The organism is Candidatus Binataceae bacterium (assembly GCA_035308025.1).
GTDB lineage: Bacteria > Desulfobacterota > Binatia > Binatales > Binataceae > JAJPHI01.
Genome location: DATGHL010000012.1, coordinates 1 through 57,671, shown reverse-complemented (window position 1 = coordinate 57,671; position 57,671 = coordinate 1). Strand labels below are relative to the sequence as shown.

The following is a 57,671-nucleotide window of genomic DNA, read 5'->3' as shown; positions in this document are numbered from 1 at the left end:
GAACAGCGCGATAACGTACTTCAGTGTAATGACCGAGCGAACCGGCAAACCCCGTTATCGGCGCGTCCTGCTCAAACTCTCGGGAGAGGCGCTCGCGCCCGAACAAGGTATGGGTATCGATCTTGACGCGCTCGGCCGGATCGCGCTGGAAATCAAGGAAATCGCGGCACTGGGCGTCGAGCTCGCGATGGTCATCGGTGGAGGCAATATTCTGCGCGGCAGCTCCTACGAGGCGCGCGGGATGGACCGTTCGACGGCCGATCAGATGGGGATGCTGGCAACCGTGATCAACGCGCTGGCGCTGCAGAATGCTTTAGAACAGTGCGGGGTGACGACGCGAGTCCTCTCCGCGATCGCGATCCACGCCGTCTGTGAGCCTTATATCCGGCGGCGTGCGATCCGGCATCTCGAGCGCGGCCGCGCGGTGATCTTCGCAGCCGGCACCGGCAATCCGTACTTTACCACCGATACCGCCGCCAGCCTGCGCGCGATGGAGATCAGCGCCGAGGTGATTTTCAAGGCGAGTCATCATATCGACGGCGTCTATGATCGCGATCCGCAGATTGAGGACGGCGCCGTGCTTTTCGACCGGCTGAGCTATCGCGAAGTGCTCGACCGCAATCTCAAGGTGATGGATGCGACGGCACTGACGCTCTGTATGGACCATCAGCTCCCAATCATCGTCTTTAATTTGCGCAAATCCGGGAATATAAGAAGGGCGGTGAATGGCGAACCGATCGGCACCTGGGTAGGACCGGATACTCGTGCGGTAGACGCGCCGGCGGAGACATCCCAGCCGGGTAAGTGAGCAGGCAGATCAGAAAAGAAACTGATTGCGGAGGAGCGGCGCGTCGGCGCGAGCAAGCCGGATGAGCCGCGTGAGCCAGTGAGCGACGAAGTAGTCGAGTTGGCGGGTTCGGAGATGGCGGCGGCGGTCAGCGCTTTTCGCCATGAGCTAAGCCGGGTGCGCACCGGCCGAGCTTCGACCGCGCTGCTCGAGGGGTTGCACGTCAACTACTACGGGGCGAAAACACCGCTGCGGCAGTTGGCCGGCTTGGCGGCGCCGGAACCGCGCCTGCTGGTGATCACGCCGTATGATCGCGGCTCGATCGGAGAGATCGAAAAGGCGATTCAAACCTCAGACCTCGGCCTGAACCCGATGAATGACGGCAAGCTCATTCGGATTCCGATTCCCGAACTTAACGAGGAGCGGCGCCGCGAGTTGGTCAAGCACGTGCGCAAAATCGGTGAGGAATTCCGCGTGAGTGTGCGCAACCATCGGCGCGACGCCAACGATATGCTCAAGCAGATGAACAAGGACAAGCAGATCGGCGACGACGACTTGCGCAGCGCCGAGGCCAAAGTCCAGCAGCTCACGACCGCGCATATCGAAAAGCTCGACCAGGTGCTGGCGGCGAAGGAAGCCGAAATCATGGAGGTCTGAGGGTCGCGTCATTGCTGATCCTCAGGCATTCTTAAACGGACGTGGCTTCTTCACTTCCTCTCAGCGAATTTCCCCAGCTCTCGCTAGACCCGGCGCGGCTGCCGCGCCATGTCGCCGTCGTGATGGACGGTAACGGCCGCTGGGCGACGCGGCGCGGACTGAATCGCTGCGAGGGCCATCGGCGCGGCAAAGACGCCGCGCGCGCAGTCGTCGAGGCTGCGCGCGAACTCGGCATCCCCTATCTGACGCTCTTCGTTTTTTCCCACGAAAATTGGCAGCGGCCGGTGCCGGAGGTGGGTTTTCTGATGCGCCTGTTTCATCGGTTCCTACTGACCGAGAGCAAGCGCCTGATGAAGCGTGGGGTCCGCCTGATTACGGTCGGCGAGACGGCGCGGCTGCCCGCCGCGGTCCGCCGCGCGCTCGACGAGATGGTTGCGCTGACGGCCGGCAACCGGAAGATGACGCTGGCGCTCGCGCTCTCCTACGGCGGCCGCCAGGATCTCGCCGCGGCTGCGCGCCGCATCGCTGAGGGCGTCGCCGCCGGACGGATCACCCCGCAGCAGGTCAATGAAGAACTTCTCGGCAACGAATTGATGACGGCCGGCATTCCCGATCCCGATCTGTTGATTCGGACCTCGGGCGAGCAGCGCATCTCGAATTTTTTCCTCTATCAGCTCGCTTATACCGAACTCTACTTCACCGAGACGCTGTGGCCGGATTTCCGCGAGACCGACCTGCTGAAGGCGCTCGCGGACTATCAGGCGCGCGAACGCCGCTTCGGTACTGTAGATGTTCGGACCGGTGTCAGGACAGATGTTCTGAAAGCAGTTGGCGGCGGGGCGGTTGATAGTTCGGCGGCGGCGGGTGGCGCAGAGGGCTCGCCGCGCGCGCTCTCGACCGGCTGAAGGCCGCCACTCGGGGGTGGGCAGGGCAGCGGAAACCGCGGGGCTGGAGCTTGAAACGCTCAAGCCGCCACTCAAGTGGGCCGGCGGCAAGCGCTGGCTGGTACCCGGTCTGCGAGAACGCTGGCCCGTACACGCTGGTCGCCGGCTGGTCGAACCTTTCTGTGGGGGCCTGGCAGTTGCGCTCGGACTGCGACTGGCGCGCGCGCTACTCAACGATATCAATCCCCACGCGGTGAATTTCTATCGCTGGCTCGCGAAAGGGCTGCAAGCTGCTCTTCCGCAGCGTAACGACGAGCGTGTCTATTACGCGAATCGCGACCGTTTTAATCAACTGGCGAAAACCGGCGCGCCTGAGAGCGCGGAAGCGGCGGAACTTTTTTACTATCTGAATCGTACCGGCTACAACGGTTTGTGCCGGTTCAATAGCGCCGGGAGTTTCAATGTACCTTTCGGCAAATACAAGACGATTCGCTATCTGACCGATTTTTCACCCTACCGCACAGTCTTTGCCGAGTGGAAGTTCAGTTGCGGCGACTTCGCGAGGCTCGCTCTGGAGCCGGGCGATTTCGTCTATGCCGATCCGCCTTACGACGCCGGCTTCACGAAATATTCGAGAGAGGACTTCACCTGGAAGGATCAAGTGCGACTCGCTGAATGGCTCGCGCGTCATCCGGGGCCGGTCGCGGCGTCGAATCACGCTACTGCACGAATTATTGAGCTCTACCGCGGCCTCGGGTTCGAGCTGATCGAGTTGGAGGCGCCGCGCATGATTAGCTGCACCGGTGATCGCACGCGGGCGCGCGAGGTCCTCGCACTGCGAGGCGTCTAAGCCGGCCCGGTGCTGCGAACCAGGTTAATCACCGCGGCCATCGCCCTGCCTCTGCTACTGGCGGGAGTGATTTTTGCGCCCGTCGGCGCGTTCACGATTTTTATCGGAATCGCCACAGCGTGGGGCCTGTTCGAGGTCGTCGTGATGAACGAACCACGTCGCGGGCAGCTCTGGCTGATTCTGCTGTGCGGCGCCCTCCCCGCGATAACCCTGCTGACCTGCGGCCCGGGTCCATGGCTCGCACCGTTGGCGGTAATCGTCGCGCTGTGTGCACTGACGCTGCGGGTCGGGATAGAAGGTCCTTGTCACGCAAATGTTTGGACGCGGGTGCTCGGCACGCTTGGCGTCGGCGTGCTTTTCCCCTATCTGGCATTTCTCCGTAACGGTCCGCACGGCGTCGCGATCGTCATCCTGATGTTCCTGATCGTCGTGGCGAGCGATTCGGGAGCTTATTTCGCCGGCCGATCGCTCGGGCGAATCAAGCTGTTGCCCAAGGTCAGCCCGAAGAAGACGCTCGAAGGCGCGGTCGGCGGGTTGGCTGCCAGCGTGATTGCCGGGTTGGTGCTGCGTCCGATGCTGACCCCGAATCTGGGCAATCGGCAGATGATTGCGCTGGCGGTGGTCGTGGCGGCGCTCGCGCAGGTAGGCGACCTGGCCAACTCTGCGGTCAAGCGAATCGCGGGAGTCAAGGATTCCGGCTGGATTTTTCCGGGACACGGCGGCTTGCTCGATCGCACGTGCAGCCTAGTCTTCCCGGCGGTTTTCACCTACTATTATTTTTACTAATCCGCTCCGAAGCTGCGCGCCGGGTCGTTGTCCGAATGATCATATCTATCGTTGCTGCGGTTGTTATTTTCGCCATTCTGATCGTCGTGCACGAGGCCGGCCATTTCGTGATGGCCAAGCGGGTCGGCGTGCGCGTGCTCCGCTTTTCGATCGGCTATCCGCCGCGGCTGTTTGGGATTCGGCGCGGTGAGACCGACTATGCTTTCGGCGCGACGCCATTAGGCGGCTACGTCCGGATGCTCGGGGACGAGATTGCTGAAGAGCCCAGCGCCGAGACGATCACCAGCTATCTTGGGGAGCTTAAACTCGATCTGCTGGCGGCGGCAAAGACCCGCGGAGGGCTTGTACATGCCGGGACGAACGCGGTTGCCAATCCGCCCGGGCCTGGCAACAAGGCTGGGGACGCGACGCTGATCGCGATGGCGCGCGAGATCGAGGCGCGGCCCCACGACTTCGACACGACGATGCTGGGCCGTAAGCTCAAGCCCGACGAGGCCATCTTGCTCGGCGAAATCGCCAGATGCGCAGCGCTCGAGCAGGCCGGGTCGGTCGAGCGGGCGACGGCAAGACTGGCCGAGATCAAGCCGGTCGGGCTCGTGAAGGAGTTCAACGCGCGAGCCTTCCCGAGCCAACCGCTGCACCGGCGCTTCGCGATCGTGCTCGCGGGCCCGGCCTCGAATATCCTGTTCGCCCCGCTCCTGATGACGATCGTCCTGATGTTTGGCGTACCGACGCTGCTGCCGGTGCTGGGCGCGCTCGATCACGGGATGCCGGGTTATGCGGCCGGCCTGCGCGAGGGCGATCACGTGACCGCGATCGACGGAGTCGCGATCGATTCCTGGGACGCGATGTCGCGCGCGGTCAAAGACAGTAGCGGCCGTCCGCTTGATCTTGCAGTGCAGCGCGGACAAGACGCGGCCGGCGCGATCCATGTTACGGTGCGGCCTGAACTGCTGCCGGAAGAAACGATCTATGGCGATCACGAGCCCACCTGGATTATCGGCGTCAAGCCGAGCGGCGCCGCCACAGTCAAGAAACTCTCTCTGCTGAAAGCAATCCCAGCCGGCGTGGCCGAATCGGCGCGGATGGCCGAAACTTTGGTGATCGGCATCGGCAAGATTGTCGCCGGCAAAACGCCGGTGCGGCAGGCGCTCGGCGGACCGATCATGATCGCACAGATCGCCGGCCGCGAAGCCCATCAGGGCTTTGCCGAAGTAGCGCTCTTCATGGTCACGCTGAGCCTTGAATTGGGGATCATCAACCTGCTGCCTGTGCCGCTGCTCGACGGCGGCCATCTGCTGTTTTTCGCGATCGAGGGGATTCGCGGCGAGCCGCTCAAGCTGCGCCATCGCGAGATCGCGATGCAGGTGGGGCTGTTTTTGCTGGCGATCCTCATGGCGTTCGTAATCCTGAATGACATTTCCCGCCTTATCGGTTGAGCGGCTGCTCGAGGCCGGTGTAGCGGTCGGGCCGGTGCTCGGGCTCGAAACCGGCGGACCGGTCGCAAGTCTCGGGGTGGTGGCGCGCGGCCGGATTCAGGCCGTTTTATCGCGCCCATTGATCTCGCATTGCGCGGGATTACCCGATGCAGTTAACGAAGTGCTCGACGGGGCCGGATTCAAGCTGCGCGACTTGGCCGCGATCGCGGTCGGTATCGGGCCCGGCTCTTTCACTGGCCTGCGCGTCGGATTGAGCTACGCCAAGGGGTTGGTGAGCGCCTTGGGTATGGCGATTGTGGGCGTATCGTCGCTGGAAGCGATCGCACTCTGCGCCGCGCGCGAGGCCCGCGCCGGTATGACGGTCTGCCCGATAATTGACGCGCGGCGTGGGGAACTCTACACCGCGCTTTACCGCTCCTCCGGTGATGCGCTAGAAAGGGTGACGGGAGATTTGGCGGTTTCGGTTGACGAGCTTGCCGCGAGACTTTCCGGTGATGTGATAGTTGTCGGGGAGGCGATGGGTGAGGAGGTGCGGACGGCCGCGCAAGCGCGCGGGTACCGTATCGAGGTCGTGACTGGAGCCGCAGAATTGTCTTTGCGGGGAAGCTTGGTGGCCGTGCTTGGCGCCGGGCGGGTTGCGTCGCACGAGATTGATCATGCCGCCACACTCGAACCGCTTTACGTTCGCGCCGCGGATGCGCAGGTCAAGTCGTCGCCGGCGAGCAACAACGGCGCGAGTGGTAACAGTGAAGTGAAGCCGGAGGTAGAAGCCAATGGAACGTCGCGAAGAGGAATTGATCCAGCGCTACGCCGAGCATGACGCCGAGTTGCGCGCACTCTACGTCGAGCATCAGGAGTTCAAGCGCCAGCTCGATCCGTATCGTCACAAGCTTCACCTGACAAATGCCGAAGAGCTCGAAATGAAGCGGCTGCAGAAGCTCAAGCTGGCCTCGAAAGACCGCATGATGGAGTTGATTAATCGGCATCAGCACGAGCACGCGAACTAGGTCGCGGCGGGCGCAGGTGCCGCGTCCGTCCAGCAGTTTTCCGCCTTTTGCGGTCGGCGTAACCAACGTCAAGAATGCCAAGTCATACAATATCGGTGCTGGTTGAAAACGAGTTCGGCGTGTTGGCGCGGGTGGCCGGGCTGTTCTCGAGCCGCGGCTTCAATATCGAATCGCTGACGGTCAACGAAGATCCGCTGGATCCGACTCAATCACGTATCGTGGTGGTCAGTTCGGGCGACGACCAGGTGCTCGAGCAGGTCAACAAGCAGCTCAACAAACTGGTTTCGGTGATCAAGGTGACCGATTTCCACGAGGTCGACACGCTCGACCGCGAACTGATGCTGGTGAAGGTCACCGTCGAAGAGCGGATGCGCTCGGAGCTCAATGCGATCGTGCAGGCGTTTCGGGCGCATGTGGTGGATATCGGACCGCGCGCGCAGACGATCGAGATCACAGGCGACAGCAGCAAAATCCGTGCGTTCATCGAGTTGATGCGTCCGCTCGGAATCAAAGAGATCGTGCGCACCGGCAAGATTGCGCTCGCACGCTCGGTCCAGGCCGAAAACAATAATCGCAACCTGCGCAATGCGGGTTAGGGGAAACACTGATGAAGGTTTTTTACGATCGTGACGCCGATCTGAGCGCCCTCCGGACGCACAAGATCGCGATTATGGGTTTCGGCAGTCAGGGCCACGCGCACGCGCTCAACCTGCGCGACAGCGGGATGGACGTGCGGGTGGGTCTGCGGGCGGACAGCCCCTCGGTGGCCAAGGCCGAAAAGCAGGGATTGCGCGTGCTCGAGACGGCCGCGGCCGCGCGCGAAGCCGACATCATCATGATGCTGACGCCGGACGAAATGGCCTCCGACATCTTCAAGGCCGAGATCGAGCCGCATCTGAGCAAGGGCAAGTATCTCGCCTTCGGCCACGGCTTCAATATCCACTTCAAGTTCATCCAGCCGGCCAAAGACGTGAATGTTTTCATGATCGCGCCGAAGGGCCCCGGCCATCTGGTGCGCTCGGAGTTCGTCAAGGGTCGCGGCGTGCCCTGCCTGCTGGCGGTCGAGCAGGATCCCTCGGGCGACACGCACAAGATTGGCTTGGCTTACGGCTGCGCGATCGGCGGCGGCCGCGCGGCGATAATCGAGACCAGCTTCCGCGAAGAGACCGAGACCGATCTGTTCGGCGAACAATCGGTGCTCTGCGGAGGGCTGACCGAGCTGATCCGCGCCGGCTACGAGACCTTGGTCGAGGCAGGCTATGCGCCCGAGATGGCCTACTTCGAGTGCCTGCACGAGGTCAAGCTAATCGTCGATCTGATTTACGAGGGCGGCATCTCGAACATGCGCTACTCGATCAGCAATACCGCGGAATATGGCGACATGACGCGCGGCAACAAGATCATCGGCGAGACCACGCGCGCCGCCATGAAACAGATTCTGGCGGATATCCAGTCGGGCAAATTTGCGAACGAATGGATCGGCGAGTACCGGCAGGGACTCAAGAATTTCAAGCGCCTGCGCGCCGAAGGCGAAAAGCATCCGGCGGAAGAGGTCGGGCGGCAACTGCGTTCATTTATGCCGTGGTTGGGCAGCGAGCGCCTGGTTGATCGCGCCCGCAACTGAGCGTGGCGCGATTGAACGTGGCGCGACCGAGTGTGTAGGTGATCGCGCGGACCGCATCGATTCTGCATATTGCGCCCGAAGGCGCCACGATCACGCTCGGTATAGCGATTGTGGGAATCGGCGCACTGATCCTCGGATGGGGATGGCTGGGAGTGCTCGTGCTGGCGCTTGCCGGCGCCGTCGGGGCCTTTTTCCGCGATCCGGAGCGGCGGGCGGTCGCGGATGCGGATGCCGTGATCTCCGCGGCTGACGGCAAGGTCTGCGACATCAGTGATGCCACGATTCCAGGCACTGTCGGGGAAGCCTCGAGATCACGCCGCGTCGCAGTGTTTATGTCGCCGCTTAACGTCCACGTCAATCGCGCGCCGGTGAGCGGCGCGATCGTCGGGATCGAGCATACGGCGGGAGAGTTCCGCGCGGCCTTTCGCGACGACGCCAACGAGCACAACGAGCGTAATGTAATCCTCTTTGCCGACCGCGGCGGACGGCGCCACGCGATCGTGCAGATTGCAGGCTATCTCGCCCGCCGGATCGTCTGCCGGGTGCGGCGCGACGAACGGGTTGAGCGCGGACAGCGGGTCGGCTTGATCATGTTCGGCAGCCGCGTTGACCATTACTTTCCGCTCGACTACCGGGTGGCGGTCAAAGTCGGCGAGCGGGTGCGCGCCGGTGAGAGCGTGATCGGGGAGCTTGGACAAAATGGCAACTGACGGCGCGGCGCCGGGCGACGAGCATGTCGCGCGGCTGCAACTGATTTCGGGCCGGCTGCTGGAAAAGCCCCGGCCGGCAGTGACTCCGCCGCGGCGCGGAGTCTTCGTGGTGCCGGCGACGATCACCTCGCTCGGGCTGCTGGCCGGCTTCTACTCGATGATTTCCTCGATCGACGCGCATTTCGAGGTGGCCGCAGTGATGATTGCGCTGGCCTTCATCTGCGACGGACTCGACGGGCGTGTGGCGCGGCTCTCCCGCTCGTCCAGCCAGTTCGGGATCGAACTGGACAGCCTGTCGGACGTGGTCGCCTTTGGCGCTGCGCCGGCGATCCTTACCTATGCCTGGGCGATGCGTCCGCTCGGCGGCGTGGGCGCCGTAATCAGTGGACTCTATGTGATCGCCGGCGCGCTGCGGCTGGCGCGCTTCAACGTGCAGACCGGCAGCATCGATAAGCGGCGCTTCGTCGGCTTGCCGGTGCCGGGCGCCGCCGGAATGATCGCCGGGGTCGTGCTCGCCTACAGCTATTTCGAGCTGAATTCTCCGCGAACTTTGTGCGCGGTGATTGCGCCGGTGACGCTCGCCTTGGCGGGCCTGATGGTCTCGCGGGTGCCCTATCCGAGCTTCAAGGGGATCGACATCCGCCGCCGCGCACCATTGGAACTGATGCTGCTCGTGTTGCTGATCGCCGCGATGTTGATTGCGATGCCGCAGTTCACGACCTTCGTCCTGGCCACGGCCTATGTGCTGTCGGGCCCGTTCATGTGGCTCCGCGGCGAACGCATCGAACTCGCCCCAGACCCGTCGAACGCGAAACCGGGTGACCCTCCGGCAGGCGGTGCCCCAAGTGGCAAGTCGGTGTCGTGAGTCGATCACGGCTAGGGTGGTGCTTGACTGCGACAGGCGGGGGCGGTTAGATTCACTGACGATGGTCACACGCTCGCATCTCGGACTGCTGCTTATTCTGGCCCTTACGGGGGCCCACGCCGCGGGCGTCGAGGTGCAAGCCTAACCAAAGACTGAAAGGCTTGAAACTGTAGAACGAACGCCCCAGGCGCCGGGCCGACCGAGCCGCCTGAGGCGTTTTTCATTTGCTGCCCCAGCGCCTCGCCGACCCGAAGCTGCGGGCAGAGGAACTTCGACCCAACGTGGCGGGCAACTGCAGGACGGGGGCGAGCAGACGGAGAAAAATAACGATGGCTTTCGCGGATTCGATTAACGGCTTCGACCCGAATCAGGTCAGGATTTTCGACACCACGCTGCGCGACGGCGAACAATCGCCGGGCTGCACGATGAATGTCGAGGAGAAGATCGCGATCGCGCGCCAACTCGAGCGGCTCAACGTCGACATTATCGAAGCCGGCTTCGCGGCGTCGTCGCCGGGCGATTTTGAAGCGGTCCGGCGGATCGCCGAGGCGTTGACCAATCCGACTATCCTGAGTCTCGCGCGCACGCGCGAAGAGGACGTCGATGCGGCCTTGCGGGCGGTCGAGAAGGCGAAGCGCCCGGGCGTCCATATTTTTATCGCGACGTCAGATATCCACATGAAATACAAGCTCAACATGACGCGCGAGGACGTGCTCGACGCCGCGACCTGGGCAGTGAAACGCGCCAGGGAGCATGTGGACCACGTCGAGTTTTCGTGCGAAGACGCCTCGCGCAGCGACTGGGATTTCATGGCCAAGATTTGCACCGAAGTGATTCGCGCCGGCGCGCGGATCGTCAATCTGCCGGATACCACCGGCCATGCGATCCCGACCGAATACGGCGAGATGTTCGATTACATGCGCGCGCACGTCGAGGGCGCGGACAAGGTTATCTGGAGCGCGCACTGTCATAACGACCTCGGGCTGGCGGTGGCCAATTCGCTCGCGGCGATCAGCCACGGCGTGCGCCAGGTCGAATGCACGGTCAACGGGATCGGCGAGCGCGCCGGCAACACCTCGATGGAAGAGGTGGTGATGGCGCTCAAGACGCGCCGGGATCTGATGGGCGTGCGCTGCGGGATCGAGACCCGCCAGATCTATCCGACCTCGCGTCTGCTCGCGCAGATCATCGGGCAGGCGGTGCCGCCGAACAAGCCGATCGTGGGCGACAATGCCTTTGCCCACGAGGCCGGAATCCATCAGGATGGCGTGCTCAAGAACAAGCTGACCTACGAGATCATGAAGCCCGAGGACATCGGGATACCGTCGAACAAGCTGGTGCTGGGCAAGCATTCGGGGCGTCACGCCTTTATCAACCGGCTGCAGGAGCTGGGGGTCGATACCGCGGCGCTCGACGTAGAGAAGGCTTTCGCGGCCTTCAAGGCGCTGTGCGACAAAAAGAAAATTGTTTACGACGACGACATCCTGGCGATGGCCAACGAGGAGCGGCGCACGGCTGAGACTTTCGAGCTGGTCGATCTGCAGGTGAGCTCGTCAAGCACCAGTGAGCCGCGCGCGGCGGTGAGGCTCCGTGTCAGCGGCGAGGAGCGCGGCGCCGAGGCGACTGGCGACGGTATGGTGGATGCCTGCTACAAGGCGATTTACAAAATCGCCCGCATCAATCCGACGCTCGAGCGCTACGCCGTGAAATCGATCACCGGCGGCACTGACGCGCTCGGCGAAGTCTCGTGCCTGATTCGCGAGGATGGAATGACGGTGGCGGGTCAGGGCGCCCACAGCGATATCGTGATGGCGAGTGCGCTGGCGCTCGTGAATGCGCTCAATCGGCTCGAGGCGCGCGGCCGCGCGGGCGCCCAGACTCCGCGCGTCGGGCCTTGACGTTGGCGACACCGGCGGGCGGGTTGAAGCATCGAGTGGTTAAGTGCTAGCGATCGCGGATGGCAGATTTTTCCGCGGCTGAGGTTCCGCTTCGCTGCATTTAGCGGCCGACGCTCGAAATTCGTCAATGGCTTATAAAATTCTTGTTCTCAGGGGTGACGGGATCGGTCCTGAGGTCGTGGGCGAGGCGTTGCAGGTGCTGCGCGTCGCGACGCGCGACGCCGCGGTCAAGCTCGAATTCAAGGACGCACTGCTGGGCGGGCACGCGATCGATTCCGCGGGCAGCTCGCTGCCCGAGCAAACGCTCAAGCTAGCGAAGGATTCCGACGCGATCCTGATGGGCGCGGTGGGTGGTCCCAAATGGGACAATCCGCAGGCTGCCGATCGTCCGGAACGCGGCCTGCTGGCGCTGCGCAAGGAACTCGGGCTCTTTGCCAATGTGCGCCCGGTAAAGACCGTCAAAGAGCTGATCGGGGCTTCGCCGCTCAGACCGGAACTGCTCAATGGCGTTGACCTCGTGGTGATTCGCGAGCTGACCGGCGGCATCTACTATGGCAAACCGAGCGAACGGCGCACGGGCGAGGCCGGGCGTGAGGCGGTGGACACCTGCTTTTATAGCGAAGCCGAGATTGCCCGGGTGCTGCGCTTCGGCTTCGAGTTAGCGCGCGAACGGCGCAAGCGGCTGACCTCGGTGGACAAGGCCAATGTGATGGCGTCGTCGCGCTTGTGGCGGGAGATCGCCACCGAGCTGAGTGCGGAGTTCGAAGACATTGCGTTCGAGAATCAACTGGTCGATTCGATGGCGATGCATCTGATTCGCCGGCCGCGCGACTTCGATGTGATCGTGGCCGACAACATGTTCGGTGACATCCTGACGGACGAAGCGTCCGTGCTGGCAGGTTCGATGGGCCTGTTGCCGTCGGCGTCGCTGGGCGAGGAGCTTAACAGCGCAGGCTTTCGCGTCGGGCTCTACGAGCCGATTCACGGCAGCGCACCAGACATCGCTGGGCGCGACGAGGCAAATCCGCTGGCGGCGATTCTTTCGGCGGCGATGCTGCTCGAGCATTCGCTGGGGCTTCGCTCCGAAGCGGAGTTGATTGTTCAGGCGGTCGAGGGGGTCATACACGCGGGCCATCGGACGCGCGATCTGGGCGGCAGCGGCGCACGGGCGACGGGCTGTATGGCGATGGGGCGGCTGGTGCGCGAGCGGCTCGAGAACCTGCTGCCGGGCGACTGATGGCGGAGCGTAGCGGCTCCCGCTCGCGAATCGCGCTGGTCGGCGCGCGCGGCACGGTCGGAGTTCAAATCGCAGAGTTGATCGGCCAGCGCGACGTCACTCACGCCGAGTTGAAGCTCTTTGGCGCTGCGGGCAGCGCCGACGCGGAAGGGGTCGAATCAGGACGCGAGACGCTGCCGGTGGCGGAGCTCGCGGCGATCAATGAGCTTGCGGAGTTCGACATCGTGTTTCTGGCAATTCCGGCGGAACGCGCGGCGGAGATCATCGCAGCGCGGCCGGGACCGATCCTGATCGATCTGAGCGCGGCCTCGCAGCAGCCGCTCAATGCGCTGGCGCTAGCTGCGCCGGGCCTTACTCCGCGCGAGCGGATCACCGGCATGAAAAAGCCGGGTGTGATAGGCATACCGCATCCGAGCGCGCAGGTCATCGCGACGATCCTCAAGGCACTCGAAATTCCTTCCGGCTTCGCTGCTGCGACGGTTCTGTTCGCTGCCAGCAGCCGCGGCCGCGAAGGACTTAGCCGCCTTTTCAACCAGTCGGCGGAGTTGCTGAACGCGCGGCTCCAACTGGGCGAAGAAGAGAGTCAAACCGCTTTCAACGTTTTCATCCCGCCCGCGGCCGATGCGCTCGCCGCAGCCATCGCCGCGCAAGTCGCGACGTTGCTGGACGGCGGCCCCGGCCTCAACATTCAGATCGCCGAGGTTCCGGCCTTTCTCGGCGCCGCGGTGGCGCTATTTCTCCCGCTCGCTGCGGAGACTTCGCAATGGGCGGCGCAGCTCCGCGCCGCGCCGGGCATAATCCTGGTCGAGAGCGGTGAGGCCTCGAGCTTTGTCGATGCGGCTGCGCAGGAAGCGGTGATCGCAAAGCTGACGGTCACACCGGCGGGCGTGGCGATTTGGTGCGTCTTCGACGCGGCGCGGCTGGCGGCGCTGAGCGCGATCTGGATCGCCGAAACCGTCAGTCTCTGAAACGCGCGGGGTAGCGTATTCCCGCGATTCCGTATGCGGTTCCGGCTTACCCTCGAGTACGACGGCGCGAACTACGCCGGCTGGCAGTTGCAGGCCGGGCAGGATTCGATTCAGGCGCGGCTGGAGGCGGCGCTGGCGGAGCTGTTCGGCGCGCCGATTCGGGTTTACGGCGCGGGGCGCACCGACGCCGGGGTCCACGCCTCGGGTCAGGTCGCAGCATTCGACGCGCCGCGCGAAATTAAGCCCGAGAACTTGCGCCGCGCGCTCAATGCGCTGCTGCCGCTGGATATCGCAATCCGCGAGGCCGCCGCAACGAGCGAAGATTTCGATCCGCGACGGTCAGCGGTTGCCCGAACCTATGAATACCACGTGCTGAATCGCGAGACGCGATCGGCTTTCGACTATCGGCACGGATGGCTGGTGCGCGAGCCGCTCGATCTCGCGGCGATGAATATTGCGGCGGCGGCGCTGATCGGCGAGCACGATTTCGCCGCGTTTCGCACCCTGGGATCGGACGAACGGACGACGACGCGCCGCATCTATGCGAGCGCGTGGCGCGCCGAGGCGGACGGGCGGCTGATCTATCGGGTCGAGGCGACGGCGTTTCTGCGCCACATGGTGCGCACGATGGTCGCGCTGATGGTGGAAATCGGCCGCGGTAAACTCCCGCCGGGCGCGGCGGCGTCGATTCTGAGTTCGCGCGATCGCGCGCAGGCGCCGGGCGCCGCGCCGGCCCGGGGGCTTTTCCTGGTCGAAGTCCGCTATTAAAGCCCCGTAAAGCTTGGTTGAAACGCGCGAGCGGGTGCGGAACTGCCGATGGGGCAGTGGAAAACTGATTGCCTTGTGCAAAAATCGGCATGGTTTCTAGGAAAAAAGCGGATTTTGGCGTCCACCCCACTTGCATAAAGCTTGGAGCTTGTTCACGCTCAAAAAGGTAGGTCCAATTTGGGCCGTAAGGAGGAGGATGATGACGCAGTCGCAGGTAGCCACGTATCTGGCCGACAAGGTTGGGATCAACAAGAAGCAGGCGAAGTCCGCGCTGGATGAGCTTTCCGCCCTGGTGGTGAAAGAGCTCAAAAAAGAGGGCTCGCTCCGTCTCGCCGGGCTCGGGATTTTTCGCAAGCGCAAGAGCAAGGCGCGGATGGGGCGCAATCCGGCCACCGGCGCAGCGATCAAGATTCCGGCCCGGACGCGGCTGCGTTTCACTGCGGCGAAGGCGCTGAAAGACGCGGTGCTTGGCGCGCGTTAAGCGATCCGCCGGAGAAATCTTTTTGCGAGGCCGAAGCCGAGCTTCGGCCTCTTCTATTTCGTCTCACGAGACTTTCTCCGGCGCTGATGCACGGTTTCGAGATATTCGCGCAGGCGCAGTTCCTCGCCGCGATCCGTCGGTGTGTAGTAGATTTTGCCTTCGAGTTTCTCTGGCAAGTACGACTGATTTGCGATCGCGTCCGCATAATCATGCGGATACTGATACTCGGCGCCATAGCCCAGACCGCGCATCAGCGGGGTCGGCGCGTTGCGCAGATGGAGCGGGACGGGGAGCGCACCGAATGAGCGGGCGTCTTCGCGCGCCGCGGTCATCCCGCGATACGCGGCGTTGGATTTCGGTGCGCCGGCGAGATAAGTGACGCCCTGCGCGAGCGGAATGATCCCTTCTGGCAGTCCCACGAAGTCCACGGCGTCCTTGACCGCCAACGCAATTTGGAGCGCGCGCGGATCGGCGTTGCCGACGTCCTCCGCGGCGAAGATCACCATCCGGCGCGCGATGAACAGTGGCTCCTCGCCCGCCTCGACCATGCGGGTCATCCAGTAGAGCGCCGCGTCGGGATCGCTGCCGCGCATACTTTTGATGAAGGCTGAGATGACGTTGTAGTGCTCGTCCCCTGCGCGATCGTAAAGCAGGGCCTTATGCTGCGCGGCTTCGCGGACGTCATCGGCGGTGATGGCGTCGCGGCCGCTCTGGCCGGCGAGTTCGGCGGCGACTTCGAGCGTCCCGAGCGCGCGGCGGGCGTCGCCGCCGGCAAACCGGAGGATTTCCGCCAGCCCGACTTCCCCAATACTCAAGCCGGCCGCACCGAGTCCGCGCTCCCGATCGCTCATCGCGCGCTTGAGGAGAGTCGCGATCGCGTCCTCGGCAAGCGGCTCGAGCACCACGACGCGGGCGCGCGAAAGCAGCGGCGCGATGACCTCGAAGGACGGATTCTCCGTGGTCGCACCGATCAAGGTGATCAGCCCGCTCTCGACGTGGGGCAGGATCGCGTCCTGCTGGGCGCGGTTCCAGCGGTGAATTTCGTCGACAAACAGCACGGTGCGCCGGCCGTCAAAGTCGAGCGCGCGACGGGCGTCGCGGACCGCCTCGCGCAAGTCGGCGACGCCGGCCGTCACCGCGCTCATGGTCTTGAAGATCGCTCCCGAGGTTTGCGCGAGCAAGTTCGCGATCGTGGTTTTGCCGGTACCGGGCGGACCCCACAAGATCAGCGAATGACGCGCACCGGCGGCGGCGATCTGACTGAGCAGCTTGCCCGCACCAAGCAGATGCTCCTGGCCGACGACTTCTTCAAGCGTGCGCGGGCGCATCCGATCGGCCAGGGGCTGGCTGACTTGGCGACGCGGCTTGAAGAGTCCCGGTCCGCTGCTCTCTTCAGTGCGTCGCGCCATCGGATGAGGCTAGCATAGGGCTGCACAGGCAAAGAATGCTGGGCGGGCGGCGCGCGATTGCGTTAATGATCGGCGATGTTCTAGTTTCTGCCATCCAGAGCGGCTCAGCCGGGCAGTCAGCAGGATAGTTGCATCATGATAGTTGGCATCGACATCGGCGGATCGACCACGGACGCGGTAATCCTCGACAACGGCAATATCCACGTGGTCACGATCGAGGCGAATGACCCGGTGGCGGCCGCGGCAGGCGCGCTCGGCAAGTTGATCGAGAGCTGCGGAATTCCGCTCGGCCGGCTGACCCAGGTGGCGGCGACCGGCGCGGGCTCGCGCGCGCTCGGCAACAATCTGTTTGGACTGCCGGTGATCAAGGTCAATGAGTTTCGCGCGATCGGGATCGGCGGAACGTCGCTGGCGGGCAAGGAGAATGCGCTGGTCGTTTCACTCGGCACCGGCACCGCGATTGTGTCCGTAAACGGCGACAAAATTGCGCACGTCAGCGGCACCGGATTGGGCGGCGGCACACTGCGCGGTCTCGCGCGCCATATGCTGGGCGTTTCGTCGCTCGAGACGCTCGAGGCGATGGCCGAGCGCGGCGATCTTTCGCGGGTCGATCTGACCGTGCGCGATATTGCGGGCGGCGCGATCGGCGACCTGCCGCCGGGCACCACGGCGGCGAATTTCGGCAAGTTCGGTTCTGATGCGACCGCCGACGACAAGGCGCTGGCGATCATGAACATGATCGTCGAGGTCGTTTCGGTGCTGAGTATTGCGTCGGCGCGAGCGTCGGGTCAGCACGATATCGTCTTGACCGGCAAGCTCACGCGGATTTTTCGCTTCATGCAGCGGGCGAAGCGGCTGAATTTTGTCTTTGGCGGCGGCTTCATCATTCCTGAGCACGCCGACTATGCGACTGCGATCGGCGCCGCGCGCGCGGCCACGCTGCCGCCGGCCGAGGCGTAGTGCGTTGGCCGGCGGGAAGTTCACGAATTTCGTCAACGCGCGAGGAGGCATTTGATGGGCTCGGAGTTGATGAAGGGCTTTCGGATGCTCGATCTGGCTGACGAGAAGGGCGCGCTGTGCGGCAAAATTTTTGCCGACATGGGCGCCGACGTGATCAAGGTCGAGCCGCCGGCGGGCTGCTCGACGCGCAGCATCCCGCCTTTTCTCGAAAACGTGGCTGGTCCTGATCGCAGCCTCTACGCGATCGCGTATCACGCCGGCAAGCGCTCGATTACGCTGAATCTCGAGTCCATCGAGGGTCGCGGCCTGCTCGCTGAATTGGTCAAACAATCAGACTTTCTGGTTGAGTCCTTTCCGCTGGGCTACCTGGACGCGCTCGGGCTCGGCTATGAGGCGCTCGAAGGCCTGAACCCGCGCATCATCCATACGTCGATTACGCCGTTCGGCGACAAGGGTCCGGCCAAGGACTACAAAGTAGCGGATATTGTTAGCTGGGCGTCAGGTGGAATGATGTTCCTGATGGGCGAGGAGGGCCGTCCGCCGCTCCAGATGTCGCAGCCGCAGGCGGGACTTCATGCCGGCGCCGAGGCCGCGGTCGCGTCGATGATCGCGCATTATCCGCGCGAGCTCGAAGGGCGGGGCCAGCACGCCATCGTTGACATGCAGGCCTGTATCGTCTGGACGCTGATGAATGAACAGGCGATGCCGATGCTGCACGGCGATTATTTGCGGCGCAGCGGCGTCTTCACCGGCGCGATCGGCGGGCGGCGCAAGACCGTCTTCAAGTGCAACGATGGGTTTGTCTCGGGGCTTATCGCGGGGGGCGCTTATCTGCCCTCGACCAACGCGCTGATTGGCTGGATGAAGGAAGAAGGCGCTGCGCCCGACTGGCTAATCGAGGAAGGCGGCCTGAAAGTGCTGACGCCGGGGAGCTTCATGACGGCTGGGGCCGAGGCGCTCAAAGAGCTCGACATGGCCGAGGCGGCGGTCGAGCGGTTTCTTTTGACCAAGACCAAGGCCGAAATCTGGGCAAACATTCTCAAGCGGCGTATCCTGGCGGCACCGGTGAGGACCGTAGCCGATATTGCGGCCGACCCGCAGCTCAAGGCGCGCGAATATTTTGTCGAGCTCGAATCGGCGCCGCTCAAGCGCAGGCTCACGCTTCCTGGAGCGTTCGCGAAGTTGAGCAAGACTCCGATAGGACCGGCGAGTGCGGCGCCGCGAATCGGCGAACATAATCACGACGTTTATGGCGGGCTGCTCGGCCTCACGCCTGCGCGGCTGGGCGAACTGCGGGCCGCGGGCGTCGTCTGAGCGACGCCGGGAGTTAAGCGGATGAAGCGTTACGCTTTTGAAGGCATCCATGTCCTGGATTTCACCTGGTACGGCGTCGGTCCAGTGACGGTCAAGTATCTCGCTGACAACGGCGCTGATGTCATTCGGATCGAGTCGCAGACGCGATTGGACGGGTTGCGGCAGGCACCGCCGTGGAAGGACGCCCAACCGGGCATCGACAATAGCCAGTTCTTCGCCAGCTTCAACACCTCGAAAAAGGGCGTTACGCTCGACATGAGTCAGCCGCGGGCGCGCGAGATTTTTCTCCGGATGCTGCCGTGGGCCGACGTCGTGACGGAGAGTTTTACGCCGAAGACATTGCGCAACTGGGAGCTCGACTATGCACGGCTGAGTGCGATCAAACCCGATCTGATCATGCTCTCGACCTGCATGCAGGGTCAGACGGGACCGCATCGCGACTACCCCGGCTTCGGCAACCTGATGGCGGCGCTGTCGGGGTTTTACCATATCGCCGGCTATTCCGAGACAGAGTTGTGTCCGCCATACGGCGCCTACACGGATTTCATCGCGCCACGCTTCGCGGCCTGCGCGCTGATGGCCGCACTCGACTACAAGCGGCGCACGGGTCAAGGTCAATATATCGATATGGCGCAATCCGAAGCGGCCCTGCACTTTCTCGCGCCGGCGCTGACGGATTACTTTGCGACCGGCAATGTGCTGGGCCCGTGCGCCAATGAATCCGCGCGCTACGCGTCGCATGGCGCTTATCGCTGCGCCGACGAGGACGGCCACGAGCGCTGGATCGCGATCGCGGTCGCTACCGATGAGGAATGGTCGGCGCTGCTGCGAGTGCTCGGCGACACGCCCGCGCCGCCGCGGCTGGCTACGCTCGACGCACGGCTCAAAGGTCGCGCCGCAGTGGACGAGTTGGTCGGGGACCGGGTGCGCGAGCGCAGCGCCGAAGAACTGACCGTCGCGCTGCAAGCTGCGGGCGTCGCCGCCTATCCGGTGCAGAATTGTATGGACCTCCATCGCGACGAAAACCTCGCCGCCTTCGATTTCTGGCATTGGCTTGACCATCCGCACATGGGACCCTCGCCCTACGAGGGACTCGAGCATCGGCTGAGCAGCACGCCAGGCGGGCTGCGCTTTCCGGCGCCGACGCTGGGACAGCATAACGACGAAGTTCTGGGTGGGATGCTCGGGATGAGCGCGGCGGAGATCGCCCAACTCAAACAGGATAAAGTGGTGTTCTGACTCCCCGCGGCGGATTCCTGATCACCCTTGAATTATGAATTGCAAATCGCGCTGCGCTACCTGAAAGCGCGGCGGCGCGACGCCTTTATCTCGGTCACGACGGTTTTTACCGCAGTGGGCGTGATGCTGGGGGTCGCCGCGCTGATCATCGTGCTGGCGGTGATGCGCGGATTCGAGGTGAGCCTCCGGCAGCGCATCCTGAGCCTCACGCCGCAGGTCGAGATCCAGAGTGACGCGGGCGCGATGGCGAATTACCCCGAGATTCAGGCGCGCGCCGCGAGCATCAAAGGCGTCGCCGGCGCTGATCCCTTCATCGTGGCGCAGGGCATGGCGTCGTCGGCGCACGGCCTGAGCGGCGTCTATGTGCGGGGCGTCGAGCCGGATAATCCGGTCATCGTCGCGCGCTTTCGCGATTATATGCAGCAGGGTTCGCTAGCCAGCCTCGCCCGCGACGCGAGCGCGAACGACGGGACGGTCGCAATCGGCGCGACCCTGGCGGAGAAGCTCAAGGTGGCGGGGGGCGATCCGCTCAACTTGATCGTGCCGATCATGGCGGCGACGGGTGAGCTGAGCAGCCGCACCGGGCATTTCACGGTCGGCGCGATCTTCGCCACCGGGGTGGGGCTGGTCGACAACAACCTGATGTTCATGGAACTTGGACGTGCGCAAAAATTCTTCGGACGCGCCGGCCGCGCCGACGGCGTCGAAATCCGGCTCAACCGGCTCGACGACACCGCATCGGTCACGCTCGCGCTGAGATCCAGCCTCGGCAAGGGCTACCGAGTCAGCAACTGGACGGAATACAACCAGACGGCGGCGGCCGGCTTTGAACTGCTCAAACGGGTTTACGCGCTGGTGCTGCTGATGCTGATCGGGGTGGCCGCGTTCAACCTGGTCGCTACGCTGATCATGGTGGTGATGGAGAAGCGCAAGGATATCGCCGTGCTGATGGCGATGGGCGCCACGCCGCGCGGCATCCATCGCATCTTCGTGCTCAAGGGGCTGATCGTCGGCTCAATCGGGACGGGCGCGGGCCTCATCTTCGGTGCGCTCGGATGCTTTCTGCTGGCGCGCTACCACTTCATCCATATCGAAAAGAAAATTTATGGCATCGCGACGCTGCCGATCGACGCTCATCCCTTGAGCTTCGCGGTGGTAGCGGTGGCGTCGATGGCGCTGTGCTGGGTAGCGGCGCTTTATCCGGCGCGTCAGGCGTCGCGCGAGTTGCCGGTCGCGATCTTCCGTTCCTGAATTATGCGCGACGCCGGCGTCAGCCGGTGGCGCCGTTTGACGAGGGCTCAGCGGTTGGAATCCTGCGTCGTCGCCGGCTTGGGCATACCCTTGGACTTACGCACGACCAGCGTCTCGTGGCCGCGCACCTTGATAGTGCGGGCGACGTCCGACTGGAAATCGCTGTTGGAGGGCTCCGCTCGTCGCGCTCCGTTGGAGCGTCCGTTGGTCCGGCGTTGCCGCCAGTTACTCAGCTCTTTACTGAGCTTGTTGGCGACCGAATCGTTCTCGCGTTCGGCGGCGGCTTCCTGGCCGTCCGCTGGCCGGCCGGGGCCGGCAGCTTCGTGCTGGGTCATTAGTCTCCTGTAGTTTCGCTTGCGCCAGTCTTCAGAACTTTAGTGTCTGGAAATTCAGTTACAGCAAAAGTTTCGTCGGGCAATTGTGTTAATCGAATGCGTCCGGGCCACAAAGCATCAGAAAGTTATTGCTATTGCGATTGTGCAGCGGTGGGACATACGCCGTCTGAGGACATCGTGCTGGTCTCGTGTTGAATTTGATCGTGATCACGCACCGGTTCAGTTCCGGTACGATCCAGTTGCTACGGTTCCTCTAAAGAAGTTGTTCTCGGATTGGTTATCGGGAAGGGAGAATAATGCCAAAGCGGTGGTTGGTTTCTACAGTTAGGTGAAGAGGCTCTGAAGTTTCAGCGCCAAGCCCATATCGCCGGCGATTTTCAGTTTACCGGTCATGAACGCCATCTGACCGTTCAGCTTGCCGTTGACCATGTCAAGGTAATCATTGGCGGCCATCGAAAGCGTGATGTTGGGGGAAGCGTGGGCGCCGGATTGCACTTGGCACTGCTCGTTGTTGATTAACACCGTCCATTTGCCGCCACCATCGCCGGAAAGGTCGAACTGATAGACCGCGTTCAATCCCTTGGCGGCGTCCTTGTTGAGACGGCCAGCCATGTTATCGAACACTTCCTGACACGAAGTCGGCGTATCTGCCATGTTGGTTTGACTGACCTTTCGGGGAAGACGGATGAATAAGCAGCCTTTAATTCATATAAGCGGGGCTGCTGAAAATTGTCAATAGCTAAATCAAGACTGGAATTGATCAAGGTCAAAAAAGTCCTGGCGGCACGACGCGGATAAGATTGGTGCCGACGACGACCGGCGCGGCGGATTGGGTGATCGTTACTGCGCGGTCCTTCTCGAGATCGGTCTTAACCTGGCCACTCAGATAGGCGCGGCTGCCGATGACCTTGACGGTGACGCCGGTGAGTCCGGCGGCCTGCAACTGCTGATTGATGATGGTCGCGTTGCGCGCCCAGTCGGCCGTGTCGGTCGTGAGATTATTGGTCACCGAGGTGACGCCGCTGATTCCGCGCACGGTCTGTTCGGCGAGCGAGCGATCATCGTCGTTAAAGACCTTGCCGAAAATCGTGACGTTGCCGCCGCTGGTGTAAGCCTGGACGCGGCGCAGCTTGCGATCGGCGCGCAGCGTGTCGTTGACCCGCTCGATAAGCGGCGGCGGCTTGTGCACGACGGGTTTGTGATGCACGGGACGGGGCGCCGGCGCCACCACTGGGGGAGGAATCGAAGCCGCTTCCGGTGGTGACGGCGCTGCGGCCGGCGTCGCTGCGGCTTCGGCCGGGCTGGGGGCGATCGCGGGTGAAAGCGCATACTCAGGCGTCGTATTGGGGGCAAGGCTGGCGAACTTGGCGCTAAGGTCCGACTCGATTGCCGCGGCGTCCGCGTCGCTGCCGGCGAAGATTAGCGGATAGGTAGCGTCGACGCCGGTGCCGCTCGCGGGCGCGAATTTCCATCCGCCGGCGGCCTTGACCGCGGCGGCGTCCAGGCTCGGATTGGGCGCGGTCGAGATCAGCACCGAGCCATCGCTCACCGTGCCGTCAGCTGTGACGTGAAGGCGCATGATCATGCCGTCGCTCAGCGTCGGACTCGACGTCCGCGCGTCCGCATAGACGCTGTCGAGCCCTGCGCGGTTGTCCTCAAAGACCTTGGCCATGCTCTTGGCATCGCGCTGCATTACGCCGGCCATGTCGCCGGTAATCTGGATCGCGATGTTCCTGGCAAGCGTCACCGACGGCGAGCTGATCGCGGCGGGCGCGGGCGAACTCTGTGCAATCGGCGGCGCCTGATGCCGTCCGCTCAGATAGATAGCGAGCCAGACACCGGCGCCCAAGGCCGCCACTGCGGCCAGCGTGAAGCCCAGCAGGCTCAGGATGCTGCGACCGGTGGAGACTTCCTCATCTTCGTTCGCCGGGGGCAGCGGCTGTGAACGTATGCGTTCGCTAGCCGGGACGAAAGCCTCGGGATTTGCGCGAGTCTGAGCGCCGGCGCGCGAGGGCGATATAGATTCCGACCCGCTCGGATCGGGGGCCAGACGGGTGCCGCAGAAATTGCAGATCACCTCGCCGGGTTGCGCCTTACCACCGCAGACCGGACATTCGACACCTTCGCTACCGACGGCTTCAGCGCCGGTCATCACGGTGGTAGCGCGCCCGCCGCCGGCTGGACCGATGGTCAGTGCGGTGCCGTCGGCCTCGCAAAAGGTCTCGCTATCAGGATATGACTTGCCGCAGCGCGGGCAACTCTTCATCGTTCATCGGCCTCCGCCCATATCGTCGATTTGCCAGCGATCGATGATATGTGGGGCCGCGACCGAAAACCAAGTCAGCCGCGCCGCGCCGCAACGCATCTCGACTGCGCGACGCCGCGCTTCAGACGGGATCGCCCTCGAGGCGAAAGCCGATGCGGACCTCGACCTGATATTGCAGTTCGCCAGCGTGAACCGAACCGCGTACCGCCTTGACCTCGAACCAATCGAGGTTGCGCAGCGTCTGCCGCGCCTTGTTCACGGCATGTTTCACCGCATCGGACATGCTCTCGTTCGAAACGCCGACGACTTCCACAATTTTGTAGGTTTTATCGGGCATCGCACGGCTCCTTTTGTCAGGCGATAGGCCTGCGATCGGGAGTTTCGCTCCGCGCCCTATCGAATGCAAGTGCTGGCAACTAGTCGAAAGACGGCGTCACGGCGAGGAGCGCAGGATCCTCGATGGCGCGAAGGTCGAGGAGAAAGGCGTCATCGTGAACGCGGCCGATCACTTTGGCGCGGCGAAAGGCGGCGGCGATCGCGTTCGCACTCAAGTGCGGATGAGTGACTCTGAGTGCGCAGGATTCGAGGCGGGCGACCGGCTGCGAGCCCGAGCCAATCTGCGCCGCGCTGGCAACGATCGCGATCGCGAAGGGCGGCCCGAGCCGCTCGATCAGAATTTCGCGGGCCCGCGCCGCAACCGCCGTGAGTTCGGCGGGCGTCCGCAGCAGCATTCGCAGCGTCGGCAGTTCGGCGGTGTGCGTGCGGCTGCGCTGATAGAGTTGCAGCGTCGCCGCGAGCGCGGCGAGCCGCAGCTTGTCGCAGCGCAGCGCTCGCCATAATGGATTGTGCTTGAGGCGTTCGATCAGTTGCCGTCGGCCGACGATGATTCCGGCCTGCGGACCGCCGAGCAGCTTGTCGCCGGAGAAGGTTACCAGCGCTGCGCCTGCCGCTATCCGCTCGCGCACCAGCGGCTCGCGCGGGAGGCCCAGTGCGCCCAGGTCGATCAGCGCGCCGGCCCCGAGATCCTCGACGACCTCGAGCTCGTGCGCGCGCGCGATCGCGGCCAGCTCCGCCAGTTCCACCACGGCGGTGTAGCCGGTGATCTGATAATTCGACGGATGGACTTTCATCAGCAGCGCGGTGGCGGGACCGATCGCCGCGACGTAATCGGCAGCATGGGTGCGGTTGGTGGCGCCGACTTCGCGCAGACGCGCACCACTGCGCGCCATCAGCTCGGGCAGGCGGAAGGAGCCGCCGATCTCGATCAGCTCGCCGCGCGAGACGATGACTTCGCGCCCGTCCGCCAGCGTGTTCAGCACTAGCAGGAGCGCGGCGGCATTGTTGTTGACGACGGTCGCGGCCTCGGCGCCGGTGAGGGCGCACAAGGCCTTCTGGACCACGTCATCGCGGTCGCCCCGCTCCCCACGTGCGAGGTCGTATTCCAGATTGACCGGGGCGCGCGCCGCCCGCACCATCGCGGCGATCGCGCTTTCGGCCAGAAGCGCGCGCCCGAGGTTGGTGTGGATCACGACACCGGTCGCATTGACGACGCTTTGCAGCGGCTCGTCCTCCGCCGCGACGGCGAGCCGCACGCGGCGCAAAATTTCTTCGACCGGCGGTTCTCCGGTGGCCAGCGCAGCAGCGAGCGCCTCGGGTTCGCCGCGTAGTTCGCGCAGTACGCGACGCATCAGGGTTTTGAGATATTCGTGACTGAGGGGCGCGAGCGCCGCGTCGCGCTCGGCGGCGCCCAGGCAGGCTTCCACTGAAGGCAGGTTGCGCAGCGCGGCCGGCCGCTCGCCGTCAGCGGCGGTTCGTTTGAGCTTGCGCGCGCCCGAGGCCATCGCGCCATTATAGCGAGTGGTTCACGGCCGTGCGCGACGACTTCAAGGCTCCGCGCGCGCCGTGGGTTAAAATTTAGTTGGACTGAAACTAGTCGGCGGCCGGCAGCGCGACGCTGAGCGCCGCCTGCGCCGCGGCGATCGCCGGCAGACCGGTCAGCAGCAACAACCCGCATCCCAGTGAAATCACGCCGCAGACGATGACCGCGACCTCGGGACTGACGTGCTCGCCGACGAAACCCACTTCGAGTGCGCCGAGCGGCGCCAGCCCGATGAACGAGAGCGTGTAGATGCTCATCACGCGGCCGCGCAGGCGGTCGGAGACGAACAGTTGCAGCATCGTGTTGGTGCCCGCCATGTAATTGATGATGCCCGCGCCAACTATCAGTTGGGCCAGCAGCGAAAGCGCCATGTTACGCGAAAGCCCGAAAGCGATGGTCGCGATCGCGGTGCAGAATAGACCCGCAGTCAACGTATGGCGCAGCGCCGGACCGCGTTCGGGGCGCGAGGCGAGGTAGACCGCGCCGAGCACCGCGCCGATCCCCTGCGCCGCCATCAGGAACCCGTACCCATGCGCGCCGACTTTGAGGATGTCGCGCGCAAAGACCGGAATCAGCACTGAATAGGTGATGCCGAAGCCGCTGTTGATCGCGACGACGGCGAGCAGAATGCGCGTCGGTTGATGCTCCCAGACATAGACGAGCCCTTCTTTGAGGCTTTTCAGCATCTTGCCGCCAAAGCTCGGCGCGCTCTTCCCGATCGCGAGATGCATCGCGAACAGGCTCCAGATGGCGGCAAGGTAGCTGATGCCGTTCAGAAAAAAGCACATCGCGGTGCCGGTTATCGCGATCAGCAGCCCGGCGACCGCAGGCCCGATCGCCCGCGCGCCATTGAAAATCATTGAGTTAAGGGCGATCGCGTTCGGCAGGTCTTCCTTGCCGACCATCTCGACCACGAAGGCCTGGCGGGCGGGCATATCGAAAGCGCTGACGAAGCCGTTGAAGGCGGCGAGGATGATGACATGCTCGACGCGAACCGCGCCGGTCCAGGTCAGGATCGCGAGTGCGAGGGCGCTCAACATCAAAAGAACCTGGGTCACGATGATCAGGCGGCGCCGATCGACATGATCGATAATCACGCCGGCAAACAGCGCGACCAGCAGGATCGGCACGAAGCTCGCGAACGAAACGAGGCCGAGCATCATCGCGGAGTTGCTGAGCTTGAGCACCAGCCACGACTGCGCGACGGTCTGCATCCAGGTGCCGATCAGCGAGATTAATTGGCCGCCGAAGAAGAGCCGGAAGTTCCGATGGCGCATCGCGCGAAAGGCCACCAGCCAGCCGCGCGGCGACGCGATCGCGGCGCGCTCGGCGTCGGGCAGTGAAGTCTCGGCAGGCGGTTGCTCGGGGAACTGATCAGACATGCGGGCTGCTGACAGTTTATCGCACGGCCCGCGCAGGCGCGAGCGATCTTCGCCGGCACCAGCCGCGATCACGGGCGCTTGCGCGCAAGCGCCGCTCCGCGCAACTACTAGCCAGAGCGCAATTGATTTGTCGTCAAGCAGACACGGAGACTTGCATATGGCTTCGATCAAGCTCGCGGACTACGCGATGCGTTATAAGCACGTCGCGATGGAACGGCGCGAAGGCATCCTGCAGATGACCTTCCATACGACCGGCGATGAACTCAAGTGGAGCGCCGAAGTCCACGAGGAGATGTCCTACGCCTTTTACGACGTCGCGCGCGACTATGAGAATCGTTGCGTGATTATGACCGGCGCCGGCGAGGCCTTCTGCGCCGCGATGGATACCGGCGGCGGCCCGGCGGGACTGCAAGTCGATGAAGATAACGTAGGGGCCGAGAAGCCCGCGCCGCCACCCGCCGGGATTCCCTCGACGACCTGGGATCACATCTACTCCGACGCGAAATACCTCCTGACCAACCTGCTGAATATCGAGACGCCGATGATCGCCGCAGTCAACGGGCCGGCGCTGATCCACGCCGAGCTGGCGGTGATGTGCGATATCGTGATCGCGGCGGACCACGCGGTCTTTCAGGACGCGCCGCATTTCCCTAACGGTATCGTGCCCGGCGACGGGGTGCATATCGTCTGGCCCTTGATCCTGGGTCCGAACCGGGGCCGTTATTTTTTGCTCACCGGCCAGAAGATCGCCGCCACCGAGGCGCTGCGCCTGGGGGTCGTCAGCGAGGTGGTGACGCCGGCGCAGCTCTTGCCGCGCGCCTGGGAGCTGGCCCGGCAGATCGTCGCGCGTCCGTCGCTGACGACGCGCTATGCGCGCGTCGCCCTTGCGCAGCAGTTAAAAAAACTGATGCTCGAAAATCTCGGCTATGGGTTGGCGCTCGAAGGTCTGGGCGGTGCGGCCTTCTGGCCCGGGGCCAAAAACTGATTTGCAATCCGCCTAATCGACATTTTGCGCGCTCGCTAAGGCGCGGCGCAGGGGTTCTCGCGCGGGCCGCGGCTGGGCTACAATCGATTAGCTTTTAGAGGAATCTGACCCATCAGAGCAGGGCGGCATAACGGCCCTCCTGGATCGCAACAAGGATCATAATGTTCGGTGAAATTTCTCCGCGCGAGCATGTGCCAACCGCCCCGTTCATCACGATCGAGGAGGCCCTTGAAGAGACCCGCCGCGGCCGCATGTTCATCCTGATGGACGACGAGGATCGGGAGAACGAAGGCGACATCTGCATGGCCGCGGAAAAGGCCACGGCCGAGGCAATCAACTTCATGGCCAAATATGCGCGTGGCCTGATCTGCCTGCCACTGTCGATGGAGCGGGTCGGACAGCTCGGCCTCAACATGATGGTCGGCGACAATCAGGCGCCGCTGGGGACCGCGTTTACTGTGCCAATCACGGCGCGGCGCGTGGCCGGCTCGGGAATTTCGGCGCAGGACCGCGCGACTACGATTCAGCAGGCGGTACGCGAGGACGCGACCGGCGCCGAGTTCATCACGCCTGGCTACGTCTATCCCTTGCGCGCGCGCGACGGCGGCGTGCTGGTGCGTACCGGCCAGACCGAGGGTGCGGTTGACCTCGCGCGGCTGGCGGGTTTGAAACCGGCCGGCGTGATCTGCGAAATTCTCAAAGAGGACGGCACGATGGCGCGACGCGACGATCTGGTCGAATTCGCGCGCATTCACGGCCTCAAAATCGTCACCGTCGCCGACATTATCGAATACCGCCTGCGCAACGAGACCATGATCGAGCGGGTCGCCGAGGCGCGGCTGCCGACGGCGTCCGGCGAATTCACGGCCTGCGTCTATCGCAATCTGGTCGACCAAAGCGAACATCTGGTACTGACGATGGGTAAGATCACGCCGGAAAAGCCGGTGCTGGTGCGCGCCCACCGCGAATATTTGCCGGGCGATGTCTTCGGCTACACCAAGCGCAACACGCGCAGCCTGCTTCGCGCGGCGATGGAGCAGATCGCGACGGCGGGTGCCGGCGTTATACTCTATCTCAAGCGCGACTCGGAGGCGATCGCGGGCGACATCAATGGCGGCGCGCGGCGCGGGCCGGGTCGCGCGAGCACCCATCTGAATACTCCGGAGTCCGATTTCCGCGACTACGGTATCGGTGCGCAAATCCTGCGCGACGTCGGCGTGCGGCAGATGATCCTGCTGACGGACAGGCCGCCCCGCCTCGCCAATCTGCCCGGCTACGGACTCGAGATTGTCGATCATGCGCCCCTCTCCAACGGTGGCGAACCGCCAATCGATGCCTGAGCGGCCATAGCCCGAAAGTCTGATAATTGAAAGGCTGACGATGGGCGCCGGTTCCTTTGCCCAAGGTGGTTCGTTCGCGAATATCTTCGCGAGCCACGGTAACCTGGCCGGTTTTCTGCTCGTCCTGCTCGGCGGCCTCCTGCTGAACCTGACGCCGTGCGTCTATCCACTGCTCGGCGTCACGGTTGCGTACTTCGGTGTCGGGGGCAGTGAAACTAGCCGGGTCGTCCGGCTGGCGCTGCTCTACGTTCTGGGCATCGCACTGACCTTCTCGGCTGTTGGCGTAGCGGCGGCCTTGAGCGGCGGCCTGTTCGGCGCAGCGCTGCAGAATCCCTACGTGCTGGGCGCGCTGGCCGCGATGCTGCTCGCGCTGGCGGCGTCGAGCTTCGGCCTGTTCACGCTGCAACCTCCCCAATGGATGATGCGTCACGTGGGAGTTGCCCGCCCGGGCTATGTCGGCTCATTGATCATGGGCCTCGGGATGGGCGTCGTCGCCGCGCCCTGTATCGGGCCAATCGTCCTGGGCCTGCTCCTGATGGTCGAGCGCAGCGGCAGCGCACTCTTTGGCTTCGCGCTGTTCTTCACGCTCGCTATCGGGATGGGACTGCCGTACGTTGCGCTCGCGGTGGCCGCCGGCAACATCCGTAAGCTGCCGCGCTCGGGCGAGTGGCTCGCCTGGATCGAGCAACTGTTCGGCTTCGTCCTGGTCGGCTTGGCGCTATACTTCCTTGATCCGCTGACGCCGAACCGGTTGATGACGCGAATCCTGCCGTTTTATGCCGCCGCCGCCGGAATCTTTCTCGGTTTCATCTCCTCAAAAGGCCGGAGCTGGCGGCCCTTTCTAATCGTGAGATCGGCCTTGGGAGTCGCCGCGACAGCCGCGCTGATCTATCTGCTGATTCGACCCAACGCGCCGGCGCAGCAGTTGGCGTTCCGTCCGTACGATGCCGCGTTGCTGGCCGGAGCGAAGGCCCGCCACGCACCGGTCGTGATCGATTTCAGCGCCGACTGGTGCGTACCCTGTCGGGAGATGGAACGCACCACCTTTACTGATCACGTGGTGATTAAGCGCTCCGCTGGCTTTGTGCTCCTGCGGGCGAATCTCACAGTGGCGAACGCGCAGAATCGGGCGCTAATGAAACAGTTCAATGTGCAGGGCGTCCCCACGACGCTCTTTCTCGACGGCGCCGGACAAGTTCGCCAACGCCGCGTCGGCTACATCGGTCCGGACGATTTCCTGAAATACCTGCACGACGCCAACTGAACATCGGCCGGTGCCAGGGCGCGGTAGCGGGGACGAAGTCTGCCGTGCGTGCTCGACACAAACGAACACAGTTTTATTTATAGATAAATAGGTACCGTTTTTAAGGGCACAGACCGCGCGCTGTTACATTCTCGATTTTGTCGCAAAATTATGTGATTTCTTTAGTGCAATGCTGATCTAAAATGGCGTTCTCTTTGGTCTAAACAAATTCTGGAAGGTACTTTACGACCCGCTGCCTAAGGCATAGAATTAGCCCATTCATTCGGGGGCAAGAGGACCTTTTCCTTCTTTCTTGTTTCTATGCCAAACAAAGACGTTTCTGACGGCTACAGCGCTGACTCGATCCGCGTGCTCGAAGGGCTCGAGGCGGTCCGCAAGCGCCCGGGCATGTATATCGGCGACACCGCCGAGCGCGGACTCCATCATCTGGTGACCGAAATCGTCGATAACTCCGTTGATGAGGCGCTGGCCGGCTTTTGTACCGAAATCAACGTGATGATTCTCGGCGAGGATCGGATTTCGGTAGAAGATAACGGGCGCGGGATTCCCGTCGATTTGCATCCGACCGAGAAGCGCTCGGCGCTCGAGGTCGTGCACACCGTGTTACATGCCGGCGGCAAATTCGATCGTGGCGTTTACAAAGTCTCGGGTGGATTGCACGGGGTCGGCGCGTCGGTCGTTAACGCGCTCAGCGAGGAGTTCGAGGTCGAGGTTCGCAAGAACGGCAAGCTTTATTTCCAGCGCTACGAACGCGGTGCTCCTCAAACCAAAGTCGAAGAGCGCGGCGCGACCAAACTGACCGGCACCAAGACAACTTTTTCGCCCGACCCCAAAATTTTTCCCGAGGTCAAATTCAAGTATGAAACGATCGCGCGCTACCTGCGCGAGATGGCCTATCTCAACGCCGGGCTGAAGATCCGCCTGAAGGACGAGCGTACCGGCAAAGACGAGGAGTTTCATTACGAGGGCGGCATCCGCGAGTTTGTCGAGTCGCTCACGCATAGCAGTTCGCCCCTGCACGACGTGATCTTCTGCAAGGGCCTGCGCGACGGCGACGATATCGAAGTCGCGCTGCAGTGGACCGACGCGATCCATGAGACGCTCTTCAGCTACGCCAACAATATCCATACGACTGAAGGCGGCACCCATCTGTCGGGCCTCAAGTCGGCGTTGACGCGGACCCTCAATACCTATGGCGCGAAGAACAACCTCTTTAGCAAGAACAAAGAGCTGCGGCTCGAAGGCGACGATACCCGCGAGGGGCTGGTCGCGATCGTCAGCGTCAAGCTGCCCGAGCCGCAGTTCGAGGGGCAGACCAAGACCAAGCTCGGCAACTCCGAAGTCGAAGGATTGGTTTCGGCGCTGGTCAACGAAAAGCTCGGCGAGTACTTCGAGAAGAATCCCGGCGACGCCAAGCGAATCGTGGCGCGCGCGATCGAAGCCGCGACGGCGCGAGAAGCCGCGCGCAAGGCCAAAGAGTTGGTGCGGCGCAAGGGGGCGCTCGATTCGGGCTCGTTGCCCGGCAAGCTGGCCGATTGCCAGGAGCGCGATCCGGCGCGCAGCGAACTCTATATCGTCGAGGGCGATTCGGCCGGCGGCTCGGCCAAGCAGGGACGCGACCGGCGCGTGCAGGCAATCCTGCCGCTGCGCGGCAAGATCCTCAACGTCGAGCGCGCGCGCATCGATAAGGTGCTCTCCTCAACTGAACTGCGCACATTGATCACGGCGCTTGGGATGGGCGTCGGCAGCGACAAGGACCTCGCCAAGCTGCGCTACCACACGGTCGTGATCATGACCGACGCCGACGTTGACGGCTCACATATCCGCACGTTGCTGTTGACCTTCTTTTTCCGCCAATTTCCCGAGATCATCGAGAATGGCTACCTCTACGTCGCGCAGCCGCCCCTGTTCCGCGCCAAGAAAGGCAAGACCGAGCGCTTCCTCAAAGATGAGACCGCCCTCGAGGATTACCTCACCGACCTTGGCGCTGAGGCGGTGACTTTCGAAGCCGGCAAGGGCAAGGAGGCGCGCGAGCTCAAGGGCGCGCCGTTGAAGGGCTTTGTCCGCAAGGCGCTGCACTTCGATCGCATGTACGAAAATCTCGAACGCCGCGCCAAGGAGCGCGCAATCGTCGCCGCAGTCGCGAAACTCGTTAACGACAAGACTCTCAGCGCCGACACCTTCATGGACGAAAAGGCGCTCCGCAAGATCGCAGATAGCGTCAAAGGCGAACTGGCCTCGGCGAATCTCGAATACCGCGTCGAGCCGGATACTGAGACGGCCTGGCGCGCCGTCTTCTTTCATCTGCGCAACGGCGCCACGCCGCCGACGGTACTCGATTTGGCGCTGTTCCACAGCGGCGAGCTCCGCGAGATTCGCCGCCTCGGCGCAGACCTCGAGACCTATGCGACGCCCTACAAGCTCCAGACCGGTGATGTGGTGCAGACGGTGGAATCGCCCAAGGCGGTCGCCGACGCGGTGCTGGCGGCGGGCCAGAAGGGCGTCGAGATTCAGCGCTACAAAGGCCTGGGCGAGATGAACCCGGATCAGCTCTGGGGCACCACGATGAATCCCGAGGTGCGCTCGATGCTCAAAATGGAGATCGGGTCGCAGGAGGACGCCGAGGAGATCTTCGCCAAGCTGATGGGCGATCAGGTCGAGCCGCGCCGCGCGTTTATCGAGGAGAACGCCCTCAACGTCAAGAATCTGGATATTTAGAGGGGAGTGCAAGGGTGGAACCAGAGAAAAGGTCAGAACCAAGCGCAAAAGCACTGTTGGAAGCAGATCAGCGGTATTTTAACTCGAGCGTCGGAAATTTGAGCGGTGGGTTCGTCCGCCGTATTCCGCAGGACATCTTCATCTCCTGCGGACCTGACATAATTTCATTGGAAGAGCTCGAAGACCGCGGGCTCGTGAAAGACGCAGATGGACAGTTCTCAGAGTCTTCCGTTAACCGGGGTCTTGCGTGGCTCGCGGAACGAATCGCGCTGACGACGCTGAGACTGGCGGGGCAGACGAACGCTAGATACTCGTAAAACCTGATTTGTCATCCTGAGCCGGCGAGCAACGCGAGCCGTGTCGAAGGACCTCCGCGAAGCGATTTCCGATGGCCAATTACTACGTTTACATCATGACAAATCGGACACACGTTCTATATATCGGCATCACCAACAATCTCGCGCGGCGAGTTGCCGAACATCAGGAAGGCGTCGTGAGGGGCTTCACTCAAAAGTATCATCTCGCGCGTTTGGTCTACTTCGAACCGTTCCACGACGTGCGCGATGCTATCGCTCGTGAGAAGCAACTCAAAGGGTGGCGTAGGGAGAAGAAGATCAATTTGATCGAATCGTCCAATCCGAAATGGTCTGACCTGAGCAAAGACGCGAGTTAGAATCGCTTCGCGGAGGTCCTTCGACACGGCTCGCGTTGCTCGCCGGCTCAGGATGACAAACAAAGTGGCTGGCGAGATATAGCGTCATGAGAAAATTCTCTAAATAAGAAGTGATCAAAAATATCAATGCCTGAATCGACCAACGGCAACGAACCAATCCGCAACGAACCGGCGCGGCTGACGATCGAAGCCGACATGCGCCAGTCCTATCTGGACTACGCGATGTCGGTGAATATCGGGCGCGCGCTGCCCGACCTGCGCGACGGCCTCAAGCCGGTCCATCGCCGGATTCTCTATGCGATGTTCCGCGAGGGGCTGCTCTCGACGCGGCGCTACTCGAAATGCGCCGGCGTCGTCGGCGAAGTGTTGAAGAAATATCATCCGCACGGCGACGGCGCGGTTTATGACGCCTTGGTGCGACTCGCGCAGCCCTTCAGCGTGCGTTATCCGCTGATCGACGGGCAGGGCAACTTCGGCTCGATCGACGGCGATCCACCTGCGGCCTACCGCTACACCGAGTGCCGACTGACCCGCCTGGCCGAGCGCCTGCTCGCCGATATCGACAAGGAGACGGTCGATTTCGTTGACAACTTCGACGGCTCCGATCAGGAGCCGGAAGTCCTGCCGTCGCAGATTCCGAATCTGCTGATCAACGGCTCGGACGGGATCGCGGTCGGGATGGCGACGAATATCCCGCCGCATAATCTTGGCGAAGTCTGCGACGCGCTGCTCAAGTTGATCGAGCGGCCCGAGCTGACGCTCGAAGAGATTCTCAAAATCATCCCCGGTCCCGACTTTCCCACCGGCGGACAATTGCTCGGCCGCGAGGTGATTCGGCAGGCTTATCTCAACAAGCGCGGCATCCTCACGATCCGCGCGCTGGCCGCGATCGAAACCGACAAGCGCAGCGGCCGCGCGTCAATCATCGTTCGCGAGATTCCTTACCAGGTTAACAAGACCAAGCTGATCGAGCGGATCGCTGATCTGGTCAACGACAAGCGGCTCGAAGGGATCAGCGATCTGCGCGACGAGTCCGATCGCGACGGCATGCGGATCGTGATCGAACTCAAGCGCGACGCCGAGCCGCGGATCGTGCTGAATCAGCTCTACAAGCTGACCCAGATGCAGGAGAGCTACGGGCTCATCATGCTGGCGATCCACGAGGGGCGCCCACGCGAGCTAAGTCTGCGCGATCTCCTGGTCGAGTTCTTGAGCCATCGCCGCCAGGTGCTGACGCGGCGCACTCAATTCGAGCTGCGTCAGGCCGAGGCGCGGCTCCATATTCTCGAGGGGCTGCTGATCGCGCTGCGTAATCTCGACGCCGTGATCAAGCTGATCCGCGCCGCCAAGGACGCCGAGGCCGCGCGCAACGGCCTGATGACGCAGTTCAAGCTGAGTCAGGCGCAGGCCCAGGCGATTCTCGATCTCACGCTGCGGCGGCTGACCTCGCTCGAACGCGAGAAGATTGAGGCCGAGCACAAGGAGACGACTGAGACGATCGCGCGGCTCAAAACGATCCTCGCCGATGAGCGCGAGCTGCTGAAGCTCATCGCCGCCGAGCTCACCGACATCCGCAAGGAGTTTGCCGACGAGCGCCGCACGCAGATCATTGAAGCGGAAGGCGATTTCTCGATCGAGGATCTGATCGTCGAGGAGGACGTGCTGGTCACCGTCACGCACGGCGGTTATATCAAGCGCACGCCGCTCTCGCTCTATCGCACCCAACGGCGCGGCGGCCGCGGCAAGATCGGCGCGACCACCAGCGAGGAAGATTTCGTCGAGCATCTGGTGGCGGTCGGGACGCATGACCGGCTGCTGTTTTTCACTAGCGCGGGCAAGGTTTACGAGAAAAAGGCTTACGAACTGCCCGAAGGCGGACGCGCCGCGCGCGGCCGCTCAATCGCGAACCTGCTGAGCCTCGCCAACGACGAAAACCTCTCAGCCTTCCTCGCCGTGCCCAAGGATACTTCAGGCAAATATGCCTTTTTTGCGACGCGGCGGGGGATGGTCAAGAAGACCGAGCTCGATCAGTTCGGCAATATCCGCACCAACGGGATCATCGCGATCAATCTTGAGGAAGCCGACGAGCTGATCGGCGTGCGGGTTACTGACGGCAATCAGCAGATCGTGCTCTCGACCCGCGCCGGGCAGGCGATTCGCTTCAAGGAGGAGGAGGCGCGCCCGATGGGCCGCGGCACTTACGGCGTCGCCGGGATGGAACTCGAATCCTCCGCAGTCAAAGACGGCAAGACCACTACTCTCGTGCAGGACGAGGTCGTCTCAATCGCAGTCGCGCGCGACAACGAAACGCTGCTCACCGCCTCTGAAAACGGCTTCGGCAAGCGCACTCCGGCGTCGGAATACCGTCTGACTCATCGCGGCGGCAAGGGCGTCATCACGATGGATGTCACGGAAAAGACCGGCAAAGTCGTCGGTGTGCTGCAGGTGGGCAGCGACGATCAGGTGGTGGTGATTACCGATCAGGGCAAGGTGATCCGGCTGGGCGTCAAGCAGGTGCGGATTACCGGGCGCAACGCCCAGGGCGTGCATCTGGTAAAACTCGAGCTCGGCGAGAAGGTCCGCGCGATCTCACGCCTTGCCGAGCCGGAGGAAGACGAGACCAACGGCGACGACGATGCGAATGACGCCGACGAGGAATAATCCTGACGGAGTATGCTTATGATGGCGCGCGAGGAATTGATTGATCTGGCCCAACGATTCGTCGATGCGTTCAACCGCAACGACCTCGACGCCGTGATGGGGTGCTTCGCCGACGGCGCGATCTATGACGAATTCAACGGCCGCCGCAACGTTGGCCTCGAGGCGATTCGCGCCGCCTTCGTCCCGCAGTTTACCGGCGCCTACGGCGAGATGAAATTTATCGACGAGGATCTTTTCGTTGACGCGGAAACCGGCAAGGTGATGGCCAGCTGGCGTTGCACACTCTCGATCAAGGGGCGCGCGACGGCCTGGCGCGGCCTCGATCTGATGTACTTCAAAGACGGCAAGCTGATCGCGAAATCGACCTACGCGAAGGCTGCGGCGCCGCTGTTTCAATAGCGCAGCCGAAGCGATCACGCGATCTCGGTTGGCCGCGTCACGCCTTCACGGCGTGGCGTGGATCGAATACAAGATGCGGCTCATGGGCAAGCCGCAACCCCATCCGCAGACCGGACTGACGCGCGCCGAGGCAACGCACGCACTGGTCGCGAGCTTCCTCGGCTGGACGCTCGACGCGTTCGATTTCTTCGTGCTGGTGTTCGTGTTGCCGGCGGTCGCCAAGGAGTTTCACAAATCGATCGCAGACCTGGCGTTCACGATCACGGCGACGCTGGGGCTACGCCCGCTTGGCGCGCTCGGCTTCGGCTGGCTGGCGGATCGCTACGGCCGGCGCATGCCGTTGATGATCAACGTGATTTTTTACTCGCTGATCGAAGTTGCGAGCGGACTCGCGCCGAGCTACGGCTGGTTCCTTTTCCTCCGCGCACTCTACGGCATCGGGATGGGCGGGGAGTGGGGGGTGGGGGCCTCGATGGCGATGGAGGCGGCGCCGCCGCGCTGGCGCGGCCTGCTCTCGGGCCTCTTGCAGGAGGGTTACGCGGTCGGCTATCTGCTGGCGGCGGCGGCCTATTTTCTGGTCTTCCCGCATCTAGGCTGGCGTCCGTTATTTTTTCTAGGCGGCGCGCCGGCGCTGCTGACGCTTTACATCCGCGCGAAGGTGCCGGAATCAAAGGCGTGGGAACGGGCGCGACCCGAGTCGGCGGCAATTCGCAACGCGCTCCGACGGAACCTGCCCCGCTTCGTTTATCTGGTCGCGCTGATGACCATGATGAGCCTGATCTCGCACGGCACCCAGGACCTTTATCCGACCTTCCTCGAAAAGGGGCGCGGGCTCGGGCCGCGCACAGTGGCGACGATCGCGATCATCTACAACCTCGGCGCGATCCTGGGCGGCCTCACGGTCGGATGGTTCTCGGATCATTATGGACGGCGGCGCGCGATGATCATGGCGGCGCTCGCCGGTGTCGCGAGCGTCCCGCTCTGGGTCTTCCCGCATGCGCTGATCTGGCTGACGGCCGGCGCCTTTCTGATGCAGTTCATGGTGCAGGGGGTCTTCGGTGTCATACCGGCGCATCTGAGCGAGATGTCACCGGCGGAGGCGCGCGGGACATTTTCGGGGATGGCGTATCAGCTCGGCGTGCTTTTCGCATCGGGCGCGGCGTATGGCGAAGCCTTGATCGCTCAGCACCTGGGCTATGAGGCCGCGCTCGCGATCGTCGCGACGACGGTGCTGATCGGCGACGCGACCATGATCGCGATCGGCAAGGAGCGCAAGGGCTCGGAGCTGCATTCGACGGATTAGCGCCGTGCGGCGCGCTCGATGGCGCGGATCGTCAGCGTTTTAGCGGCAGAGTTCCCAGGCGGTCTCGGCGATAGCGGGGACACGGACGTCGTACGTCGCGAAGATCGGATCGTCGGCCTGGCCGCTCAGATGGCGCGCGTAGCTGCCCTCCAGAATGATCGCGAGCTTGAAGAGCGCGAAAGCCTGGTAGAAGGCGATATTATTCATCGCGCGCCCGGACTTTTGCTCGTAGAGCTCGACCATCGCGCGGCGCGACAGATAACCGGGCTCGGGCTCCATGCTCGAGACCACGCCACGTCGCGCCTCGCTGTCGGTGGGCTCGGTCCAGTAGGTGAGCATCCAACCCAGGTCGGCGAGCGGATCGCCAAGCGTCGACATCTCCCAATCGAGGAGCGCGATAGGCCGGGGATGAGTCGTGTCGTCCCACATCACATTGTCGAGCTTGAAATCGCCATGGACGATCGTCGCGGGCTGCGATGGCGGCAGATGTGCGCCCAGCCAATCACGAATCTTTTCCATCACCGGCAGCGGACGGGTAAGCGGCAGCGTGCGTTCGAGTTGATCGGTCCAGCGCTTGAGCTGGCGTTCGAGGTAGCCGTCAGGCCGACCGAATTTCTCGAGTCCGACCGCGCGCCAATCGACCGCCTGCAGGGCCACGAGCAAGTCGATCATGCCAACGCTGACCGCAAGACGCTTCTCGGCGGTATCGGCGAAGCTGGTCTCCGAGGACGGCACGTTGGGCGAACGGACAACGCGCCCACGCATCTGCTCCATCAGGTAGAAGGGAGCGCCGATATAACTCGGATCGTCGCATCCCGCATAGACGCGAGGCAGCGGAACAGCAGTTTCCTGCAGCGCGAGCAGCACGCGATATTCGCGCATGACGTCGTGAGCGGTCGGCAGGAGCGGTCCGCGCGGCGGCCGTCGCAAGGCCCAGGCGCGGCCATCGAAATGAATCAGATGGACTTCGTTGGAATGGCCGAAGGAGATATTTTCAGTGCGCAGGCTGGCGGCCTCGCCGAGTCCGCGATCGCGGAGAAAGCGGCGCAGCCCTTCGATCTCGATCTCTGCCGCGGCGGTTTGCGAGGCATCCTTAGACATCGTCAATACTCACTGATAATTCGGCAGCACGCTGGTGCGGGTCTGGAACGGATTGCGTCCAAACGGACTCTGACCGACCGATCCGAGTCCCCCGAGCGTAACCTGGAATTGATATTGCGTCTCGCTGGGATTGATCGTTTTGGTGATACCCATGTCGAAGGCCCAGCAATCGCACGGCGACTTTACCCGAACGCCATATTCAGCTGAAATCAATTTGTGTTTGACGAAATCATAGGAAGGCGCGAAGTAGGCCCCGAGCCGATCGAACAGATCATAGTAGACCCGTGCGTTGATGAACTGACTCAAATTTGCGCTCTGACCGGGCCTGATAGTATTGGGTCCAGGCGCAATATAGTCATAAGAGAGTTCCAGGAACGAGCCGGCTTCAGCCTTGCCCAGGTACAATTGAGGAGTGTTAGTGGTCCACCACGGCTGGAAATTCAGACCGACGCTCGCATTGCGAATACCGCTGGTTTCGGGTGAATAGCCGAGCTGGCCGCCCAGCGACCAGACGCTGGTGGGGAAAACGTTAGCGATCATATCCAGGTCGGCAAAGCGCGACGCGCCCTTGGCGATCGCGTGATTGGTGTCGTAAGCCTGTTCCAGGGTCAGCCGCAGAATCTCGACCACCGAGTTGCCGTTGGTATAGCTGCGCGCGCGAAACGGATTAACCGATGGAACGTTATCGTCATCCGACGGTGTGGTGCCCGCCGCGCCTTCAGCCGACGCTGTATTGTCATTGGTGTCGTCGCTCGGGGCGGGCGTCAGCTTGGCGTAGAAGCGCGAGACCACTCCGTAGGTGAAAAGGCTGCGGGGTTCGATCCGATCGATCTGATCGAAGAGCGGCAGCGCGCCCTGGTCAATGTTGGGAATATAGCTATAGGTCGCGAAGGGTTCGATGGTGTGCTTGATCTGCTCGATGCCGAGTGCGTGCACATTGTAAATGCGCTCCAGCTCCGAACCGATACCCGTGCTGCCATAGATCATCTCGCGGCTGCGGAAACCACCGTCGCCGAGCGGCCCCAACGAGAGGCCGTTGTTGTAGATTTGGCCGCCGGTGCCGACGGGGGTAACCGCGATGGTGCGGCCCGAGACCGAATACAGCGTTTCGCGCAAATTGAGCTGGCCATACCCGTAGAGATAGTTGCCGAGCCGCCAGGGCACCGTGAGATCGGGATTGATGTCGAAACGCACGCCGCGCTGGCCGTTGGTCCGCCAGAAATCATCGAACTGAAAATTGTAGTCGGTGTAGGCCAGATTCCCGAGCAGCTCTTTGCGGCCGCTCAAGAGCAACTCGGGCAGCGTTTGCAGCTCGTACTCAGGCCGCTGGATTAGGTCCTGATTCCAATTTCCGTAAAGTTTGGCGAAGCCATCCGTATAACTGTAGAGCGCGCCCCAGTCCGAGTCCGCATTGCGCATCGAGACGAACGGCGTCTGGTAGGCGATGCCGGGTTGCACGGTGCGCGAGAGCGTCCAGACGTTAAGCTCGCGCAGCAGGAGATCGTCGCTGACGGTGGTGGCGTCGCCGAACAAGACCAGGTCCGGCGTGATGTGTTGGCGAACCATCGAGATAAAGTCGTAGCGGTCGGTGGGAATGTGCGGGTCGGGGAGCTGGGTGTCGATGATGTCATGCGCGCGATTGGAGGCGCTGCGCAGACTTTCATCATAGAAGGCGCCGTCGAGGATCGCGTAATCGCCTTGACCGGTGATCAAGCGATACTCCGCGAGCAAACCGACGCGCTGGCTGGTCTCGACATCGAGGGCGACCGAGGCGTCCGAGCTCTTATTGATCGCCCAGTACCACGGCTGCAAAAGCTGAAACCCGCGCAACCCCGACTCGCCGAGGCGCGGTCCCAGGAAGCCGCTATGGCGATCAGTGTCGGCGGGAAAAATCGCGTAGGGCAGCGGCACCACCGGATGGCCGAGGACGTCGAAGGCGCCATTGCGCGCGGTGCCGGTATCGCCCATGTTCAGGTTCATCTGCTCGCCCGTGATGCTCCAGTCGGGCGTGCCCGGGTCGCATCCGCAGGTGGTGAAGAAGCCGTCGAGAACCTTGTAGTGCTGGCCCAGGAGTTTCTGCACCTTCGACCCCTTGAGAATATAGCTCTTGTCCTTGCTCGTAACGACGGCATCCGTCATCACGGTGCTCTCATCGTTCATGTTGAGCGTTCCCTCTGAGGCCCGAACGTCGCCCAGCGGATCGACGATGTGGACATTGCCCTTGGCATGGATCAGGCGGTCGCGCCGCAGGAAGTCAACCTGATCCGCGGTCAGCACGGTATGCTTCTGCGTGATGACGGCGTCGCCGGTCACCACAAACGTGTCGGTCTTGTAATCGTAGGTTACTGTCCGGCCCGTGATATCGACCGGACCGCCGTGCGTGGCTTGAACGAATTCAGAGAATCCTTGCTGCTGGGCAAAGAGCTGGGCGGTAGCGCGAAGCGTCGCGGTCGCGAAAATCAGTGCGCCAACAATGCACGATTTAATTGACGGCTTCAGGAAACAGTCCTCGCCGCCCGGTTCGCGCCAGAATCCACGGATAGATCTCACCCACCAGATAGACCGAACCGGTCAGCAACACTACATCATCGGGCGCGGCCCCGGCTATCGCAGCTGCAAGCGCTGCTGCGGGATCGCGGATCACGCGCGCTGCCGTATGGCGCGAGAAGATCGGGAGCAGTTCCTCCGGGTCCAGCGGCCGCTTGGGCGTCGCGCGCGTCAGGATCGCGCTCTGGACCCGCGGCGCAAGCATCGCCGCCATCCGCTCCCATTGCTTGTCTTCGAGACAGCCGAAGACCAGATGCGGCCGCACCGATGCGCCCAGTTCGACCGTGATCGTTTCGAGCAGCGCCTGGATCGCGAGTTCGTTATGCGCGCAGTCCAGGATGATCGTCGGACGGTGCGCCACTATCTCGAAACGACCGGGCCAGAAAACTTCCTGCAGGCCGCGCCGGATGGCCTCGTCGGGGATCGCCCAGCCTTGCGTTCTCAGCACTCCGAGCGCCGCAAGCGCGATCGCGGCATTTTCGTGCTGGAAGGGGCCCGCCAGATTCAGCTCAAGATTTTCAAGCGCGAGTCCGTGCCCGCGATAATCGAGCCGATGAGCCGGGGCTTGCGAGCGGTAGGAAAAATCGCGATCGATCATGAAGCTCGGGCTGTGCCGCTCTGCCGCGATCTCGCTCAATGCCGCGCGCGCCTCGGGATCACGCGCGCCGACCACTACCGGCACGCCGTCCTTGATGATCCCGCCTTTCTCGCCCGCGATTGCGCCTATGGTGTAGCCGAGGCGGTCCATGTGATCGAACCCGATGGGGGTGATCACGCTGAGCATCGGACGCACGACGTTGGTCGAATCCAGCCGGCCCCCCAGGCCGGTCTCGATCACCGCCACATCAACTCCGACTTCGGCGAAGTAGAGAAACATCAACGCGACGGTGAACTCGAAGAAGGTCAGCGCGAGGTCAGCACTCTCGTAGATGGCGCGCAGCCGATCTATATACGAAAGCATCAAGGCCGCGGGCATCTCGGCGCCGTCGATACGCGTGCGCTCAGTCAAATTGATCAGATGGGGTTTGGTATAGAGGCCGCATCGATGGCCCGCGGCGCGCAAACAGGCGTCGATCATCGCGGCCACCGAGCCTTTACCCTTCGTCCCCGCGATATGCACGGCGCGCAGCCGCCGATGCGGATTCCCGATCAGGGCGAGGGCCTGATCCATCCGCTCAAGCTTGTAGATCTCTCCGCGCCCTTCGAGCGTATAGAGCCATTCCAGGGTCGGCGCGATCGCATCCATCGTGACGGTCGAGTTTAGATGGACCGGGCCTCTGAAAACCAGCCCTTGAGCCGAGAATCAGTTTGCGCGATTACCCTGTCGACTCGAGCTAGTGGGACTCAAGAAAGCGCCGGATCGCCGTGCCGGCACGTTCGGGCTGCTCGAGCCAGAAGCAGTGTCCCGCCGGCTCGAGGATTTCAAGCTGCGCGCCCGCGATCTGCTCGGCGAGCAGACGTGAATTTTCCCACGAGATCAAAGCGTCGTTGCGACCGGTGATCACCAGCGTCGGGCAGGTGATGCGCGCCAGACGATCATACGTGTCATGGCTAAAAACCGCTTTCATCCGATTACCCAACGCGACCGGATCGAGCGGACGCCGCCGCCGCATCTCGATCATGTCCGCAATGATCTCCGGATGCTGCTTCAGGTAGCCGCGCGTGAACGCCGCCTCGGCCAGCGCGCGGCCCCGTTCTTCGGCGGACATCGGTTGGGTTGAGTAGGCTGGCGCCGGCTCAAGCCAGACCGCTTTCGGACCGCCCGCAGTGGTGCATCCGAGCACCAGCGTCCGCACCTTTGACGGGTGCCGCAGCGCGAACTCCTGTGCGATCATCCCGCCCATCGAAACCCCGAGGATATGCGCGCTGGTAAACCCGACGTGGTCCATCAGGAGCGCCGTGTCGTCCGCGAACATCGCCATGCTGTAAGCCATATCCGGCTTGTCGCTGAGTCCGGAACCGCGCTGATCAAAAGTCAGTACGCGAAAGCTCGACGCGAAGGCCGCGGCGAGATCGGCGAACATCGTCTGATCGCCCTGCGCGCCATGAATCATCACCAGTGGAGTTCCGGCACCGCGGATTTCGTAGGCGAGCTCGACCCCGTTTACTTTTGCGCGCTCCATAGACCTTCCTCGCGTGCCCGAACGATGAGGGGAGCTTCGCTTGACGCAGATTCTTCGTCAAGCGCCCATTGATTGACACTTCGGGATGTACAAGCTGGATGCGAGCCGGAATACTCTACCGAGCAGACTACCGTGGGCGTGAGCGAAAACATCATCAAACCGCAGGCGCTGCGGCCGGGCGATACGATCGGGGTGGTAGCGCCCGCGGCCGCCGTCGAACGCGCGCATCTCGAACGCGGCGTCGCCGCGCTCTCCGCGATGGGCTATCGCGTGAAGATCTCCCCCCACGCACTTGATCGCAGCGGCATCCTGGCGGGCGAGGACGTGGTGCGTGCGGCGGAATTAACCGCTTTTTTCGCCGACCCCGAGGTCAAGGCGATCTTTGCCGCGCGCGGCGGCTACGGCTCGGGCCGGCTCCTGCCGCTTTTCGATTTTGCGGCTCTCGCGCGGACGCCGAAAATCTTCCTCGGCTTCTCCGACGAGACCTATCTGCTCAATGCTCTCGTTGCTCAAGCCCGGATGGTGGCATTTCACGGCCCCATGGTCGCGATGGATTTCTCGCACGGCGTGAGCGCGCCCGCACGCGATCATCTGCTGCGGCTGTTGGCGGGCGAAACGCGCGAATTAACGCTCGAAGCGCCGACCGCCCTTCGCCCCGGCAGCGCGCGCGGCCCGTTGCTCGGCGGATGTCTCTCGGTGGTCGTCGCGATGATCGGGACGCCGTGGGAACCGCTCTTCGACGGCGCCATCCTGTTTCTCGAGGACACCGGCGAGAAAGCCTACCGCATCGATCGGATGCTGACGCAGTTGGGGCAGGCCGGCATCCTCCGGCGCGTCGCCGGCATCGTCTTTGGCGCGATCCGGCCGGTTGAGGGCAGCGCCCGCGAAGGCGCGTTGATCCGTGACTTCATCGGCGAAGCCACCGCGCAACTGGATTGTCCGGTGTTGAGCGGGATCGAGGCGGGCCACGGCACGGCGAATTTCGCGCTGCCCCTCGGCCTGCCCGCGCAGCTCGACGCCACCGCAAGATGCCTCGTATTCACTGAAGCCGCCGTAACGACCTGAATCCGGCGATGACAGCGCTAGACTCTCAACGCTATGATCCAATGATTAGGGGTGAAGCAATTGGGCTGGGCTGAGGTTGAGCAAGCCTTCGCGAGCGCGATCGAACAGGGCGCGATTCCGGGCGCGACGCTCGTCGCGCGCAAGGGCAACGACATCGCTTACGAAGGGGCGTTCGGCTTTCGTGCGCTCGAACCCGAGCGCTCGCCAATGCGGCTCGAGACCGTCTTCGACCTCTCGTCGCTGACCAAGCCGCTCGCTTCGACCATCGCCGTCATGATGCTCACGCGCGACGGCAAGCTGCGGCTCGACGATCGGGTCACGCGCTTCTTTCACAATTTCGGCGTGCACGGCAAGGGCTACGTGACCTTCCGCCAGTTGCTCGCGCATTGTTCGGGGCTGGCCGCGTGGCGTCCGTTCCATCAGCAGGTCGCCGAGGTCGAGCGCGCGGGCAAGATCAATTTCATGGCGAGCCACGGGGCGAAGGAATTCGTCTATGAGCAAATCCATCGCGAGAAACCCGAGTACCCGCCGGCCGGCCGCAACCTCTATTCGGATTTGAACTTCATGCTACTCGGCGAGGCGATCGAGCAGGTGGGCGGCATGGCGCTGAATCGGCTCTGCCGCGAGAAGATTTTCAAGCCGCTGGGACTGCGCGCAACCGATTTTATCGATATCTCGCTGTTGCGCACGCGGCGGCTCGAACCGGTGCCCGAGATGTTCGCGCCGACCTCGGTTTGTGCCGTGCGCAAGCGGATGCTGGTCGGCGAGGTCGAGGACGAGAACGCCTTTGCGATGGGCGGCGTCGCGGGCCACGCCGGGCTCTTCGCGCCGGTGCGGGAAGTGGACCGCCTCGCGCACGAACTGATCCGCTGTTATGCGGGCCGCTCGGATTTCGTTCCGCCGAAAATCGTGCAGGAGTTCTGGACCCGCGACCGCACCGTCAAGGATTCGACCTGGGCGCTCGGCTGGGATTCGCCTTCGCCCGAGTATTCGAGCTCGGGCCGTCGCTTCTCGCCGGCCGCGGTGGGTCATCTGGGCTTTACCGGAACTTCAATCTGGATCGAACCGGCAAAAGAGCTTGCGATCACCCTGCTGACCAACCGCGTGCATCCCCGCCGCGACAATCAGGCGATCCGCGATTTTCGCCCGTTGATCCACGACCTCGTCATGGAAGCGCTCGGCGCGACCTAACCTTTGGGCAGGCCGAGGACGCGCTCGCCCAGGATGTTGCGCTGAATCTCGTTCGCCCCTGAATAGATCATCGGGCCGCGCGCTTCGAGCATCCGATGGGTCCACAGACCCTGCGCTGCCGCGAATTGATCGCCCCGTTCGAGTTGCCCGTAAGCTCCGAGCATCTCCAGGGCGAAGCTTGCAATCCGCAGTCCGAGCTCCGAGGCGCTCAGCTTGATTGAGGAGCCCTCGGGGCCGGGCGGCAGTCCCTTCAGTTGCCGCGTCAGTTGGCGGAAGCCGGTGTAGCGGATCGCCGCCGCCTCCGCAGCGAATTGTCCGATGGTCTGCCGTACCGAGGCGTCTTCCGCCAGTGCGCGGCCATTGCGCGAGAGCTGCGATGCGAGCTGCGCCAGCTCGCGCACCCGATTCGTCATAATGCGCTCTTGGCCGCTTGAGCGCTCGAAGGCCAGCGTCGTCAGCGCCACCTGCCATCCTTGGTTTCTTTCGCCGACGATATTCGCGATCGGCACGCGCACATCCTCGAGAAAAACCTGGTTGAAATGCCGCGCCCCGGTCATCTGGATCAGCGGACTGATCGTGATGCCGGGGGTTTTCATCTCAACCAGGAGATAGCTGATTCCTTTGTGTTTGGGCGCTGCGGAATCCGTGCGGGCGAGCAGGAACATCCAATGGGAGTGATGCGCCAGCGAGGTCCAGATCTTTGAGCCGTTGACCACGAAGTAACCATCGTGCTCGACTGCGCGGGTCTGGATCGCCGCCAGGTCGGATCCCGCGTTGGGCTCCGAATAACCCTGACACCACATCTCCTCGCCGGCGAGAATCTTGCGCAGATGGCGCTGCTTCTGCGTCGCCGTGCCCCAATGGATCAGGGTCGGCCCCAGCAGCCAGATACCGGGTCCCGTGAAGGGCAGGCCGCTCCCCGCCTGTTCAAGCTCTTGATCAACGATGGTCTCCTGCAGGAAAGTTCCGCCACGACCGCCATATTCGGCCGGCCACGTGATCCCGAGCCAGCCGCCCTCGTACAACCGCCGATGCCATCGCAGCGTCGCTTCCCAACTCCCCTCCTCCTCGTCGGCCAGCGGTCCGCGCGGCGGCGTCGCGTATTCGAGATTCCGCTCGAGCCAGAGACGAAACTCGCGACGAAACGCCTCGTCTTCCGCGCTGTATCTAAAATCCATGAAGCTCCGATTATATCAGGCGTAGCGCGGCAGCAGCTTTTCGCCGAACAGCTCGATCTGTCGCTTGACGACATCTTTCGGCATGAACCCCTGATCGCCCTGCCACACGAAGTATTCGGGATTGGCCACCTCGACCAACTCGTCGAGCCCGCGCCGCACGTCGTCCACAGTTCCCATGTAGGCGGACTTCACGCGTGCGGCGCGATCGGCAGTAACCTCCGACGCCGGCAGCGGAACTTTGCCAGCAGGATATTTCGCCTCATCAGCCGGTTCGCGCCAGGCTTCAGTAAAGCCGAAGTGATGGAAGACCTCGCGATAGCCGAGTACGCACATCCCCGGTTCCGCTATCTGCTTGGCCTGCGCGAGACTGTCGCCGAGGTAGATGCCGCGCAGGACGCCGATATTCTGGCCGACCTTCATCGGGCCGCGTCCGGCCTTGGTAGCCTCCTCGACGTAGGCCTCGCCGAGCTTCCGCACGGTCTCCGGCTGCGGCAGGATGATCGTCGGACGAATCCCCTCGCGCGCGCACCAGCGCACCGTCTCTTCGCTCAGCGAAAACGCTTGAAACAGCGGCGGATGGGGCCGCTGATAGGGCTTCGGCACGACGTTGATCATCTGGATGCGACCCTGAGCATCGACCTCGCCCGGAAAGCCATACTCGCGCGTCCACTCGGCCGCCGGCCACGGAGTGCCCTCCTGCGGCGTCGGATACTGATAGTGCTTGCCGTTAAAGCGAAATGGCTCGTCACCCCACGCCAGCTTGAGGAACTGATAGACCTCCTCGAAGACCTCGCGATTGATGCGATCGGTCTCGCTCTTGTCGCTCATGGTGGCGCCGACGTGAACCTTCTGCGCCATTTGATTGAGCCAGCGCGCCTGATAGCCGCGCGCGAAGCCGACGATCGTGCGCCCTTTCGTCAATTGATCGAGCCATGCGATCTCCAGCGCTAGCCGCAGCGGATTCCAGCCCGGCAGCACGTAACCGATCGGCCCGGCCTTAATCCGCTTGGTGTGGTTCAGGATGTGCTGCGTCAGCAGCGGCAGGCTGCCCATCTCGATCCCTTCGCTGTGCAGATGATGCTCAGGATATGAGACCGCCTCGAAACCGACGTCTTCCGCCAACTGGCTCAGCTCAACTACTTCTTCGATCATTTTTTGCCAGCGATCGGGATGCATCGCGATCGGCCGGAGCTGTTTGCGCTCCGCGAGCGTCGCGGGCAGCGTCGGCAGGAAAAAGTAGATGAACTTCATTTTCGATTCCTCCTCAGTTAGCTTCGCCAGACTCAGTTAGCTGCGCCGGAACGATTACCACCCTAGCGGCGGGGTTTGGTGGGTTCTTGACCGGATGTTCCTTAACTCAGAGACAGCACCTAGCGCAGTTCGAAGCCTTCATAGCCCTTCGCAGCAACGTCGGCGAAGATCTCACGATAGAGTGGCACGCCACCAGCGAATAATAGGAAGCGGCCGCGCACGTTCTCGGGATTGGTGCTACCGAAGAACCATGAATCCTTCATCTCATTGATTAACAACCCTTTGGCCGATTCATAGCAGCGTTTGGTCCATGCATCTTCGGCTTCGGGGGTTGTGGTCATGGTCTCGAAACCATTCTCGCGCATATAACGGATACAATCGACGATCCACTCGACGTTGGTCTCGACGCAGCGGGTGATATTGCAAAACACCGCTGGGTTGTGCGGCCCCATGATGGCCCACAGGTTTGGGAAGCCCGAGAACTGAACGCCGAGATTGGTTCTTGGCCCGTCGGACCAATGCTCTTGCAGGGATCGACCGTGCTGACCGCGAATATCCATACGCAGGAGCTCACCCGTCACGCTATGAAAGCCCGTAGCATAAATAATCACATCGAGTTCGTGTAACTCGTTACCGGTTTCGATTCCGGCGGGGATAATCTTCTTGATCGGCGTTTCGCGCAAATCAACCAATCTGACATTGTTGCGATTGAACGTCTCGTAGTAATTCTTCTCTCCGGGACACCGCTTCGTGCCAAACGTGTGCTTCGGAATTAGTTTTTCGGCTACCTCGGGATTGGTGACGCGTTCGCGGATCTTGGTGGCGAGGAACTCGGCAACCTCATCCGCGGCGTCCTGTGACATAAAGGAGTCACGGTAATTGCCCAGCCACAATGCGAACCCGCCGCGGTCGTACAACTCCTGATAGCGGGCTAGGCGCTCCTCTTTCGGCACGTCCATCGCGGCGCGCGGGTCCGGTTCGTGAATGAAGCCGGCCCAGGTGCGTTTGCACAGTGCGAAAATCTCATGTGCCTTTTCGTTGAGCGCTCGTTGTTCCTCCGCGGTAATCGGACGGTTGCGGAGCGGGGTGCACCAATTCGCGGTGCGCTGAAAAACTGTCAGCTGTTCACAGTCGGGGGCAATTGTCTGAATGATCTGGACGCCCGTCGGGCCGCTGCCGATGATCCCGACTCGCTTGCCAGTGAAGTCGACCGGCGCTTTTGGCCAGCGTGCACTGTGCAGCGACAGGCCGGCGAAGTCTTGAACCCCCTCATAGTCCGGAAACTGATGCGCCGAAAGCAGCCCGGTGGCGCAGATGACGTAGCGGGCAGATGCGCGCACACCGTTGTGAGTCTCAATCTCCCACCTCTTGTCAGCTTCGTCATACATGACGGTCGCAACGCGCGCGTTGCACTCAATGTCGCGTTTGAGATCGAATTTGTCCGCGACAAAATGCAAATACCGTTCAATTTCCGGCTGGCCCGAGAAATGCTCGCTCCACTTCCATTCCTCTAACAATTCCTGGGAGAAGGAATATTGGTAGGTATAGCTCTCAGAGTCGAAACGGGCGCCCGGGTAGCGATTCCAGTACCAGGTGCCGCCGATATCGCTGCCGGCCTCGAACACCCGTGCCGAGACGCCGAGTTGGCGGAGTTTATAAAGAGCGTACAGGCCAGACACGCCGCCACCGATTACGATAGCATCAAAGTGCTGAGTCACGATTATATTCCTCCGTGGTTAGTGGTCAGTTTGTATTGATCAGGCGGCTTCTCTTAATTCATCGTCAGCTGAGTGAGAAAAGTGTTTCGCAGGATCGAACCTCACCCGCCGACAGGAACCAGCACTAATATTGATCCTTGATCTCGCGATCGGAGCGGACCAGCCGCAATCGATCCCGATGCTGAAAATTCTCGAAGGCGCCCGTGAGATGCGTGAAGTAGGTAATCGCGTGATCGAGGATATCCGGCGGCGCCTTTTCAATCAGCTCAGCCAGCAGATTAGTCGCCCGCGCCGCGGCTGAATCGAGAAACGCGCGCCCCTTGGGTGTCAGCGCAACTACCTTCTCGCGACCGGAATGCGGGTCTTCCGTGATCGCGATCAGCGCGAGCGGCGGACGCATCAGGGCGCGGAGCGACTTGGAGACGGCTGCATTGGTCACTTCGAACCATCGGCGCAGGTTCAGCTCGATATCCTTGCGGCGCATCCGGGCGTCCGGACCGCCCTGCGAACGAATCAGCCAGAGAGTTGCGGCCTGCTGACGCGAGAGCCGGTCGGCGCGCACAACATCTTCGAGCGCCGTGCCGATCTCATAGTGAACCGGGTAAAAAAATTCGATCAAGTCGGCGGCGGCGGCGCGTCGAAAGGCTTTCTCGCTCGTGCTGATCGAACGGACAGCGTTTTTTGGTGTGCTCAAGCGACGAAAGTCTCCTTGCTCGAATAGTTGATCTAGCTCAACTATTTTTAATTGTCAAACGTAAACGCAGCTCAAGGCTTTTCCCAATCAGCGAGATTCGGCTTGAAGGCTTCGCGCGCTGAACGTACGATTTGGCGCATGAGAAAACTCCGTTCATACGACGAGCTGCCGGAAGTCCCGGGCATCGGGATGCGCCACGCGTGGGGCGAATTCGGCCCCGACGATAAGCTCGGCAGCGTCAACTTGCTTACGCCCGAACGGGTCAAAGCCGGCGCAGCGTTGATCCAGACCGGCGAGATGATCTCGCTCGATCTACCGCTCAATCTGCCCAGCCCGCCGATGTTCGGGCGCGGGCGCTACCGCCATGAGATCTTCGCTCTCAACCGCCACGAGATGGACGACCGGCTCGACGGCTTCCATCCGCAGGCTTCGACTCAATGGGACGCGCTCGGCCATGTCCGCTGCCGCGAGCACGGCTTCTGGGGCGGGCGCACCCAGGACCCGACCGACGGACCGAACGAGCTCGGCATCGAGCATTGGGCCGAGCACGGGATCGCCGGCCGCGGCATTCTGCTCGACGTCGCGGGATGGTCGCGTGATCAGGGCCGGCCGCTCGATCCGTTTGCGCCAGTCAGGATCACCGCCGAGGATCTCGCCGCCGTTCTGCGCGCCCAGAATGTCACCCTGGCGCCCGGCGATATCCTCTGCCTTCATACGGGTTGGGTCGACGCCTACAGGGCGCTCGATGACGACGGCCGGGCGCGTATCGCCGAGAACCCGTCGTCCGCCGGTCTGCGCGCCGACGAGGCGATGGCGCGCTTTCTCTGGGACGCGCATCCGGGCGCGCTCTGCTGCGACAATCCTGCGGTCGAGACGATTCCCGGCGACCCCGCGATCGGATCGCTCCATCGCCGGATTTTGCCGCTGCTCGGACTCGCGCTCGGCGAGTTCTTCGATTTCGAGCGCCTGACCGTCCGCTGCCGCGCCACCGCGCGTTGGTCCTTCTTCTTCGTTGCGACGCCGCTGAAATTGCCCGGCGGCATCGGCTCGCCCGGCAACGCCCTGGCGATCCTATAGTTGAGCGCCCGTCGCCTTACTTCAGGTGTCCGTGGCGTGCCCTCAGGAGGTCTCATGCAGATGCGCGCGCTGTTGTTCGAGGTTCGCGACGGCATTGCCTACCTCACGCTCAATCGGCCGCAGGTTCACAACGCGATCAACCCCGAGCTGATGGTGCAGTTGGCCGAGGCCTGGCAACGGGTCGCTTCCGACGACTCGATCCGCGTCACAATCGTCACGGGCGCCGGTGACAAGGCTTTTTCGGCCGGCGCCGACCTGGCTCGAATGCTGCCGTTGACGACCCGCGAGCGTTCGCCCGAAGATGAGTGGGATCACACCCTGCTGAACAACCCCGGCCTGCGTGACATCGCGATGCTGCATCCGTTCGCGATGGACAAGCCGATCATCGCCGCGGTCAACGGTTATTGCATCGCCGGCGGGATGGAGCTGATGCTCGCGACCGACATCCGCGTCGCCGCCGAGCATGCCAGCTTCGGCCTGATGGAAGTGAAATGGGGACTCATCCCATATGCCGGGTCGCTCGTCCGCACTCCGCGCCAGATACCGTTTTGCAATGCGATGGAGTTGCTGCTCACGGGCGAACGAATCGACGCGCACGAGGCGCGCCGAATCGGATTGATCAACCACGTTCTGCCGGCAGCCCAGGTGATGGGCAAAGCCGAGCAATTGGCGCGCACTATCGCCGCCAACGGTCCGCTCGCCGTCCGCGCGATCAAGCAGGGCGTTGCCCGCGCCTCGGGCCGCCCGCTCGAAGAGGGTTACAAAATCGAAAATGAGCTCGCGCGCAACGTCTTTTCCTCCGACGATGCGAAAGAGGGTCCCCGCGCTTTTATCGAGAAACGTAAGCCGAATTTCACCGGCAAGTGAGTAGAGTCTTTCGCCATTTTCTGTAGTTACTTATAAGTCACCGCACTAGTGAGTTAGTCAGAGAGTAACCAATGAACTACGAAACGATTCTATACGAACAGAATGACGCGATCGCCAAAGTCACGCTGAACCGCCCCCGTTATAAAAACGCGCAGTCCCGCCTGATGATCGAGGAGATGGACCGCGCCTTCGCCGCGGCCGACGCGGACAACGACGTACGCGTGATCATCCTGGCGGCCGCGGGCGACACCTTCTCCTCCGGCCACGACATCGGCACTCAGGAGGAAAGAGAGGACATGCGCCGCCGTCCCTTTCCGAAGGGCGTGCGCGGGGAATACGCGCTCTCGCGCTACCTCTTTCTCGATTCGACGCTGCGCTGGCGCGATCTTTCGAAACCGACCATCGCGCAGGTGCAAGGCAAGTGCATCGCTGGCGGCTGGATGTTCGCCGCGGCAATGGATCTCATCGTCGCCGCCGACGACGCGATGTTTCTCCCAGCGCTGATGCAGTATTTTTCAGCGCCCTGGGACCTCCCTCTGCGCAAAGCCAAGGAAGCGATGTTCCGCAGCCGCTTCATCGACGCCGCAGAAGCCTGCCGGCTCGGCTTCGTCAATCTGGTAGTTCCGCGCGAGCGTCTTGAAGATGAAACGCTGGCGTTCGCGCGCGAGATCGCGGAAAACGATCCCTTCACGCTCCGGATGGTGAAATGGGCAGCAAACTCGGCGCAGGATGCGATGGGTTTCAGCAATTCAGTCCGCAACGCGCACTCGCACTATATGGTCCAGGGCCTCGACAGCCACACCCGCGATAAGCTCGAGGGCAGGGGTTTCCCGAAAGTCATGCCCGGCGTCGCCCATGCCATGAAAACTCGTGGCAAAATAAACTAGCGAAGCGCGGTTGCCGGGGACGGCGCGAGTAGGCGGCTCTGCGGACTGCGCTGGGCAGGAATGCACTCGACGATTTTCGTACACAATTGGAGGTTTTTCAAAATGTTACGATTCGCACTCATTCTGACGATCGTCATGTTTTGCGCTTCTGTCGCCAACAGCGCTGACACTCCCGCATCAACTAGCACCGGAACGGCGGCGACTGCTAGCCCCGATACTCAAACCGTCCGCACCCATCACCGTTATCGCCACCATCATCGCGCTCATCCGGTTCGCGCGGCCTCCAAAGTCGTCCGCCATCCCGTCTACACGGCATCTAAAATCATCCACCACCCGGTTCACACGACCTCCTCAGTCGCCCACGAGGCCACCGGCACCCAGCCAGTCCATCCAAAACCGGAAAGTGAATAGGTATATGCTGGTGGCCTGGGATACGGCTGATGGGCTTCTGCTGAAAACGCGCGAATTGGAGGCGTGGCGTGGTGAGTGGACGACAGATTAGCGGTCTAGCGCCGACTCTCCCGTTCGGTGCAATCGAGCGGCTGCGGACCGACAAATCCGTCTTCCTCGAGTGCAAGGACAATCTCACTTTCATGCGCTCGCTAGCCGACGCGAGCATGAAGCTGATCGTAACGTCGCCGCCCTACAATATCGGCAAATCTTACGAGCGGCGCGCGCCATTGGATCAATACGTTCAGCAACAGACTGCCGTGATCGCCGAATGCGTGCGGCTTCTACATCCGCAGGGTTCGATCTGTTGGCAGGTTGGAAATCATGTCTCTGGCGGCGAGATCGTCCCGCTGGACGTGCCACTTTATCCGATCTTCAAGAATCACGGACTGCGCTTGCGAAACCGCATCGTGTGGCACTTCGAGCATGGCTTACATTGTTCAAAGCGCCTGTCGGGCCGATATGAGACGATAAACTGGTTTACTCGATCAGACGATTACACATTCAACCTCGATCCGATCCGCGTCCCTTCCAAATATCCAGGCAATCGCTATTTTAAAGGCCCAAACGCGGGGAACTTTCGTGCAATCCCGGCGGGAAAAATCCTGGCGACGTGTGGATCATTCCAAACGTCAAGAACAATCATATCGAGAAAACCGCCCATCCTTGCCAATTCCCGGTTGAGTTAGTTGAGCGGTTGGTGCTGGCCCTCACAAATCCTAGCGACAAGGTTCTAGATCCATCGGTGCTCGCCAAACTTCGGGAGGATGAGGATTGATTCCTAACTCTTATGCCGAATCCGGTAAAGCTCGCCTTCCTTGAGAACTTAAGAAGACGGTTCGGTGTTTTCCGAAAGCTGGCGAACAGTGAGTCGCTCTTTGAGATTGCCGAAGGTAAGGCGCGATTGTACTTCCGGTATTCCAAGAAGCACCCGGGAAGCACTACGTTTTTCGGCTTGCGCAAAGTCGATCTTCAACTGCTCGAAGGGCACAACAGCGTCATCTGCTTTTGCTGGAACGACCAGCCGGAGCCGTTGTTCGTGCCTTTTGAGGAATTTGAGGAAACCTTTGCGGCGCTGACCACTGCAAGTGACGGCCAGTACAAAGTACAGGTTTACGAGCAGGTTGGTGGAACCGTGCTGTATATTGCGAACGCGGGGAGATTTAATGTCGATAGCTATCTCGGGTGGTCTTATCTCGATTCCCGAATCGGAACCCTGGACGAGATACGTCCAGAATTATCCCACGTGCAGGTTCAGACACTTCTCGGAGGCATTGGCGACACGAAAGGCTTCGACGTATGGGTCCCTTCGCACGACAGAGGGGCACTTGACTGGAACTTAACTACTCGCTTTGAACTTCGGAATTCTCTTCCACCGTCGCTTGAATCCGTAAGCCCACTCCCCTCTAGCCGAGCATCCTGCTTGATGAGCAGGAGGCCGGGATGGAGAGGAGAGCGAAGGTGGAGCTGTTCGAGCAGATCCGAAGGGAGTACGAGTTCGGAGTCGGGACCATAAAAGGGGTCGCTGCCAAGCTCGGAGTTCATCGGCGGATGGTCCGGCAGGCGCTGGCGAGCGCGGAACCGCCGCCGCGCAAAACGGTGGAACGCGAGCGACCGGTGATAGGCCCGCTGATTCCGTTTATCGACGCAATCCTCGAAGCCGACCGCAGGGCGCCGCGCAAGCAGCGCCACACCGCACGCCGCATCTGGCAGCGCATCGTGGCCGAGATCCCGGAGTGCAAGGTGGCCGAAGTGACAGTCCGCCAGTACGTGCGCGAACGGAAGGAATTGCTTGGGTGGTCGACGCGCACGGTATGCGTTCCACAGAGCTATCAGCCAGGGCAGGAAGGCCAGGTCGACTGGTACGAGGCGTGGGCGGAGTTGGCGGGCGAACCGACGCTGCTGCAGGTGTTCTCGATGCGGAGCATGGCGAGCGGAGCGGCGTTCCACCGCGCGTATCGCCGGGCGACACAGCAGGCCTTCCTGGACGCCAACGAACTCGCGTTCCAATACTTTCAGGGCGTATTCCACCTCCTGCGCTATGACAACTTGAAAGCGGCGGTGAAGAAGATCCTGCGCGGTTACCAGCGCGAGGAGACTGCACGCTTCATTGCGTTCCGCTCGCATTGGCGGTTCGCCAGCGAGTTCTGCTCGCCGTATGCGGCGCACGAAAAAGGCGGGATCGAAAGCGAGGCCGGCTACTTCCGGCGCAACCACTGGGTACCGATGCCCAAAGCGCGCGATCTCGAAGATCTCAATGCCCAACTGCTTGCCGCCTGCCGCGAAGATGAACGGCGCCAGATCGCCGGGCAGAGCCGGCTGGTGGGAGCGCTGATGATCGAGGAACGCGCGCATCTGCTGCCGCTCGCCGAGAGCGGATTGGAGCTGGCGGAGATCTCGTTCCCGCGCGTGGACGGGCTCGGATGTGTGCGAGTGCGAACCAATCTGTATTCGGTGCCGGCGGCGGTTGGCAGGACGGTCGAGGTCCGACTCTAACCGAGTCAGGTGGAAGTGCGCGACGAGGGCCGCGTAATCGCACGACATGAACGCAGCTATGAACGCAACCAGCAGGTCCTCGCTCTCGAACACTACCTCGACGTCCTGGAGCGCAAGCCGGAAGCGCTGGCGGGATCGAAGCCGCTGTCGGCATGGAGACAGCGCCTGCTGTAGCCGCGTGCGCTCGATGCCATAGGTACGCCCGTCGCCTACCGGGCAGAGCCCGAAGTGTCCCGCGCAAGGCCATTGCACCGCTCGTGGGCAAGCTTGACGATGCCCCGATCCGAGTCGTTCCGCACGGCACGGAGGCGCTGAACCTGCTCGTCACGTATGCGGGCGCGATTGCCGATGAACAGCACCTGCTTGCGCCGCAGCTACAGCGGCTCGTCGTCATCCACTTCCACGATCTTATCGCGGCGACCGTAGGCGCCACGCGAGACTGCTTGGCGATCGCGGAGGGACGCGGCGTCCGCGCCGCGCGGCTGCAGGCGATCATGGCCGATATAACGGCTAATCTCGGCGACTGCGATCTGACGGCTGCCGCCGTCGCGAAGCGCCAACGCGTGACGCCGCGTTACGTCCACAAGCTCTTCGAGGGCGAAGGGCTGACCTTCTCCGCCTTCGTTCTCGGCCGGCGGCTTTCTCGCGCCCACCGGACGCTGAGCGATCCGCGATTTAGAGATCGCA

53 protein-coding genes are annotated in these 57,671 nt (G+C 62.6%); 38 read left to right on the top strand and 15 right to left on the bottom strand.

What is annotated here, in order from left to right:
- Positions 1 to 28: 28 nt before the first annotated feature.
- From pyrH to VKS22_02900, 17 genes are all read left to right on the top strand, one after another.
- Positions 29 to 808: a UMP kinase gene (gene pyrH, locus VKS22_02980; GenBank protein ID HLW69565.1), complete on the top strand. Its 780-nt coding sequence runs from the start codon at positions 29 to 31 to the stop codon at positions 806 to 808.
- 78 nt (positions 809 to 886) lie between these two features.
- Positions 887 to 1,444 carry a ribosome recycling factor gene (gene frr / locus VKS22_02975; protein ID HLW69564.1) on the top strand — a complete coding sequence of 186 codons (558 nt, stop codon included), beginning with the start codon at positions 887 to 889 and terminating at the stop codon, positions 1,442 to 1,444.
- A gap of 41 nt (positions 1,445 to 1,485) precedes the next feature.
- Entirely contained in the window at positions 1,486 to 2,349 is an 864-nt protein-coding gene (locus VKS22_02970) for an isoprenyl transferase (protein ID HLW69563.1), read from the top strand.
- Between the two features lie 16 nt (positions 2,350 to 2,365).
- Positions 2,366 to 3,178, top strand: a complete 813-nt coding sequence (locus VKS22_02965) for a Dam family site-specific DNA-(adenine-N6)-methyltransferase (protein HLW69562.1) — start codon at positions 2,366 to 2,368, stop codon at positions 3,176 to 3,178.
- A gap of 9 nt (positions 3,179 to 3,187) precedes the next feature.
- Positions 3,188 to 3,964 (top strand): phosphatidate cytidylyltransferase, encoded by a 777-nt coding sequence (locus VKS22_02960; GenBank protein ID HLW69561.1) that lies wholly within the window; start codon positions 3,188 to 3,190, stop codon positions 3,962 to 3,964.
- Between the two features lie 35 nt (positions 3,965 to 3,999).
- The gene (locus VKS22_02955) at positions 4,000 to 5,403 is read left to right on the top strand and encodes a site-2 protease family protein (GenBank protein ID HLW69560.1); all 1,404 of its coding nucleotides are present in this window, start codon (positions 4,000 to 4,002) and stop codon (positions 5,401 to 5,403) included.
- Complete coding sequence (gene tsaB / locus VKS22_02950; protein ID HLW69559.1) at positions 5,378 to 6,223, top strand: tRNA (adenosine(37)-N6)-threonylcarbamoyltransferase complex dimerization subunit type 1 TsaB; 846 nt, start codon at positions 5,378 to 5,380, stop codon at positions 6,221 to 6,223. Before VKS22_02955 ends, tsaB begins: the two co-directional genes overlap by 26 nt.
- Positions 6,177 to 6,410, top strand: a complete 234-nt coding sequence (locus VKS22_02945) for a hypothetical protein (GenBank protein HLW69558.1) — start codon at positions 6,177 to 6,179, stop codon at positions 6,408 to 6,410. Before tsaB ends, VKS22_02945 begins: the two co-directional genes overlap by 47 nt.
- A gap of 74 nt (positions 6,411 to 6,484) precedes the next feature.
- The gene (gene ilvN / locus VKS22_02940) at positions 6,485 to 7,006 is read left to right on the top strand and encodes an acetolactate synthase small subunit (GenBank protein ID HLW69557.1); all 522 of its coding nucleotides are present in this window, start codon (positions 6,485 to 6,487) and stop codon (positions 7,004 to 7,006) included.
- A gap of 11 nt (positions 7,007 to 7,017) precedes the next feature.
- Positions 7,018 to 8,034, top strand: a complete 1,017-nt coding sequence (ilvC, locus tag VKS22_02935; protein HLW69556.1) for a ketol-acid reductoisomerase — start codon at positions 7,018 to 7,020, stop codon at positions 8,032 to 8,034.
- A gap of 38 nt (positions 8,035 to 8,072) precedes the next feature.
- On the top strand, positions 8,073 to 8,744 hold the full coding sequence (locus tag VKS22_02930; GenBank protein HLW69555.1) for a phosphatidylserine decarboxylase: 672 nt from the start codon (positions 8,073 to 8,075) through the stop codon (positions 8,742 to 8,744).
- Entirely contained in the window at positions 8,734 to 9,609 is an 876-nt protein-coding gene (gene pssA, locus VKS22_02925; GenBank protein HLW69554.1) for a CDP-diacylglycerol--serine O-phosphatidyltransferase, read from the top strand. Before VKS22_02930 ends, pssA begins: the two co-directional genes overlap by 11 nt.
- 329 nt (positions 9,610 to 9,938) lie before the next feature.
- Positions 9,939 to 11,507: a 2-isopropylmalate synthase gene (locus VKS22_02920; protein HLW69553.1), complete on the top strand. Its 1,569-nt coding sequence runs from the start codon at positions 9,939 to 9,941 to the stop codon at positions 11,505 to 11,507.
- 127 nt (positions 11,508 to 11,634) lie between these two features.
- Positions 11,635 to 12,744 (top strand): 3-isopropylmalate dehydrogenase, encoded by a 1,110-nt coding sequence (leuB, locus tag VKS22_02915; protein ID HLW69552.1) that lies wholly within the window; start codon positions 11,635 to 11,637, stop codon positions 12,742 to 12,744.
- Complete coding sequence (locus tag VKS22_02910) at positions 12,744 to 13,712, top strand: hypothetical protein (GenBank protein HLW69551.1); 969 nt, start codon at positions 12,744 to 12,746, stop codon at positions 13,710 to 13,712. Before leuB ends, VKS22_02910 begins: the two co-directional genes overlap by 1 nt.
- 33 nt (positions 13,713 to 13,745) lie before the next feature.
- Positions 13,746 to 14,480 carry a tRNA pseudouridine(38-40) synthase TruA gene (gene truA / locus VKS22_02905; GenBank protein HLW69550.1) on the top strand — a complete coding sequence of 245 codons (735 nt, stop codon included), beginning with the start codon at positions 13,746 to 13,748 and terminating at the stop codon, positions 14,478 to 14,480.
- 199 nt (positions 14,481 to 14,679) lie between these two features.
- Positions 14,680 to 14,961 (top strand): HU family DNA-binding protein, encoded by a 282-nt coding sequence (locus VKS22_02900; protein HLW69549.1) that lies wholly within the window; start codon positions 14,680 to 14,682, stop codon positions 14,959 to 14,961.
- Positions 14,962 to 15,014: 53 nt separating this feature from the next.
- On the opposite strand, the gene VKS22_02895 is transcribed toward VKS22_02900, so the two are convergent.
- Complete coding sequence (locus VKS22_02895) at positions 15,015 to 16,370, bottom strand: replication-associated recombination protein A (protein ID HLW69548.1); 1,356 nt, start codon at positions 16,368 to 16,370, stop codon at positions 15,015 to 15,017.
- A gap of 135 nt (positions 16,371 to 16,505) precedes the next feature.
- Here VKS22_02895 and VKS22_02890 point away from each other — a divergent pair, with 135 nt between their 5' ends.
- The 4 genes from VKS22_02890 to VKS22_02875 are packed head-to-tail and all read left to right on the top strand — an operon-like array spanning position 16,506 to position 21,134.
- Complete coding sequence (locus VKS22_02890) at positions 16,506 to 17,330, top strand: hypothetical protein (GenBank protein ID HLW69547.1); 825 nt, start codon at positions 16,506 to 16,508, stop codon at positions 17,328 to 17,330.
- A gap of 54 nt (positions 17,331 to 17,384) precedes the next feature.
- Positions 17,385 to 18,644, top strand: coding sequence for a CoA transferase (locus tag VKS22_02885; GenBank protein HLW69546.1), 1,260 nt, complete (start codon positions 17,385 to 17,387; stop codon positions 18,642 to 18,644).
- A 21-nt stretch (positions 18,645 to 18,665) separates the two neighbouring features.
- Complete coding sequence (locus VKS22_02880) at positions 18,666 to 19,883, top strand: CoA transferase (GenBank protein ID HLW69545.1); 1,218 nt, start codon at positions 18,666 to 18,668, stop codon at positions 19,881 to 19,883.
- Positions 19,884 to 19,910: 27 nt separating this feature from the next.
- Positions 19,911 to 21,134 (top strand): FtsX-like permease family protein, encoded by a 1,224-nt coding sequence (locus tag VKS22_02875; GenBank protein HLW69544.1) that lies wholly within the window; start codon positions 19,911 to 19,913, stop codon positions 21,132 to 21,134.
- Positions 21,135 to 21,181: 47 nt separating this feature from the next.
- On the opposite strand, the gene VKS22_02870 is transcribed toward VKS22_02875, so the two are convergent.
- The 6 genes from VKS22_02870 to VKS22_02845 form a co-directional block, all read right to left on the bottom strand.
- Positions 21,182 to 21,469 carry a hypothetical protein gene (locus VKS22_02870; GenBank protein HLW69543.1) on the bottom strand — a complete coding sequence of 96 codons (288 nt, stop codon included), beginning with the start codon at positions 21,467 to 21,469 and terminating at the stop codon, positions 21,182 to 21,184.
- 324 nt (positions 21,470 to 21,793) lie between these two features.
- Positions 21,794 to 22,123 (bottom strand): SCP2 sterol-binding domain-containing protein, encoded by a 330-nt coding sequence (locus VKS22_02865; GenBank protein ID HLW69542.1) that lies wholly within the window; start codon positions 22,121 to 22,123, stop codon positions 21,794 to 21,796.
- Positions 22,124 to 22,235: 112 nt separating this feature from the next.
- A complete protein-coding gene (locus VKS22_02860; GenBank protein ID HLW69541.1) occupies positions 22,236 to 23,735 on the bottom strand; it encodes a TonB family protein in 1,500 nt (499 codons plus the stop codon).
- Between the two features lie 121 nt (positions 23,736 to 23,856).
- The gene (locus VKS22_02855) at positions 23,857 to 24,072 is read right to left on the bottom strand and encodes a dodecin (GenBank protein ID HLW69540.1); all 216 of its coding nucleotides are present in this window, start codon (positions 24,070 to 24,072) and stop codon (positions 23,857 to 23,859) included.
- Positions 24,073 to 24,151: 79 nt separating this feature from the next.
- The gene (selA, locus tag VKS22_02850; protein ID HLW69539.1) at positions 24,152 to 25,576 is read right to left on the bottom strand and encodes an L-seryl-tRNA(Sec) selenium transferase; all 1,425 of its coding nucleotides are present in this window, start codon (positions 25,574 to 25,576) and stop codon (positions 24,152 to 24,154) included.
- Between the two features lie 88 nt (positions 25,577 to 25,664).
- Positions 25,665 to 26,996, bottom strand: coding sequence for an MFS transporter (locus tag VKS22_02845; protein ID HLW69538.1), 1,332 nt, complete (start codon positions 26,994 to 26,996; stop codon positions 25,665 to 25,667).
- 157 nt (positions 26,997 to 27,153) lie between these two features.
- Between VKS22_02845 and VKS22_02840 the strand changes: the two genes are divergently transcribed.
- The 8 genes from VKS22_02840 (at position 27,154) to VKS22_02805 (ending at position 38,339) form a co-directional block, all read left to right on the top strand.
- A complete protein-coding gene (locus VKS22_02840) occupies positions 27,154 to 27,981 on the top strand; it encodes an enoyl-CoA hydratase/isomerase family protein (GenBank protein ID HLW69537.1) in 828 nt (275 codons plus the stop codon).
- Positions 27,982 to 28,142: 161 nt separating this feature from the next.
- A complete protein-coding gene (ribB, locus tag VKS22_02835) occupies positions 28,143 to 29,321 on the top strand; it encodes a 3,4-dihydroxy-2-butanone-4-phosphate synthase (GenBank protein HLW69536.1) in 1,179 nt (392 codons plus the stop codon).
- Between the two features lie 40 nt (positions 29,322 to 29,361).
- Positions 29,362 to 30,585, top strand: a complete 1,224-nt coding sequence (locus VKS22_02830; protein HLW69535.1) for a cytochrome c biogenesis protein CcdA — start codon at positions 29,362 to 29,364, stop codon at positions 30,583 to 30,585.
- Positions 30,586 to 30,885: 300 nt separating this feature from the next.
- Positions 30,886 to 33,303: a DNA topoisomerase (ATP-hydrolyzing) subunit B gene (gene gyrB / locus VKS22_02825; GenBank protein ID HLW69534.1), complete on the top strand. Its 2,418-nt coding sequence runs from the start codon at positions 30,886 to 30,888 to the stop codon at positions 33,301 to 33,303.
- Between the two features lie 388 nt (positions 33,304 to 33,691).
- Complete coding sequence (locus VKS22_02820) at positions 33,692 to 33,976, top strand: GIY-YIG nuclease family protein (protein ID HLW69533.1); 285 nt, start codon at positions 33,692 to 33,694, stop codon at positions 33,974 to 33,976.
- Positions 33,977 to 34,102: 126 nt separating this feature from the next.
- On the top strand, positions 34,103 to 36,637 hold the full coding sequence (gyrA, locus tag VKS22_02815; GenBank protein ID HLW69532.1) for a DNA gyrase subunit A: 2,535 nt from the start codon (positions 34,103 to 34,105) through the stop codon (positions 36,635 to 36,637).
- A gap of 18 nt (positions 36,638 to 36,655) precedes the next feature.
- Entirely contained in the window at positions 36,656 to 37,036 is a 381-nt protein-coding gene (locus VKS22_02810) for a nuclear transport factor 2 family protein (GenBank protein HLW69531.1), read from the top strand.
- Positions 37,037 to 37,064: 28 nt separating this feature from the next.
- Entirely contained in the window at positions 37,065 to 38,339 is a 1,275-nt protein-coding gene (locus VKS22_02805) for an MFS transporter (protein HLW69530.1), read from the top strand.
- A 39-nt stretch (positions 38,340 to 38,378) separates the two neighbouring features.
- Here VKS22_02805 and VKS22_02800 read toward each other — a convergent pair whose 3' ends face one another.
- From VKS22_02800 to VKS22_02785, 4 genes are all read right to left on the bottom strand, one after another.
- Positions 38,379 to 39,440, bottom strand: a complete 1,062-nt coding sequence (locus VKS22_02800) for a phosphotransferase family protein (GenBank protein ID HLW69529.1) — start codon at positions 39,438 to 39,440, stop codon at positions 38,379 to 38,381.
- A gap of 9 nt (positions 39,441 to 39,449) precedes the next feature.
- Positions 39,450 to 41,990 (bottom strand): LPS assembly protein LptD, encoded by a 2,541-nt coding sequence (gene lptD, locus VKS22_02795; protein ID HLW69528.1) that lies wholly within the window; start codon positions 41,988 to 41,990, stop codon positions 39,450 to 39,452.
- Positions 41,923 to 43,233, bottom strand: coding sequence for a folylpolyglutamate synthase/dihydrofolate synthase family protein (locus tag VKS22_02790; GenBank protein ID HLW69527.1), 1,311 nt, complete (start codon positions 43,231 to 43,233; stop codon positions 41,923 to 41,925). Before VKS22_02790 ends, lptD begins: the two co-directional genes overlap by 68 nt.
- An 88-nt stretch (positions 43,234 to 43,321) precedes the next feature.
- Positions 43,322 to 44,110, bottom strand: a complete 789-nt coding sequence (locus tag VKS22_02785; protein HLW69526.1) for an alpha/beta fold hydrolase — start codon at positions 44,108 to 44,110, stop codon at positions 43,322 to 43,324.
- Between the two features lie 132 nt (positions 44,111 to 44,242).
- Between VKS22_02785 and VKS22_02780 the strand changes: the two genes are divergently transcribed.
- Both VKS22_02780 and VKS22_02775 read left to right on the top strand, forming a co-directional pair.
- A complete protein-coding gene (locus VKS22_02780) occupies positions 44,243 to 45,175 on the top strand; it encodes an LD-carboxypeptidase (GenBank protein HLW69525.1) in 933 nt (310 codons plus the stop codon).
- Between the two features lie 51 nt (positions 45,176 to 45,226).
- Complete coding sequence (locus VKS22_02775) at positions 45,227 to 46,366, top strand: serine hydrolase domain-containing protein (GenBank protein HLW69524.1); 1,140 nt, start codon at positions 45,227 to 45,229, stop codon at positions 46,364 to 46,366.
- Here the strand turns inward: VKS22_02775 and VKS22_02770 are convergent.
- From VKS22_02770 to VKS22_02755, 4 genes are all read right to left on the bottom strand, one after another.
- Positions 46,363 to 47,544, bottom strand: a complete 1,182-nt coding sequence (locus VKS22_02770) for an acyl-CoA dehydrogenase family protein (GenBank protein HLW69523.1) — start codon at positions 47,542 to 47,544, stop codon at positions 46,363 to 46,365. The genes VKS22_02775 and VKS22_02770 overlap by 4 nt on opposite strands.
- A 15-nt stretch (positions 47,545 to 47,559) precedes the next feature.
- Positions 47,560 to 48,795: an LLM class flavin-dependent oxidoreductase gene (locus tag VKS22_02765; GenBank protein HLW69522.1), complete on the bottom strand. Its 1,236-nt coding sequence runs from the start codon at positions 48,793 to 48,795 to the stop codon at positions 47,560 to 47,562.
- A gap of 119 nt (positions 48,796 to 48,914) precedes the next feature.
- Positions 48,915 to 50,513: an NAD(P)/FAD-dependent oxidoreductase gene (locus VKS22_02760; protein ID HLW69521.1), complete on the bottom strand. Its 1,599-nt coding sequence runs from the start codon at positions 50,511 to 50,513 to the stop codon at positions 48,915 to 48,917.
- Between the two features lie 124 nt (positions 50,514 to 50,637).
- The gene (locus VKS22_02755; protein ID HLW69520.1) at positions 50,638 to 51,207 is read right to left on the bottom strand and encodes a winged helix DNA-binding protein; all 570 of its coding nucleotides are present in this window, start codon (positions 51,205 to 51,207) and stop codon (positions 50,638 to 50,640) included.
- A 138-nt stretch (positions 51,208 to 51,345) separates the two neighbouring features.
- Here VKS22_02755 and VKS22_02750 point away from each other — a divergent pair, with 138 nt between their 5' ends.
- The 7 genes from VKS22_02750 to VKS22_02720 form a co-directional block, all read left to right on the top strand.
- On the top strand, positions 51,346 to 52,284 hold the full coding sequence (locus tag VKS22_02750; protein HLW69519.1) for a cyclase family protein: 939 nt from the start codon (positions 51,346 to 51,348) through the stop codon (positions 52,282 to 52,284).
- 60 nt (positions 52,285 to 52,344) lie between these two features.
- Entirely contained in the window at positions 52,345 to 53,151 is an 807-nt protein-coding gene (locus tag VKS22_02745) for an enoyl-CoA hydratase-related protein (GenBank protein ID HLW69518.1), read from the top strand.
- Positions 53,152 to 53,222: 71 nt separating this feature from the next.
- Positions 53,223 to 54,038, top strand: a complete 816-nt coding sequence (locus tag VKS22_02740; protein ID HLW69517.1) for an enoyl-CoA hydratase-related protein — start codon at positions 53,223 to 53,225, stop codon at positions 54,036 to 54,038.
- Between the two features lie 617 nt (positions 54,039 to 54,655).
- A complete protein-coding gene (locus VKS22_02735) occupies positions 54,656 to 55,177 on the top strand; it encodes a site-specific DNA-methyltransferase (protein HLW69516.1) in 522 nt (173 codons plus the stop codon).
- Between the two features lie 772 nt (positions 55,178 to 55,949).
- Positions 55,950 to 56,984: an IS21 family transposase gene (istA, locus tag VKS22_02730; protein ID HLW69515.1), complete on the top strand. Its 1,035-nt coding sequence runs from the start codon at positions 55,950 to 55,952 to the stop codon at positions 56,982 to 56,984.
- A 9-nt stretch (positions 56,985 to 56,993) separates the two neighbouring features.
- Complete coding sequence (locus VKS22_02725; protein HLW69514.1) at positions 56,994 to 57,158, top strand: hypothetical protein; 165 nt, start codon at positions 56,994 to 56,996, stop codon at positions 57,156 to 57,158.
- 83 nt (positions 57,159 to 57,241) lie between these two features.
- A partial coding sequence (locus VKS22_02720; GenBank protein ID HLW69513.1) for a hypothetical protein occupies positions 57,242 to 57,671 on the top strand: 430 nt, incomplete at its 3' end.

Bases quoted from the DNA above. Each gene is read 5' to 3' on its own strand.
- pyrH (HLW69565.1), top strand. From the start codon at position 29: ATGACCGAGCGAACCGGCAAACCCCGTTATCGGCGCGTCCTGCTCAAA.
- VKS22_02955 (HLW69560.1), top strand. From the start codon at position 4,000: ATGATCATATCTATCGTTGCTGCGGTTGTTATTTTCGCCATTCTGATC.
- tsaB (HLW69559.1), top strand. From the start codon at position 5,378: ATGACATTTCCCGCCTTATCGGTTGAGCGGCTGCTCGAGGCCGGTGTA.
- VKS22_02945 (HLW69558.1), top strand. From the start codon at position 6,177: ATGGAACGTCGCGAAGAGGAATTGATCCAGCGCTACGCCGAGCATGAC.
- ilvN (HLW69557.1), top strand. From the start codon at position 6,485: ATGCCAAGTCATACAATATCGGTGCTGGTTGAAAACGAGTTCGGCGTG.
- ilvC (HLW69556.1), top strand. From the start codon at position 7,018: ATGAAGGTTTTTTACGATCGTGACGCCGATCTGAGCGCCCTCCGGACG.
- pssA (HLW69554.1), top strand. From the start codon at position 8,734: ATGGCAACTGACGGCGCGGCGCCGGGCGACGAGCATGTCGCGCGGCTG.
- VKS22_02920 (HLW69553.1), top strand. From the start codon at position 9,939: ATGGCTTTCGCGGATTCGATTAACGGCTTCGACCCGAATCAGGTCAGG.
- leuB (HLW69552.1), top strand. From the start codon at position 11,635: ATGGCTTATAAAATTCTTGTTCTCAGGGGTGACGGGATCGGTCCTGAG.
- VKS22_02910 (HLW69551.1), top strand. From the start codon at position 12,744: ATGGCGGAGCGTAGCGGCTCCCGCTCGCGAATCGCGCTGGTCGGCGCG.
- truA (HLW69550.1), top strand. From the start codon at position 13,746: ATGCGGTTCCGGCTTACCCTCGAGTACGACGGCGCGAACTACGCCGGC.
- VKS22_02900 (HLW69549.1), top strand. From the start codon at position 14,680: ATGACGCAGTCGCAGGTAGCCACGTATCTGGCCGACAAGGTTGGGATC.
- VKS22_02895 (HLW69548.1), bottom strand. From the start codon at position 16,370: ATGGCGCGACGCACTGAAGAGAGCAGCGGACCGGGACTCTTCAAGCCG.
- VKS22_02890 (HLW69547.1), top strand. From the start codon at position 16,506: ATGATAGTTGGCATCGACATCGGCGGATCGACCACGGACGCGGTAATC.
- VKS22_02885 (HLW69546.1), top strand. From the start codon at position 17,385: ATGGGCTCGGAGTTGATGAAGGGCTTTCGGATGCTCGATCTGGCTGAC.
- VKS22_02880 (HLW69545.1), top strand. From the start codon at position 18,666: ATGAAGCGTTACGCTTTTGAAGGCATCCATGTCCTGGATTTCACCTGG.
- VKS22_02870 (HLW69543.1), bottom strand. From the start codon at position 21,469: ATGACCCAGCACGAAGCTGCCGGCCCCGGCCGGCCAGCGGACGGCCAG.
- VKS22_02865 (HLW69542.1), bottom strand. From the start codon at position 22,123: ATGGCAGATACGCCGACTTCGTGTCAGGAAGTGTTCGATAACATGGCT.
- VKS22_02860 (HLW69541.1), bottom strand. From the start codon at position 23,735: ATGAAGAGTTGCCCGCGCTGCGGCAAGTCATATCCTGATAGCGAGACC.
- VKS22_02855 (HLW69540.1), bottom strand. From the start codon at position 24,072: ATGCCCGATAAAACCTACAAAATTGTGGAAGTCGTCGGCGTTTCGAAC.
- selA (HLW69539.1), bottom strand. From the start codon at position 25,576: ATGGCCTCGGGCGCGCGCAAGCTCAAACGAACCGCCGCTGACGGCGAG.
- VKS22_02845 (HLW69538.1), bottom strand. From the start codon at position 26,996: ATGTCTGATCAGTTCCCCGAGCAACCGCCTGCCGAGACTTCACTGCCC.
- VKS22_02840 (HLW69537.1), top strand. From the start codon at position 27,154: ATGGCTTCGATCAAGCTCGCGGACTACGCGATGCGTTATAAGCACGTC.
- ribB (HLW69536.1), top strand. From the start codon at position 28,143: ATGTTCGGTGAAATTTCTCCGCGCGAGCATGTGCCAACCGCCCCGTTC.
- VKS22_02830 (HLW69535.1), top strand. From the start codon at position 29,362: ATGGGCGCCGGTTCCTTTGCCCAAGGTGGTTCGTTCGCGAATATCTTC.
- gyrB (HLW69534.1), top strand. From the start codon at position 30,886: ATGCCAAACAAAGACGTTTCTGACGGCTACAGCGCTGACTCGATCCGC.
- VKS22_02820 (HLW69533.1), top strand. From the start codon at position 33,692: ATGGCCAATTACTACGTTTACATCATGACAAATCGGACACACGTTCTA.
- gyrA (HLW69532.1), top strand. From the start codon at position 34,103: ATGCCTGAATCGACCAACGGCAACGAACCAATCCGCAACGAACCGGCG.
- VKS22_02810 (HLW69531.1), top strand. From the start codon at position 36,656: ATGATGGCGCGCGAGGAATTGATTGATCTGGCCCAACGATTCGTCGAT.
- VKS22_02800 (HLW69529.1), bottom strand. From the start codon at position 39,440: ATGTCTAAGGATGCCTCGCAAACCGCCGCGGCAGAGATCGAGATCGAA.
- VKS22_02790 (HLW69527.1), bottom strand. From the start codon at position 43,233: ATGGATGCGATCGCGCCGACCCTGGAATGGCTCTATACGCTCGAAGGG.
- VKS22_02785 (HLW69526.1), bottom strand. From the start codon at position 44,110: ATGGAGCGCGCAAAAGTAAACGGGGTCGAGCTCGCCTACGAAATCCGC.
- VKS22_02770 (HLW69523.1), bottom strand. From the start codon at position 47,544: ATGGATTTTAGATACAGCGCGGAAGACGAGGCGTTTCGTCGCGAGTTT.
- VKS22_02765 (HLW69522.1), bottom strand. From the start codon at position 48,795: ATGAAGTTCATCTACTTTTTCCTGCCGACGCTGCCCGCGACGCTCGCG.
- VKS22_02750 (HLW69519.1), top strand. From the start codon at position 51,346: ATGAGAAAACTCCGTTCATACGACGAGCTGCCGGAAGTCCCGGGCATC.
- VKS22_02745 (HLW69518.1), top strand. From the start codon at position 52,345: ATGCGCGCGCTGTTGTTCGAGGTTCGCGACGGCATTGCCTACCTCACG.
- VKS22_02740 (HLW69517.1), top strand. From the start codon at position 53,223: ATGAACTACGAAACGATTCTATACGAACAGAATGACGCGATCGCCAAA.
- VKS22_02735 (HLW69516.1), top strand. From the start codon at position 54,656: ATGAAGCTGATCGTAACGTCGCCGCCCTACAATATCGGCAAATCTTAC.